This is a genomic window from Wenjunlia vitaminophila DSM 41686 (genome assembly GCF_000380165.1).
Lineage (GTDB): Bacteria > Actinomycetota > Actinomycetes > Streptomycetales > Streptomycetaceae > Wenjunlia > Wenjunlia vitaminophila.
This window is the reverse complement of record NZ_KB904669.1, coordinates 57,672-113,842: the sequence shown is the minus strand read 5'-3', so window position 1 is coordinate 113,842 and position 56,171 is coordinate 57,672. Positions and strand designations below refer to the sequence as shown.

Genomic DNA, 56,171 nt, shown 5'->3' with positions numbered 1-56,171 from the left:
TCGAAGGTGGTCGGCGCGATGCGGGCGTCGTCGCCGGGCAGCAGCACGTCCCCGGCCATCGCGGGACCGAAGACGGTGGACCAGGTCGGCACCAGCTTCACCGCCCGGCCGCGCGCCTCGTTGGTGCGGCGGGCCATGTCCACCAGGTCCTGCGGTTCTGGCCCGGCGACATCGACGTGGCGCCCCCGCGGCTCTCCGGCAGCGATCTCGGCGAGGACGTCCGCCACGTCCGCGGGCGCGACCGGCTGCACCAGCAGCGGTGCGATGGTGGCGACGCCGTCGCGCTCGGTCCAGCTCGTCACCGTCGCGGCGAAGTCGTGGAACTGCGTGGCCGGGACGATGGTCCACGGCACGGGTCCGGTCGCCACGAGGCGCTCCTGCTCGCGCTTGCCGGCGTAGTGCGCGTTGCCCTCGATGCGGTCGATCCCGGCGATCGACAGCAGCACGTGGTGACGGACGCCGGCCCGCTCCTCGGCGGCGAGCATGTTCCGCGTGGCCGCGCCGAAGTAGGCCACGGTCTCGGCCCGGTCGGCCGCCGGTCCGTTGGTCACGTCGATGACCGCGTCGACGTCGGCCAGGGCCTCGTCGAGACCGTCACCGGTCGTCAGGTCCACGCCGAGGGAGCGGCTGATCCGCACCACGTCCTGCCCGTCCCTCCCGAGTGCGGCGACGGTGAGGGCCCCGATGTTCCCGGTGGCGCCGGCGACGGCGATGCGCATGGTGGTCTCTCCTTCTTGTGGTGTCGCCGACGCTATCACGGACTAAATGGGTCCACAATGTCTGGGATAGAATGAGGGGCGTGAAGCTGCCTGTGAGTACGGAGTGGGTCCTGCACTGCGCCACGACGCTGGCGCAGCTCGACCCGGGGTCCAGCGCGTCCACCACGCAGCTCGCGCAGTACTACGACCTGCCGGCGGCCTACCTCGCCAAGCAGCTCAAGGCGCTCGTCAGGGCGGGGCTGCTCGCCGCGACCACGGGCCCGCGGGGAGGGTTCCGGCTCGCGCGGCCCGCCTCGGAGATCACGCTCCTGCAGATCGTCGAGGCCGTGGACGGCGCCGCCTCGCCGTACGAGTGCCGTGAGATCCGTCAACAGGGACGGGGGGCGCTGCCCCCCGAGGACTGCCGTCGTACCTGCGTCCTCGCCGAGAAGATGGCCGACGCGCACGAGGCGTGGCGGAGCAGTCTCGCCGGGAGCACGCTCGCCGACGTCCTGGCCGCCCTCCCCCCGTCGGCACCGTCCCGCACCCGGCAGCGCCTCGCGGGGACGGCGTAGTCCGCGTGCCGACAGCGCTGGGTTCCCACCCGTGCCGCTGCCGGGGCTGGTTCTGACCAGCCCCGGCAGCGGGGACGTGGGTTCGGGGTGCGGCCCGGTCAGTGCCCGGCCGCGACGAGCTCGTCGGCGGTCCTGGGCGTGGCCGCGGACGTGCTCCTGGACCACTGGTCACCGATGTTGCGTTCGAAGGCCCGGAAGGCGCCCTCCTGCTTCCACTCCACCGCGGCCTTGGGGCTGGACGCGAGGAACCGGGCGCAGCGGGTGCTCGGGGTGGGATCACCGCGGTGGTCCCCGGCGCACTGCGGGACGACCCGGAAGGCGTCGCGGCTGCGCCACAGGCTGCGGCCCTTCAGGAAGCCGTACTCCAGGGAGGTGCGGGCCAGGTCCTTCAGCGTCCGGTAGTCCAGGTCGTAGGTGAGCGCGGCCCGCTGGTACTCGCGGCTGATGTCGGTCCGCTCCACGCCGGGGTCGTCGGTGGCCAGGGCGACCGGCACGCCGTACCGCCGGTAGAGCGGGAAGGGGTGCCGCCAGCCCGTGACGCCCAGGACCTGCGCGTTGCTGGTGAGCGGCACCTCCACCAGCACGTGCCGTCGGGCCATCAGGCGCAGCAGGTCCCGGTGGTCGTCCTCGTGGCGGATGTCCACGCCGTGGCCGATCCGGTCGGCTCGGGCGGTGAGCACGGCCTCGCGGATGTGGAAGCGCAGGTCCTCGGGCTTGACCAGCCCGGGAACGAGCTCTCCCGCGTGCAGGGTGAGGGGGACGTCGGGGTACACGCCGCGCAGGTACTTCAGCATCCGCATGTGGAGGCGGTAGTCGGCGAGCGCCACCGGATTGTCCTCCGGCTGCACGAGGTTCAGCGAGACGAAACGGGGGTCGCGCTCGGCCAGTTCCATGCCGAGGACCATCTGTGTGAAGACCCGCTCGGGCGGACCTCCCCGCGCCACCTGGGAGATGAACCGCACCGGCAGGGCGCACCCGGCGGCGGGGTGGTCGGTGTCGCAGTGCGCGGCGGCGCGGAACTCCTTCATCATCGCGTCCGTCTCGGCCATCGCCTGCCGGACGACGCCGTCCATGCCGCCGTCGGCGAGCAGTTTGTCGCGGAACCGGGACAGGTCGCTGTCGTACCCGACCTTGGCGGCGAGGGCGGCAGCCGCGGACGAGGCCGGGGTCAGCATGGTCTCGAGGTAGAACTGGTGCTGCTTGGCGGCGGAGGTGGCGACCTGGGCCAACAGCCGTCCCGGGTGGCGCCCGCTGACCGCGCCGAACTTGCCGAAGGTGGCGAAGAAGTGGTCGTGGCTGGTCTCGCCCTGGCTGGGGGTGAAGTCCTTCATCGACCAGGCGCGGATGACCTGTTCCCGGAACGCGCGGTCGGTGACCGTGTCGGCCGCCGGGTGGGTGTTCCCCGTGCAGGGCGGTGGGCTCGCGGTGAGGGTCGTCCGGTCGATGCAGTAGCCGTCCTCCACGGCGAGCCTCAGCAGCAGTTCGGTGGTGGCCGCGCCCGACAGGTGGTTGTGCAGGTCCGCACCCTTGGGCAGGGCCCTGAAGAACGCGGCGAGCTCCGCGGGTCGGTCGCGTGCGTCCCGCAGGTAGGCCGAGACGCGGGCCTCGGTGGCGGTGGGCCCGTTCGCGCCGCTCCCCGCGGCCTGCACGGGCTGGGCGGGGGCCAGGGCAAGGGTCAGGGCGATGCTCAGGAGCGGTGTGAACCGGGCCACGCGGCGCCGCCGCTCGGCGGCCGGGGATGAGAGGGGCATGTCGGTCATCCTGGAGTAGCCGGACCGTGACCTCATTGTCTGACGTGCACTTTTCACCCGGTTAGCGGAATTCTGACTGATGTGCCCCTGGTGCCCTGCCGGTTGGCGCTGACGTCCGCGGGTCAGCGGGGCAGCGCCCGTTGCGGGTCCTCCCCGACCACTGCGCGTGCGGCCTTCCCGGCCAGGTGGCCGAAGAGCTCGACGGCCGGTGAGCCGTTGCCGGTCCGCCACACCAGGCCGTACCGGACGGGGACGCCGCCCACCAGCGGAACGTAGGCGACCCCCGGCCAGCGGTGGTAGGCGGCGGTGTGCGCGGCGGTCAGCATGGCCCCCTTGCCGGCGGAGACGAGCACCAGCGCCTCCTGCATGTTGGTCACGGCCGGTCGGTGGTCGATCGGCCGGCCGTTGGGGGTGCGGCTGGGGAACCGGTGCTCCAGCCAGTAGTCCGGGACGTCGCCGTCCACCGTCAGCAGCGGAACGTCGCCGAGGTCCTCGAGCGACACCGCGTGCCGGGCGCTCAACGGGTGCCCGGCGGCGACCGCGAGCACCCGCTCCTCGGTCAGCAGCGCGGGCCCCGCCGTCAGGTCGCTCTCCCGCACCGGGAAGTCCACGAGCTGGACGTCGAACTGGCCCCTGCGCAGCAGCCCGAACGGGTCGGACATGGGCACCTCGCAGATCTCCACCACCAGGTCGGGGTGCGCGGTGCGCAGGGCCTCGGCCGCCCGCATCGTCATCTCGCCCGCCAGGGGGGTGGAGAAGCCGACGTGCAGCGCGCCGGCCATGCCCCGGGCCGTGGCGGTGGCCCGCTCCAGGGCCTCCCGGATGGCGCGGTGGTGCGGACCGAGGTCGTCGCGCAGCCGTTCCCCGAGGCGGGTGAGCGTGACCTGCCGGCTGGTCCGCGCGAACAGGGGCGCGCCGACGCGGCGTTCCAGCTTCTGCACGAGCTGGCTCACCCGGGCCCTGGACAGGTGCAACCGGGTCGCGGTCCGTCCGAAGTGCAGTTCTTCGGCGAGAACGAGGAAGCACTCGAGTTCGTACCGGTCCACGTGTGCCTCCAACCACGTCGAGGATTATCGGTAAGACAGATTGAACGAACGTTGTGATCATCGATGTTGTTCCACCCCGGGTGGCGGCCGAGGCTGGAGGTACCGACTGCATCTCCCTAGAAGGGGACCTGATGAGTGCCGTGAAGAGCCCGGACGCGGTGCGCGTGCGCAACCGGGGCATCCTGCTCGTGCTGTGTGGCGCGATATTCCTGGAAGGCATCGACGTGGCCATGCTCAACCTGGCCCTGCCGTCGATCCGTGCCGACCTGGGGTTGCCCACCGGCGAACTCCAGTGGGTGATGAGCGCCTACGTCCTTGGCTACGGGGGCTTCATGCTCCTGGGTGGGCGAGTGGCCGACCTGTTCGGACGTCGTCAGATGTTCGTCCTGTGGCTCACGGTCTTCCTGCTGTTCTCCGGACTCGGTGGCCTCGCCACCGAGGGGTGGATGCTGATCGCCGCCAGGTTCGTCACGGGGGTCGCCGCGGCGTTCATGACCCCGGCCGGCCTTTCCATCATCACCACCAGCTTCGCCGAGGGCCCGGAGCGCGACCGGGCGCTGCTCATCTACACGGGGACCGGCGCCGGGGGGTTCTCCGTCGGGCTGGTCGCCGGGGGGTTGCTCACCGCCGTCAACTGGCGGTGGGTCTTCTTCGCCCCCGTGGCGCTCTCCCTGGTCATCCTGGTCGCGGCCCTGGTGTTCGTCCCGGCGTCCCCCCGACCGCAGCGGCGGGGGCAGGGCATCGACCTGGCCGGGGCGTTCACCGTCACCGCGGCCCTGGTGCTGATCGTCCTGGCGGTCGAGCGCGCCGGCCACGCCGGGGTCGCCGTCAGCGTCGGCACGCTGCTGGCCGGCGCGGCCCTCCTCGCGGCCTTCCTAGCCATCGAACGCCGCTCGTCCGCGCCGCTGGTCCGACTGGACTTCTTCCGCAACGGCCGCCTGGTGCGGGCCAACCTCGCGGCGATGCTCTTCGCCGCGGGGTTCTTCGGCTTCCAGTTCCTCCTCGTGCTGTACCTCCAGGAGCTGCGCGGCTGGTCCACCCTGCAGACCAGCTTCGCGATGCTCGTCCTCGGGGCCGACGCCGTCCTGTCCCCGACGCTGACCCCGCGGCTGGTCAACCGGTTCGGCAAGCCCCCGGTCATCCTGGGCGGACTGCTGATCGCGGCGCTCGCCTACGGCCTGTTCCTGCCGCTCGGCGCCGACTGGTCGTACGCCGTGATGTTCCCCGGTCTGCTCGGCGTCGGACTCGCCTTCTCCCTGGCGTACGGGCCGCTCACCATCGCGGGGACGGAGGGCGTCGCGGAGGAGGAGCAGGGGTTGGCCGGCGGCCTGCTCTACACGTCGTTCCAGATCGGTGCGGCCCTCGGGCTCTCCGCGGCCAGCGCTGTCAACGTCGCCGCCACCGACGGTTCGACGGCCGCGGACCTCCTGCACGGTTACCGGGCCGCGCTGCTGGTGCCGTTCGTCGCCGCCGTCGCCGCCACCCTCGTCGGCCTCCTCGGCCTGCGCCCCGGTCGTGGCGGCACCTCGGTGGTCGCCCGCGGGCCCGCCGCCGCGGAACCCACCGCGGCCGTCAACTGCTGACCGTTGGACGGGGAACGGTGACGCGGGGAACGGGGGCGCGGGGAACGGGGACGCGGGGGCGTTCAGCCCACGCGGGCGGCCACGGCTCGGGCACACTCCATCGACTCCGTGCGCGTGGTATCCACCTCGAGGTCGTAGACGACGCCCTCGTGGACCACCTGCGCCTGTGACGCCGCCATCCCGGTGACCCGGTCGCCACGCGCCACCTCGCGGCCCGCGGCGACGGCGCCGTCACACCTGACGGCCACCCACAGCACGTCGAGCCCGTCCAGTGCCTTCCGCCACCGCTGCTGGGACGCGGCCCCGCCGAGGAAGACGTCGTCGATGATGATGTGGGCCCCCGCCCGGGCCATCGCGGCGATCCCGTCCATCCAGGCCGCCTCCAGGGCCGTGAACTCCGACCCGACCGACACCCCGCCGTCCTCGGCGAACGTGATGCCCTCGGTGGACGCCTGGATGGAGGCCGGCATCGCCTCGATGAGGCTGTCGATGCCGAACGTCAGCCACGGGTCGGGCAGGACCGCCTGGAGGCACCGGGCGATGCCCGACTTCCCCGAGCTCGACCCCCCGTTGAGCACGATGACTTGCGACATCGCGCCACTGTAGGGCCACCGAGCACGCACACAAAACGGATTTGTGGCGAACGTTCGCGGCCCGGGGGCGGTCGGACGTCGTGTCCCCAAGGGGGCGCCCCGCTGTTCCCCGACCTCGGTGGCGGTCGGGGAACAGCGGGGCGGGAGGACAGGTGCCGCGGTCGCGGTCCGGTCGCGCGGGTCAGGCGATGCTGCGTCCCTCGACCGCGTCCACGGCGATCGCGGCGGGTCCGGCGTCGCCGCGCACACCGAAGCCGTAACGGTACTGGGCCCGCACGGTGGCGTCGGACAGGTCCGGCAGGTGGTCCAGGGTGGTGGCGGTGACCAGCTTCCACCCGTCACCAGAGTCCACGTAGATCGCGGCGCGCTCGCCCACCACGCTCAGCGCGAACCTGCCGCCGTCGGGGACGGTGACGTCCTGCTTGGCGCCGAACACCGCGATGCCGCCCGGCACCTGGGGGCCGCGCACCTCGAATCCCACGGCCTTGCGGGTGTTGACGTAGTAGGCCAGCACGTCGGTCGTCCCGTCCCGCACCAGTCCGGTGTAGACGGTGTCCATGTCGGACGAGGTGCCCTGGAACCGGCGCACCGTGACGCTGGTTGCGAAGGCGGGGCTGCGCGGCGAGGTGTCACCGGCGTAGGTCCCGAACCAGCTCTGCGTCGGGTGGGAGGCGTTGAGGGTGCCGCCCTGGACGGTCAGCGTCGGTAGGGCCCTGTCCTCGGGGAGCACCCGGTTCGCCCGGTAGCTCCCGGTGCTGTCGGTGTCGAAGGCGTCGTTGAACTCCCGGTTGGCGAAGGCGTCCGGGGCCGGGGGCACCTGCTGGGAGGCGGGCGGGAGGCGGAAGGTCACCCTGCGCTCACCGCCCGGGTAGGCGGCGCAGACCACGGGGTACTCGGGGTTCTGCGGGGTGAAGGCCGTCACCCGGGTGGTGATCGTCTGGCTCTGCCCGGTGGCGAGCCGCCCCAGGGTGACGTCCTGCGTATCGACCGCCACCCCGGCGCAGGCGCGCAGCTCGAGCCGGCCCGCCAGGGGCGCCACGTCGTGGTTGGTGACGGTGAGGGTCACGGGCGAACCGATCTCTCCGCGTCCCTCGGTCCGCGCGGTGACGTCCACGTTGTGGTCGGTCGGCGAGGGGACCGCCGCCGCGGCCAGGCTCACCTGGTCCAGGTCGAAGTAGCCGTTCCAGTCGTCACCGACCGAGCCGCGCACCCAGACCTTGATCCGGGAGACGGCCGAGCGGGACTCCCACGCGGACAGGTCCACGGTCAGCCGCTCGAAGTCGCCCTGGGCGGACAGGGGTGCGGTGCCCGCGGCGACCCGCCCGTCCTTCCCGTAGACACGCACCTTGGCGTGGAAGGTGTTGCCCGGCCGGAAACGGTCGTCGGCGTCGGCCGGGACGCGCACGGACACCGAGAGCTGCGGGTGGGTGCTGGCGTCCAACGGCTGGTCGAGAACCAGGTCGGCGCCCTTCCAGGTCTTCGCGTACCGGGACCAGCCGGGGACGGAGCCGTTGAAGCCGACCCGCAGCGCGCCGTCCACCTGGCTGACGCCCGAGGAGTTGTCGGACGCCCGCCAGCCGTCGGTGCCGTCGGTGAAGTCGGAGACCACGCGCTCGACGACCGGGGTGGCCTGGTGCCGCACCCCCACGGGGTCGGGCGCGGAGCGCACCGCCAGCTCCGCCGGGTCGAAACCGGGGATGACGTCCGCCCAGTCGGAGATCCCGATGATCTCCTTGGCGAACTCGGTGGCCTCCAGCGACCGCACGGTGTCGATGTCCCGGTAGACGTCGTAGATCGGCTTGTGCTCGCCGGGCATGGCGGCGGCGCCGTGCTCGTCGTCCCAGGTCCACAGGCCGAGGTGGAGCCCGCCCTCGTGCTGGTGGTCCACGTGGCGGTGGAGGATGAAGCTGTCGATGCCGTCCAGGAACGCGATCTTGTAGTAGGCGTAGGCGTACGCCGCGGCCTGTAGGTCCAGCGCCTCCTCGGAGTAGTCCTGGGCGTTGAGGCCCTGTTCGGACAGGATGATCCGGCGGGGCTGTCCCTGGTAGAGCTGCTCGCTTCGCGCCATGTAGCGGGGCAGCACCTGGATGTTCTTGAAGGTGATGCGCTGGCTGTCGAAGCTGTCGGTGGCGGTCCTGTCGTTCCAGAACGCCGGGTTGAACAGGTTCTCCGGGTACGGGTGGTGGGCGAGGTTCCACGGGAAGTCGCCCTGGGCCTTGGTGAGCCGGTTGAGCCCGTCGATGACGTCCCGGCCCCGGTACTCGCGCAGGTGGTCGTCGCCGACCGCCGCCGTCCAGTAGTGGGTCAGCGAGGTGTAGACGCGGCCGTTGGTGTCGGCCTTGCGGACGGACTGCCAGGTGATCCGCAGGGCGCGGGCGTAGTACTCGAGGAAGTCGTCGAGGGACTGGGCACCCATGTTGTACCAGTACCGCTGGGCGTCGATCTCGTTGCCGACGATCCAGCCGCTGGCCCGGCCGTGGGCGCCGTCGGCGCGGGTGTACCGGTCGGCGAGGAACTCCATGGCGGCGGTGAGGTAGCCGGTGCCCTCCGCGGTCTTGGTGTCGAAGGCGTAGACCGTGCCCTTTCCGATCTCGGCGTCGGGGTGCACCAGCTCGGGCCAGGCGGAGGTCGGGCGGTTGTTCTGGTACAGGATGAGGATGAGGTTGACCAGGATGCCGTTGTCCGACAGCGGCTTGATCTGGGAGTCCAGGGAGCCGACCGCGGCCTTGTCGAAGTAGTAGGTCCGGCCGCGGGAGGTGAAGGGGACGGCGTTCTGGGCGGCGTTCGGCCCGGCCCGCATCACCTGGTCGAGGGCGACGTTGACCGCGGCGTGGCCGGTGCCGGTCTCCTCCGCGTCGTCGGTCATCTCGACCTGCAACCCCTTCTTGCCCGCGACGTGCGGGTACGGGGTGTCGGTGATGCCGGGGAAGCGCACGTCGTCCACGTAGTGCGGCGTGCCCAGGACCGTGTCGTCGGCGACCGCGAGGAACTTGTCGTCGAAGTGGTCGTCCTGGCCCTCCCGGCGGGCGATCCGGGCGGTGAAACCGCCGTCGTCGCCCGGGGAGACGGTGGCGACCGGCTCCCCGGTGGCGCGGTCGGCGGCGTCCTGCCAGGACTCGAGGGCGTAGAGCGCGACTTCGTCAGCGGATGACCGGCCGGTGATGGTGACGGTGTCCTGGTCCGCGGCCACCGAGGTGATGCCCGGCGCGGTGTCCGCCCGGGCGGGGGCGGCCGTCCACGCGACCGGGAGGGCCAGTGCGAGGGCGAGGAGCCCGGCGGCCGGCCGAAGTCTTCGTCGTGCTTGGACCATCGTTTCTCCTGGTGTGTCCGAGCGAGTGTTCCCTGCGATCCGCCGCTGCCCCGCCGGTCCGTCCTCGGGCGCCGGGACAGCCGGTGCCGAGGGCTGCCCCCCTAGGAATTGAAACCTTTCATACGGCTGGAAGTGTGACGCTGGCTCAATCGCGCTGTCAACGCCCGTGCAGCGATTGGGTGTGCGGCACCGAGAACCCTTGGTGGAGAAGGGGATTGAGGCTCGGCGAGCCTTGGTTCGCCGGTGGCGCGGCGTCTGGACGGGTGGCGCTGGCCGCTTTGACATAGGGCAGTTCTGAAACATTTCACTGCCCATGGGGCCCGACCCGGTGCGCGGCTGCGGCCGGAGGTGCTGTCGGTGCCCTGGGGCATGCTGCTGGGCATGACGCCTTGGACCCTGACCGGCATCGAGGATGCCCTGCGTGCGAGCTGGGCCGCCGACACCTGTTCACCGGACGACGCGGCGAGGGCCGGCTGGACCGGGGAGAACCCGGGCTGGGGGCACGGCGACATCACCGCGCTCCTGCTCAACGACGTGTTCGGCGGGGACCTGATGGTCGCCGACGTCCACCACCGTGGCGAACGGCTGGGCTACCACTGGTGGAACCGACTGCCCACGGGGATCGAGATCGACCTCGCGAGGGACCAGTTCCGCGACGGCCAGACGATCGGCGCGGGTCGGGTGGCCCGCCGGCAGACCACCCGCCCGGTGCACCGTTGGAGGGAGTACCAGGTGCTCTCCGGCCGGGTGCTGTCCAGGCTCTGACGGGCGGGCCGGCACACCGGTACGGGGCAACGGCCGAGGGGCGGCGCGTCGTTGACCGGTGGAGGCCCCGCGCCCGCGTCGGGCCCGAGGGGGCCTCCAGGACGCCACCTACCCTGTCCGCATGAGCCGACTGCATCTGTTCGACATGGACGGGACCCTGATCCGCGGATCGTCCGCCTGCCTGGAGATCGCCCGGGAGTTGGGGCTCGTCGCCCACTTCCAGGCGCTGGAGCGGGACCTCTCGGCCGGGCTGATCGACGCGCCGGGGTACGCGGTGGCCGCCTACCAGAAGTTCGAGTCGCTCAGCGAGGCCCAGGTCGCGGCGGCGTTCGCCGGGGCGCCCTGGCTGCGCGGCATCCGCGAGGTGTGGGCGGACATCCGGGAACGGGGCGAGTTCTGCGCGGTGATCTCCCTGTCGCCCAACTTCTTCGTGGAGCGGCTGCGGGAGTGGGGTGCGCACGAGGCCCGGGCGTCGGTCTTTCCACGGATGCCGTTCGCCGGGGCGGAACTCGACCCGTCCGGAATCCTTCGGCCGGAGACCAAGGTGCGGGTCGCCGAGGAGCTGTGCGCCCGGTTCGGGGTGCCGCCGCAGCGCTGCGTGGCCTACGGGGACTCGCTTTCGGACGCTCCGCTGTTCGCCACGGTGCCCACCGCGGTGGCGATCAATGCGGACCACCACGTCAACGACCTGGCGAGCCATTCCTACAGCGGGAACGATCTGCGCGAGGCGTATGCCCTGGTGCGGTGAACGGGGTGTAGATGGCTGGATTTCTTCGGTGACTATCGACTTTGCCGGTGTTTCGACGTGTGTCTGGCGCATGCCCGTGTAACAGCGGCGCGGGGCCGGGGGTTGTTTATTTGACTCGGCCCGGTATGGTCGGTTGCAATCAGCGACGGAAAACGACCACGGAGGCGCGCGACCCACCAGTTAACGATCCTCTGGGCGTGGCGCCCACCTCCCAACGCTTCCTGACCTGCGGTCCGCACCCGTCCCCTGTGTAGGGATTTCGGCCACCGAGGCGGAGATCATGGGTCAAACCGTGCCCTTCACTGAATCTCCACAAAGGATGTCCGGTATGGGCAGGGATTTCGGCACGTGAACTGAGACGTGGCGAATACGGTGACGCGGTGGGGCAATGCGGAAGAGGCTCTTGTCCATTCGGGATCGAGTACGCGGAAGAGAGCAGTTCGAGGCTTGGGTAGGCGATGGATGCGGTGAGAGCCATGTCGGCGCGGACGGGTAATTCTGCGGCGAACCGGGAGCGCCCGGGCGGACCCGCACAGCCCCCTCCGCAGGACCCGGTGGAACAGGACGGGAGCTGGAGCTGGTTCGCTCCGTCCAGGCCCGGGCTCCCCGGGCAGCCGGTCCACACGACGCGGCCGACCGCGCCGGCCCCCGCCGCAACGCCCGGTTCCGCCGCCCCCCCGTCGCCGGCCCACCGGACACCGACCGGTGCCCCCGCGCGCCCGCGTTCCAACCCGCTCGCCGGGCTGCGGTCGGCGTCAGCCCTGCGCGCCGCCGCCCGCAGGGCGGGGCCACCGCCCGAGGTGTCGGCGCACGGCGCCCCGTTAGCACCCGCACCGGCCCGTCACGACGCCCCGCCGACGGCCGCGGACTCCGCCCCGCCGCCGGCGCCCCCCGTGCCCTGGGTGCCCCCGGTGTCGCAGGGCTCCTCGGTGGACCCGCTGTTCCGGGGGGAACCACGGGCCGACGCCGCCCCGGCCGCGCCGCCGGCACCGGCACCCGCCCCGCCACCCGCGCGTTCCGCGGACCTGACCTCGGTGGCGCAGGCCCCGGTCCCCCCGCCGGTCCCGGCCCCCTCGCGCCCCCTCAACGCCCGGCCCACCTCCGAGGACGCGGCCCTTATCGTGCGGTCCATGGAGGCCGTCGCCCCGTTCGCCGACAAGGTGGTCTCGTACTTCTACGCCACGTTGTTCCTGCACAACCCCCACCTGCGTGAGCTGTTCCCGGCCGCCATGGACCACCAGCGCGACCGGCTGTTCCGTGCGCTGCTGATCGCGGCCAAGCACGTGGACGACCAGGAGTTCCTCACCCAGTACCTGTCCAACCTCGGTCGCGGCCACCGCAAGTACGGCACCAGGTCGGAGCACTACCCGGCGGTGGGCGAGGCGCTGATCGCCGCGCTGTCCCGCTACGGGGACGGTGTGTGGGACGACGAGACCGAGGCGGCCTGGGTCCGCGCCTACACCACCATCTCGCAGACCATGATCGACGCAGCCGCGGCCGACGAGCGGGTGGCTCCTGCCTGGTGGGAGGCGGAGGTCGTCTCCCTGGAGCGGCGCACCCGGGACATCGTCGTGCTCACGGTGCGGCCCGACCAGCCGTACCCGTTCCAGGCGGGCCAGTACACCACCCTGGAGACCCCGTGGTGGCCGCGGGTCTGGCGGAACTACTCGTTCGCCACCGCGCCCCGCCCCGACGGACTGCTGACCTTCCACGTCAAGGCGATCCCCGCCGGCTGGGTCAGCACCGCCCTGGTGCACCGCTCCCAGCCCGGGGACGTCCTGCGCCTCGGCCCTCCGGCCGGCTCCATGGTGGTGGACCACTCCTCGGCCCACGGACTGCTGTGTCTGGCCGGCGGCACGGGGATAGCCCCCATCGAGGCGATCGTCGAGGACGTCGCGGCGTACGGCATCAGGCGCAGGGTGGAGGTGTACTACGGGGCTCGCTGCCGCGAGGACCTGTACGACCTGGAGACCATGGTCCGCCTGGAACGGCAGCATCCCTGGCTCTCGCTGCACTCGGTGGTGGACACCCCCGGTGAAGGCCAGGGGACGGAGCCGCTCACCGACCTGGTGCGCCAACACGGCCCCTGGCAGGCGTTCGACGCCTACCTCAGCGGGCCGCCCGGACTGATCCGCAGCGGGGTGGACGCGCTGACCGGAATCGGCATCCCGTCGCACCGGATACGCCACGACTTCGTGGGCGACCCGGTGGAGGCGGACGAGTGACGCCAGCGACCAGCGATGGGACGCGGAACAGGGGAGACGTTGTACGCAGATGAGCGCACCGGGCGCCCCGGCCGGCCGGCCAACGGCACGGACCTGCCCGCCGGCCGGGCGCACCCGACCGGGGACCGCCCCGGGTCGCCGGGGGAACACCGGTTGCAGGAGAAGATGGGCACCACGGCCCGCGCAGACCGGTTCTACAACGACCAGGTGCTGGACCACCTGAACCCGCGGATGCAGGAGTTCGTCGCCCGGCAGGAGATGTTCTTCCTGTCCACCGCGGACGCCAGGGGGGAGTGCGACAGCACGTTCCGCGCCGGCCCGCCCGGTTTCCTCCAGGTGCTCGGCGCCCGCAGCCTGGCCTACCCGGAGTACCGGGGGAACGGGGTGATGGCCAGCCTCGCCAACATCAGCGAGAACCCGTACGTCGGCATCCTGCTGATCGACTTCACCCGGGACCGGATCGGGCTGCACGTCAACGGCCGCGCCAGGTTCCGCACCGACCAGGAGATGCGCATGGCGTACCCGCTGCTGCCGGTGGACCCCGTCCCCGGTCGGCGCCCGCAGGTGTGGGTGGAGGTCGAGGTCATCGAGGCGTACGTCCACTGCTCCAAGCACATCCCCCGGATGGTGAAGCTGCCCACCTCGGCGGGCCGGGCCTGGGGCACCGACGACACCCAGCGCAAGGGCGGCGACTACTTCGGGGCGGCCCGGAGCAGGCAGGAACGCGGACTGCGCACCGAGCCACAGCCCGAACCCGAGCCGTTCGACGGTTGGCGGCTGCCCGAGCAGCACCCCCACGCCGACGTCTCGGGGAGCACCGCTCCCTGACGGCGCAGCGCCGCGGGCGGAACCGGAGCCCCGGGGGAGGGGGGCGCCCTCAGGCCAGGTCGGCGGCGAGCAGGGCCCTCACCCCCTCCACGTTCGCGCTCAGGTAGTCGCGCAGCGACGGCGGCACCACCTCCACCGAGGCGATTCCCTCCGGGCTGAACGGGACGCGGACGATGTCGTACTCGCCGTTGGGCTCCTCCACCTCGGGGCCGTGCCGGCGGGCGGGGTCCATCGCCCGCAGCCGGCAGACGAAGAAGTGCTGGACCTTCACGCCGTGCCGTCCGTCCTCGGTGGTGTGCGGGACGGTGTCCACGAACGCCGGCACCACGTGGGTCACGGTGGCGCCCAACTCCTCGTCCACCTCCCGGCGCAGGGCGTCCACCACGGTGTCGTCGCCCGGTTCCACGCCGCCGCCCGGGGTGATCCAGTACGGCGCCCGGTGGGGCTTGGTGCGCTTGATCAGCACCAGGTCGTCGCCGTCCAGCAGGATGGCGCGGGCCGTGCGCTTGACCACGGGACGCCCCTGCCCCGTCCCAGTGCCGCCCGTGGGACCTGCGTCGTGCTCCCCGGGTCCGGTGCCCGTCATCGTCCCTCGTCCCCGGTCAGGTGCCGTGCCCGGTCGAGGGCCTGGCGCACGTCCGCGACGAGGTCGCGCGGGTCCTCCACCCCGACCGAGAGGCGGACGAACCCCGCGGCCACCGCGTCGCCGCCCCAGCGCGCCCGACGCTCCGCGGTACTGCGCACCCCGCCGAAGCTGGTCGCCTGGTGGACCAGTCGCAGGGAGTCCAGGAACGCCTCGGCGTGTGCCCGGTCCGGCAGGGTGAACGAGACCACGCAGCCGAAGCGGCGCATCTGCCATGCCGCCACCGGGTGGCCGGGGTCGTCCGGGTGACCGGGGTGCCGCACCCCGGTCACCTCGGGGTGCCGGGTCAGTTCGGTGGCCACCGCGAGGGCGTTCTCCGCCTGCCGCCCGACGCGCAGCTCCAGGGTCGCCAGGGAGCGGTGGGCCAGCCAGCTCTCCATGGGGCCGGGGACGGCGCCGACCGTCCTGCGCCAGTGCCGCAGCTCCTGGGCCAACGCGGGGTCGCGCACGGCGGCGTAGCCGAGGAGCAGGTCACCGTGGCCGGTCAGGGCCTTGGTGCCGCTGGCCACGGAGAAGTCGGCGCCGAGGTGGAGGGGGCGCTGCCCGAGCGGGGTGGCCAGGGTGTTGTCCACGGCGACGAGTGCGCCCTCGGCGTGCGCGGCGTCGGCGATCCGGCGGATGTCGCAGACGTCGAGCCCCGGGTTGGACGGGGTTTCCAGCCACACCAGCCGTGCGCCGCGCAGCTCCCGGAGTGCGCCTTCGCCCGCGGTGGGCGCCAGGCGCACCCGTGCGCCGTGGCCCTCGAGCCGTGGGACGAGCTGCCGTACCGTGTAGTAGCAGTCCGTGGGGAGCACCACGGTGTCCCCGGCCCGGACCTGGGACAGCAGCACGGCGGAGACGGCGGCCATCCCTGAGGCGAACGTCACACACTCCACGGTGCCCGCGGCGGGCGTCGCCCCGCCGGTGTCCGGCGCGGGGCGGTCCTCCGGGTGTCCCGCCTCGAGGGTGGCGAGTGCGGACTCCAGGCCGGTCCAGGTGGGGTTGGCGTCCCTGCCGTAACGGTAGTCGCCGGCCGGTTCGCCGGGCAGGTGGTAGTGCGCGGCGAACACCGGCCCGGGCAGGGGGGGTTCGTTGGGGCGGGCGGGCGGAAGACCGGCGTGCGCCGCGAGGGTGCCGTCCGCCGGGGGGCGTGGTGCGGTCATCGGTGAATTGTCCCTCGTTGCCCGGTGGAGCGGTGTCGTACTGCCCGGAGAGACTCCTCCTGGGGCCCCGCCCTACTTCTCAGGGAGGAGACCGCACCCGCCTTACGGTGTACGAGACGCGGTGGCCGCTCGTGCCCTGGGCCGATCTGCCCCCGGGGCGCCCATAAATGTCACCGTGGGGGGCGAACATATGCCTAGAGTCTTACCCTGCATCCCCCCTGCCGTATTGAGGAGTAAGCATGTTCGGACGACTCGGCCGGGTCGTCGTCTACAACCCCTGGAAGGTGATAGCTGTCTGGTTGTTGGCGGCTGTGGCGCTTGTGGCCTTCGGCCCCAAGCTCGCCGATGTCACCAACAGCGACCAGACGAGCTTCCTGCCCAGCAAGTACGAATCGGTCCAGGCCTCGGACCTGTCCGACGAAGCTTTCCCCGACAACAGCGACGCCTCCGCGTTGCTGGTCTTCAAGCGCGCTGACGGCGGGGACATCACCAAGGCGGACGAGGACAAGGTCGCCGAGATCTCGGACAAGCTCGCTGGCGCGAAGATCGAGCGGGTGCTCGGCGTCACGCCCATGCAGGTCTCCGACAACGGCAAGATCATGCTGTCTTCGGCGGAGATCAAGGGCACCACCTCCGACCAGGACGTCCCGAAGGTGGTGGAGAAGCTCAGGGACGAGACAGAGCCGCTGATGAAGGGGACCGGCCTGGAGGTCGGTTACACCGGCGAGGCGGCGATGCTCCTGGACAACGAGGACGCGTTCAAGCGGGCCGAGCAGATCGTGGGCATCGTGACGATCGGCCTGATCATCGTTCTGCTGCTGATCATCTACCGCAGTCCGATCGCCGCCCTGATGCCGATCGTCTGCGTGGCCCTGGTCTCGATGGTCTCCCAGCCGGCGATCGCCCTGGTGGCCAAGGGGTTGGGCCTGGACGTCGACCAGTCGCTGCCCGTCATCCTGACCGTGGTGCTCTTCGGCATCGGCACCGACTACATCCTCTTCCTGCTGTTCCGGTACCGGGAACGGCTGCGCGCGGGCGACGACCGCAAGGAGGCCATGGTGGTCTCCGTGGAGCGGGTCGGTGAGGCGATCGCCTCGGCGGCGGGAGCGGTCATCATCGCGTTCGGTGCGATGCTGCTGGCCTCCCTGGGCAGCTTCCGCTCCCTCGGTCCCGGTCTCGCGGTCGCGGTGCTGGTGATGGCGATATCCGCGCTGACCCTGGTCCCGGCCGTCATCTCGCTGCTCGGCACCAAGGTGTTCTGGCCGTCCAAGGGCTGGCAGAAGCAGTCCAAGGGCACCCTCGCGCACAAGGTCGGCGGCGTTGTCGGGCGTCGTCCCGCGGTGACCGCGATCGTCTCCGGCCTGGTCATGCTCACCCTGGCCGTGGGCGTGGTGGGCTTCAAGGCCGACTACGACCAGCTCAGCCAGCTCCCCAGCGACACCGAGTCGGCGCAGGCGATGGACGACATGAAGTCCGCGTTCCCGGCCGGTATGGACACCCCGACCGAGGTGTACCTCACCAGCAAGAGCGGCAAGGCGCTGGACAAGGCGACGGTGGAGAAGTTCGCCGCCAGCCTCGAGGGGAAGCACAAGATCGGCAGCATCCTCGAGGTGGACCCGCCCGAGGGGTCCCCCGCGGGCACCGAGCCGACCCTGGCCAGGTACAGCGAGGACGGCAAGACCGCGCTGATCCAGGCGGTGCTCGACATCAACCCGTTCAGCATCGAGGCGCTGGACACCATCGATCCGCTCCGGGGCACCGTGCACGCCACGACCCCCGAGGGCACCGACGCGGTGGTGGGCGGTGGCACCGCGGCCTACACCGACGTCCGCGACGCCACCAACCGCGACATGAAGGTGATCTTCCCGGTCGCCGGGTTGCTGATCGCCCTGATCCTCGGGTTGCTGCTGCGCAGCGTGGTCGCACCCTGGTACCTGATGCTCGCCGTGGTGGTGACCTTCACCGGCACCCTCGGGTCCACGGTGATGGTGTTCCAGGGTCCGGTGGGCCACCCCGGCGTGATGTTCATGTTGCCGATCCTGATCTACATGTTCGTGGTGGCGATCGGCACCGACTACAACATCCTGATGGTGGCCAGGCTCCGGGAGGAGGCCCGGGCCGGGCACGAACCGCGGAAGGCGGCGGCGCTGGCCGTCGAGCACGCCGGTCCGTCCATCGCGTCCGCCGGCATCATCCTTGCCGGCACGTTCGCCTCGCTGATGCTCGCCGGGGTGAGCATGATGACGGAGATGGGCTTCTCGGTCTCGGTGGGCATCTGCATCTCGGCGTTCGTGATGTCGATGTTCCTGGTGCCCAGCATCACCGCGCTGATCGGTCACCGGGCCTGGTGGCCCGGCCACGCCGACGCCCCCCGCAAGGGTGGGCAGCTCCCCCCGGCCGGTGAGCCGGAACGGCAGCCGGAGCCCGCGGGCCGGCACTGACGACCGGGTCCCCGGGGCGGCCCGGGGACCCCTCGCCGAGGACCGCGAACAGAACCAGGCCGGGCCGGCCGCCTCCCACGGCGGCCGGCCCGGCTTCGTCGTTGGTGCGGGCCGGCACACGGCCCCGGGGCTGTTCAGTCCTGGGGCTTGGCGTGCTTGCCGCGTCTGCCGGGCGGCACGACCTGCTCGGCCACTGCCTCGAGCAGCCCCACGGACGCCGCCTCGATCAGTTCCAGGCACCGTCGGAAGTGTTCGATGCCGCCGTAGTACGGGTCGGGGACGTCCAACTCGCCCTTCCTGGCCGCCGGGTCGAACGACCGCAGCAGGCGCACCTTGTCGACGTCCCGCGCGGTGGGCGCCAGGTACCGCAGGAACCGGGCATGGCTCTCGTCGAGCGCCACCACCAGGTCGAGGCCGACGAACCAGGCCGGCTTGAACTGCCGCGCCGCGTGCTCGTCCGGGTAGCCGTTGGCGGCCAGCACCGCGACGGTCCGCAGGTCGGCGCCCTCGCCCTCGAACCAGCCCCCGGTCCCGGCGCTGCTCACCTTGACCAGGTCGGAGAGCCCGGCGTTGTCCACCATCGTCCGGAACACCGAGGCGGCCATGGGGGACCGGCAGATGTTGGCCGTGCACACGAAGCACACCCGGTACCAGACGCTCCCGGCCCGCATCACGGGCGCGGGCGCAGCCGGACGGACCGAGGGTGCTGTCATGCCTACCATCATCCGCGATGACCGCCCCCGGCGGCGGGTTGTTGCCCAGGAGATGGCCGGCAGTAAGCGAACAGTGACAAATGGGCCGCGGACATCTTCTATCGGCTTGCGTTTATATAATCAAATGGTAATACTCGTCTCATGGACGTGTTCGAAGCCGTGGCCGAGCCCAGCCGCAGGGCGCTGCTCGACGAGCTGGCCCAGGGCGAGCGGTCCGCCGGGGAACTCGTCGCGACCCTGCCGGGCCTGAGCCAGCCCGCCGTCTCCCGGCACCTGAGGGTGCTGCGGGAGGCGGGTCTCGTCGAGGTCCGCCCCGACGCGCAGCGCAGGATCTACGCGTTGCGCGCGGATGCGCTGGCCGAGATCGACGCGTGGCTCGGGCGCTACCGCCGCTACTGGTCCGGGCACCTCGACGCCCTGGAAGCCCACCTGGCGCGCACCCACCAGCCCCCACGTTCCACACCGGAGGGAGACTCGTGAGTGACGGACACGGCGAGCTGGAGATCGACGGGGACACCGCCGTCATCACCTTCGTCCGGTACCTGCCCTACTCCAGGGACGCGGTGTGGTCGGCCCTGACCGACCCCGAGCAGCGGGCCCACTGGTTCGGCGAGACCGTCATCGACGCCCGCCCCGGCGGCGCCATCGACATGCTGCCCACCGGACCGCCGGTCCCTGACCGGCAGAAGTGGATGACCGGTCGGATCCTGGTCTGGGACCCGCCGCACGTCCTGGAACACGAGTGGAAGCAGGCCATCACCGAGGACGGCGTCGTCCGGTACGTGCTGGAGGCCGCCGGCGAGGGCACGCTGCTCACCTTCAGCCACCGCGGACTGAGCGTCCGCCGGGGCCGGCAGTTCACGCCGGGCACGCACGCCTTCCTCGACCGACTCGAGTGCCACCTCGCCGGGACGGAGCTGCCCGGCTGGAGTGCCCGCTACCGGGAGGTCGCCGCCGACTACCCGGCGCGCCCCTGACCCGGGCCCCGCCGCAACGACCCACGGGAGTAACCCCCATGAACGACGGAACCACCACCATCCGTCCCAGTGTCGTCGTCGCCTACCACTCGGGACGGGGACACACCGCTGTCCTGGCCCTGGCCGTCGCCGAGGGCGTCCGCCAGGCCGGCGCCACCCCCACCGTGCTCGCGGTGGACGACTTCACCGACGACCAGTGGCCCGTCCTGGACGGGGCGGACGCCATCGTGTTCGGCAGCCCCACCTACATGGGCAACGTCTCCGCCGGGTTCCAGACGTTCGCCGAACGCACCTCCCGGCGCTGCGTCGAGGGCACCTGGCGGGACAAGGTCGCCGCGGGGTTCACCAACTCCGGCTCCAAGAGCGGGGACAAGCTCCAGACCCTGATGGCCATGGCGGTCCTCGCCGCCCAGCACCACATGCACTGGGTGAACCTGGGCCTCGCTGCCGGCTGGAACTCCACCACCGGCAGCGAGCACGACCTGAACCGCCTCGGCTTCTTCCTCGGCGCGGGCGCCCAGACCGACACCGACGTCGCCGCCGACCGGGTCCACCACTCCGACGCGCTCACCTGCCGGCACCTGGGTGCCCGGGTGGCCGAGGTCACCGCCCAACTCCTCGCCGGCCGCCGGGCCGCGGGCCGCTGCCGGCCGCAGCCGGTCGGCTGACCGTTCCCGCGACCCGGCACGGCCCCGCGGGCCGCGTGGCCGGGGAGGACCACCCGCCCCGTGGGCAGTGGGGCCGCTGCCGAGGGCCGCGGCAGCGAGGCACGGCCCGCCCGGGCAGGGGCGGGCCGTGCCGACGCGGGACTTGGTGGGATCAGGCCCCGCAGCCCAGGGTGCCGTTCTGGGCGTCGCTGATCAGCGCCCTGTGGGCGGCGTTGATCCGCTGCACGTCAGGCTTGACCACTGACCGGTCGTAGGTCATCAGACCGTTGAGTTCCCCTTCGACGTCGGATATCTGGGTGTAGACGGCCCCGTTGCCGCCGCGGCAGGCGAGTGCCCGCACGTCGTCGAGCCGCGCCAGGTAGTCGTTGGTGTAGGTGGCCGGGTCCACGTTGATGTACGACATCTGCACCGGCCAGGCGTGCCCGGGGACCGCGAGGCCGAGACCGCCGTACTCGCCGGCGACCAGGGCGCGCACGCCGTCGGGTGCGGGGAGCTGGGGCCTGGGGTAGTTGTGGGCGTCGGCGATGTCACCGTTGCCACCGTCCACGGCTCCGCAGCAGTTCAGGCCGCTCATGTTGTTGACCAGGCGGGTGGGGTCCCAGGACTTGGCCTGGTCGGCGACCCTGGCCTGGTCGTACTGGCCCCAGCCCTCGTTGAAGGTCACCCACATCACGATCGACGGGCTGCTGGCGTGCTCGTCGATCATCTCCTTCATCTCCAGCTCGTACTGGGCGCGGGCGGCGGTGTCCGGGGTGCGGCCCGCGGTCATGGCCGGCATGTCCTGCCAGACGAGCAGGCCCAGCTTGTCCGCCCAGTAGAACCAGCGGTCCGGTTCGACCTTGATGTGCTTGCGGACCGAGTTGTAGCCCATCTCCTTGTGCATCTTCAGGTCGTACGCCAGGGCCTCGTCGGTCGGCGCGGTGTGCAGCCCGTCCGGCCAGAAGCCCTGGTCCAGGGTGGCCATCATGAAGACGGGCGAACCGTTGAGCATGGTGCGCGGGGTGCCGTCCACCTTCTCCACGGCTATCGAACGCATCCCGAAGTAGCTGCCCACGGTGTCCCCGTGCTTGCCGCCGACGGTGACCTTCAGGTCGTACAGGAACGGGTCGTCCGGCGACCACAGCCGGGGGTCGGCGATCGGCAGGGTGAGCGGCTCACCGGTGCGGCCGGTCACCTCGGCGACCTTGGTGCCCTCGCGGTAGGCGGTGGCCCGCACCGGCAGCCCGTCGCGGACGCCCTTCGGTTCCACGGTCAGTTGCTCACGGGCGACGTCCGGGGTGAGCTTGAGCGAGTCGATGTGGTCGGCCGCGACCGGCTCCATCCACACCGTCTGCCAGATGCCGGAGGAGGCCGTGTACCAGATGCCGCTGGGGTCGAGGCGCTGCTTGCCGACCGGGGGGTTCTCCCCGGCACCCGAGTCCGTCGGGTCGTAGACGCCGACGATCAGCTCCTGGGTGCTGCCGGGCTTCAGCGCGTCGGTGATGTCGGCACTGAACTTGTCGTAGCCACCCTTGTGCTCGGCGACCCTGGTCCCGTTGACGTACACCTCGGACTGCCAGTCCACCGCGCCGAAGTTGAGCCGCAGGCGCTGCTCGTCGCCGATCTTCCAGCCAGGGGGAACGGTGAAGGTGCGGCGGTACCACATCCGGTCCTCGTGCCGCTGGATGCCGGAGAGCTGGGACTCGACGGGGTAGGGCACGAGGATCTTCTCGCCGAGGCGCTCGCCGAACGGGGGCGCCTCGCCGGACTCCGCGCCGGCGAACTCCCAGGTGCCGTTGAGGTTCTTCCACTTGTTCCGGGTGAGCTGCGGGCGGGGGTACTCGGGCAGGGCGTTGTCGGGGCCGACCTCGTCCGCCCACCGGGTGCGCAGCTCGTGGGTGGAGCGGTTGGCCCCGGTGGACCAGAACGCGTCCACGACCGCGCCGTTCTGGTCGGTCAGACCGCCCTCGCCGTCGTAGCGCAGGTCGGCCGTGCCCCTGGCGTTGCCGTCCTTGTTGCCCACGACGGGTTCCTTGAGGCCGACGAGGAGGGCCGTGGGGTCGGTGGGATCGAGCTGGGCGGAGTCCAGCGGCCAGGTGGCGCCGCCGATGACGGCGTCGAGGTGACCGGTGAGGTCGGACGGGGGCGCGGCCAGCTTCTGGGCGAAGTCGAGCTTCAGCGTGCGGCCGTCGCTCAGGACGGAGACGTCGGTCGCCCCGTTGTACTCGAAGCCGTCGGGGAGCAGGAAGGCCGTCCGGGGGACGGGCTCCTTGTCCCCTCCGGGCTTGGTCCACCGCAGGTGGAAGTTGGAGCCGCCGTAGTGTTCGAAGTACTCGACCTTGATGTCGTAGGCTCTGCCCGCCGTCAACTCGACGGGTTGCGAGACCTGTTCCCGGTCCCAGTCATCGACCCAGTGGTCGATGACGAGTTGCTGGTCGATCCAGAGCCGGAAGCCGTTGTCGGCGGTGACCGAGAACGTCGTCGGACCGGACTCCTCGGGCACGATCTTCCCCGTCCACCGGACGCTGACGTCGTCGGCCTGACCGGTGGCGAAGCTCAGTCGCGGTTCGAGGTTGTCGAAGTCGAGGTTCGGGTCGAATCCGGTGGCCTTGAGCTCGTGGAAGTCGAAAGCCCCGGGGGTGGAGTGGGTGTAGTACTCGCCCTTGAGTCCGTGGACCGGGGCGGGGTCCTCCGCGGCCGTCGCGGCTGGGGACCAGGTGAGGCCGGTGATGCCGAGGCCTGCTGCGAGCAGCATTGCGGCCGGGCGTGCCCCGTGTCGTCGGTGTCGGGTCGTGCGCACGGAATCCTCCATCACTGGGAAGGGTGGCGGCTCGTCGCGTGAGTCTGTACAACGAATATCTGTACAACGTTGGAAGGACGGCAGTTGGCATGACAACACGGCTCAGGCCCGCTGTCCAGTGTCCTGACAGACGTCCCCGAGGGTGGGACGCAGTGAACGCAGGGAGTTCCCAGTGCGGGTTAGTCTCAAAGACGTCGCGGAGCGTGCCGGCGTCTCCATCAAGACCGTCTCGAACGTGGTCAACAAGTATCCGCACGTCACCCCTGCGATGCGGGAGCGCGTGCAGCGGGCCATCGACGAGCTCGGCTACCAACCGAACGTGACTGCGCGTCACCTGCGCAAGGGCCGTACGGGGATCATCGCCCTGGCCGTCCCCGAGCTCGGCAACCCGTACTTCGCCGAGCTCGCCGGCGCGGTCATCGACGCGGCGGCGGACCACGACCTCACCGTGCTGCTGGACCACACGCGGGGGGAACGCGAGCGGGAAGTGCTGGTCAGCCAGGGTTTCCGGGCCCGGGTGATCGACGGTCTGATCCTCAGCCCACTGGAGCTCGAGGTCGAGGACCTGCGCGGCAGGGACGGCGACGACGTCCCCCTGGTCCTGCTCGGTGAGCGCCAGTACGACCTGCCGTACGACCACATCGCCATCGACAACGTTGCGGCGGCGCGGGTCGCGGTGCGTCACCTGATCGGCCGCGGCAGGTCCACCATCGCCTATCTCGGAGGCCGTACGGACTCCGCCAACCGCCCCGCTCACCTGCGGATGAAGGGCTGGCGCGAGGAACTCACCGAGGCCGGCATCCCGGCCCCGGACAGCCTGGTGGGCCGGGTCGGCGGCTGGGACCGGCAGGACGGCGCCGAGGCCATGGCCAGGATGCTGGACTCCGGGGTGCGACCGGACGCGGTGTTCGCCTACAACGACCTGGTCGCCATCGGCGCCATGCGGGTCCTGCACGAGTGCGGGCTGCGGGTGCCGTGGGACGTGGCCGTGATCGGCTTCGACGACATCGCCGAGGGGCGGTTCGGCGCGGTCACCCTCACCACGATCTCACCGGACAAACAGTCCATCGCGCGGCTCGCGGTGGAGTCGCTGCTGCGCAGTCTCGAGGGCACGGAGTCGCCGGGCGGGCATGAGATCGCGGCGGAGTTTCGCCTGGTGGAACGGGAAAGCACGCTCGGCAGGCGGTGATCCGCCGCGTGGGGCGCGCGGTGCCGGCGGTGGCTTCGGACGCGTCGGTACCGCCCCCTTCGGCGGGTCGTGCACCACGGTTCGCTGACGGGCCGTCCGGGGCCCGAAGTTCCCCCTGGCCCCCACCGGTTGGCTCGACGGTCCATACCCGGACATCGTCCGCGAGGGTTTACACGTACGGTCTTCCAACGTTATAAAACCCGGTAGCGCAGAGCTGACTGCGTGTCCACATCCTCTCCGCCGGCGCCCCCAGCGCGCCGTGCCGTGCCGTTTTGGGGACGTCATGAAGCCGATCGCACCAATCCGCCGTACCTCGACCCGGGCCGTGATCGTCGCCGGCCTGGTGGCGAGCCTGACGCTGGCCACCGGATGCGCCAAGTCGGAGGACGACGACACCGACACCCCCACGACACCCCAGGCCGAGGCGAGCCAGGTCGTCTCCACCCCCAGCGTGGGCAGCGGCGAGACCTGCACCATCGACGCGTACGGCGGCAAGAAGATCGACCTCGCCAACGCCACCGTGGGTTTCTCCCAGTCCGAGAAGGAAGCCAACCCCTTCCGGATCGCCGAGACCGCGTCGATCAAGGCCGAGGCGAAGAGCCGCGGCGTCAAGCTCCTCACCGCCAACGCCCAGTCGCAGTTCTCCAAGCAGATCAGCGACGTGCAGGACCTCATCTCCAAGGGCGCCGACGTGCTGGTCATCGCCCCGCTCAACTCCGACGGCTGGGACCCGGTGCTCCGCCAGGCGAGCGCCAAGAAGATCCCCATCGTCACCATCGACCGCCAGATCAACGCGACGGCGTGCAAGGACTACGTCAGCTTCATCGGTTCCGACTTCACCGAGCAGGGCAGGCGCGCTGCCGACCAGATGATCGAGGCCACCGGCGGCAAGGGCAAGGTGGCCATCCTGCTGGGCAGCCCCGGGAACAACGTCACCACCCAGCGCACCAAGGGCTTCAAGGACCAGCTCAAGGCCAAGGCCCCCGACCTGGAGGTGGTCTTCGAGCAGACCGGCGAGTTCACCCGGGAGAAGGGCCAGTCGGTCACCGAACAGCTCATCCAGTCCAAGCCCGACATCACCGGGATCTACGCGGAGAACGACGAGATGGGCCTCGGCGCCGTCAACGCCCTCAAGGGCGCGGGCAAGAAGGCCGGTGACGTCAAGATCGTGACCATCGACGGCACCCGGAACGCCGTCCAGGGGATCGTGGACGGCTGGATCGAAGGCGTGGTGGAGTCCAACCCGCGGTTCGGGCCGCTGGCCTTCCAGACCCTGGACTCGTTCACCAAGGGCGAGGAAGTCCACCAGAACATCATCATCCAGGACAGCGAGTACACCGCGGACAACGCCGAGGCCGACCTCGGCAAGGCGTACTGACCGACCACCTCCCCGTCGGCACCACCCCGTGTACCCGTCCCGCGGCGGGGGGCGGCCCCGCACCGGCCGCCCCCCGCGTCCCACCACCCAATCCCAGGAGGGCAGCGGTGAGCGCACCCGCTGAAGTCCTCGCCGTGCGGGGGCTGACCAAGCGCTTCCCCGGCGTTCTGGCTCTCGACGACGTGACGTTCACCGTCCGCCCAGGCGAGGTGCACGCGCTCGTCGGCGAGAACGGAGCCGGCAAGTCCACACTGATCAAGGTCCTGACCGGTGTCTACCAGCCGGACCAGGGCGAACTGCGCTACCGGGGGGAGCCGGCCGTGTTCGGCACGCCCCTCCGGGCGCAGCAGGCAGGCATCTCCACCATCTACCAGGAGGTCAACCTCGTCCCGCTGATGAGCGTGGCCCGCAACCTCTACCTCGGCCGGGAACCACGCACCCGCCTCGGCCTGATCGACTTCGGCCGGATGCACCGGGAGGCCGAACGGGTCCTGGGCGACTACGGCGTCCGGGTCGACGTCCGCCAGCCGCTGCGCCACCTCGGTGTCGGAGCCCAGCAGATGGTGGCGCTGGCCAGGGCCGTGTCGGTCAACGCCCGCGTCGTCATCATGGACGAGCCCACCTCGTCGCTCGAGCCGCGCGAGGTGGAGACTCTGTTCGGCGTCATCCGGCGGCTGCGTGAGCAGGACATCGCCGTGGTCTACGTCAGCCACCGGATGGAGGAGCTGTACGCGGTGTGCGACACGGTCACCGTGTTGCGCGACGGCCGCCACGTGCACACCGGGCCGCTCGCCGAGACCGACCGGCTGACCCTGGTCTCGCTGATGCTGGGCCGTCCCCTCGGCGAGGTCGGACGGCAGACGACGGCGACACCCGCCGGCGACCACGACGGGGAACCCGTGCTGCACGCCGAGGGCCTCACCCGCCCGCACCAACTGCGTGACGTCTCGCTGCGCATCCACCCCGGCGAGGTGCTGGGGCTCGGCGGGCTGCTCGGCTCCGGCCGCAGCGAGACGGCCAAGGCCATCGCCGGTGCGCTGCCGGTGACCGGGGGCAGCGTCACCGTCGCCGGGATCTCGGTGCGCACCGGCTCCACCCCGGCCGCCATCCGGGCCGGGATCAGCCTCCTGCCGGAGGACCGCAAGGCGGAGGGCATCGTGCCCGGCCTGTCCGTCCGGGAGAACATCGCGCTGGCCGCGCTGCCCCGACTGTCCCGCTTCGGCCTGGTCCACGAGGCCCGGGTGGACGCGGTGGTCGAGACCTTCATGAAACGTCTGCGGATCAAGGCGTCGAGCCCCCACCAGAAGGTCGGCGAGCTCTCCGGCGGCAACCAGCAGAAGGTGCTCCTCGCCCGTTGGCTGGCCATGCACCCCAAGGTGCTGCTGCTGGACGATCCGACCCGGGGCATCGACGTCGGAGCCAAGGCCGAGGTGCAGAAACTCATCGACGAACTCGCAGAACAGGGACTCGGCGTGCTGCTCATCTCCTCCGACGTGGAGGAACTGATCAGTGGTTCCGACCGGGTGGTGGTGCTCAAGGACGGCGCCGTCGTCGCCGAGCTGTCCGGGGACGACGTCACCGAGGACCGGCTGATGCGGGCCATCGCCGCCCCGACGACCGCGCCGGACGACACCTCCCCCACCATCCCCACCTCCCCCACGTCCGCCGAGGAGGCCGCCGTCCATGGCCACTGACGTCGTGCCACGCAGGGGGGTACCCGCCGACCGCGCCCAGCTCGTGCAGTGGATGCAGGAGTACGGCGTCTACCTCGGCGTCACCGTCCTGCTCCTGTTCAACGTCGCGTTCACCGACCACTTCCTGTCCACGGAGAACTTCCGCACCCAGGCCGTGCAGGTCGCCCCCGTGCTCATCGTCGCCCTGGGGATGGCCCTGGTCATCGGCACCGAGGGGGTCGACCTGTCGGTCGGCTCGGTGATGGCCCTGTCCACCTCGTTGCTCTCCCTCTACCTCGGCTACGGACCGCTGGCCGCCCTGCTGGTGGCCCTGGTCGGCGGTGCCGCGGTCGGACTGGCCAACGGCGCGCTGGTCGCGTTCGTCGGGGTGCAGCCCATCGTCGCCACGCTGGCGCTCATGGTGGGGGTCCGCGGGTTGGCGCTGGTGCTGCTCCCGCAACTCGAGGACGTGCACGACCCGACCATGGCCACGCTCGGCTCCGGCGACCTGGTGGGCATCCCCTACGTGGTGCTGATCGCCGTCGCCCTGGCGCTGCTGGTCGCCTTCGCCGTCCGCCGCACCACCTTCGGCCGGCAACTCCTGGCCGTCGGGGACAGCCGACCCGCCGCCCAACTCGCCGGGCTGCCGGTGCGTCGGGTGCTGATCGTCGTCTACGTCTGCTCCGGGGTGCTCGCCGCCGTCGCGGGCTTCCTGGCCACCGCCAGGCTCTCGGCCAGCGACCCGACCTCGCTGGGCAACCTGATGGAGCTCTCCGCGATCACCGCCGTGGTGGTCGGCGGCACCTCACTGAGCGGCGGGCGGGTGCGGATCGGCGGCACCGTCGCCGGCGCCGCGCTGATCCAGCTCCTCAACGCCACCCTGATCAAACACAACCTGTCGCCGTCGTGGACCCAGATCGCCCAGGCCGCGGTGATCGTGGTCGCGGTCTACGCCGCTCGGGAAAGGGGCAGAAGGTGACCGTCCTGAAGGTCCGGCCCCCGGCCGTGACACCGGCCGCGCGAACGGAGGCCGGCACCAACCGCGGCGAGCGGCTCAGTGCGCTGGCCCAGCAGCACGGCGCCCTGGTCGCGCTGGTCCTGCTCGCCGCCGTGGCGTCGTTGAGCTTCGACTCGTTCGCCACCGGCGACAACATCGAGAACATGGCGCTGTCCTCGGCGTTCCTCGCCATCGTCGCCCTCGGGATGACCTTCGTCATCATCACCGGCGGCATCGACCTGTCCGTGGGCTCGGTGTTCGTCCTCGGCGGGGTGCTCGCCGCGTGGGGCTCCCGGCACGGCACGCTGGTGGCACTGCTGCTCCCCCTCGCCGGGTGCGGGCTGATCGGCCTGGTCAACGGGGTGCTCATCGCCAGGACCCGGATGGCGCCGTTCATCGTCACGCTGGCGTCCATGCTCGCCGCCCGGGGCGTCATGCTGAACATCACCGACGAGGGGGCCACCACCTACCTGGTGGACAAGAACTCCCTGTTCATCAGGCTCGGACAGGACGAGCTCCTCGGCATCGGCATCCCCGTGTGGATCACCGTCGTGCTCTTCGTCGCCGGGGCGGTGGTGCTGCGCCGCACCAGGTTCGGCCAGCACGTCTACGCCGTCGGGGGCAACGAGGACGCCGCCGCGCTGATGGGTGCCCCGGTCGCCCGCACCAAGATCATCGTTTACACCCTGTCGGGGCTGCTCGCCGGCCTGGCCGGTGCGCTCAACGCGGCGTGGCTCGCCTCCGGGGTGACCATCCTCGGTTTCGGGATGGAGCTCGACGCCATCGCCGCGGTCGTCATCGGCGGCACCCTGCTCACCGGCGGCCTCGGCTTCATCAGCGGCTCCCTGGTGGGGGTTCTGCTGCTCAAGGTGATCCAGAACATCATCAACCAGGTCGGTTCCCTGGACTCGGCCTACCAACAGGTGGTCAGCGGCGGCTTCCTGGTCCTGGTCGTCATCGCCCAGACGTGGCTGGGGCGGCGACAACAGGTGATCTGAGCCGGCCGGCGCCGGTGGCGGTACCCCGCCGCCGGCGCCGGCCGTCATCCCCCCCGTGCCGGCCCGGGTCAGAAGATCCGGCGGCCTCTCAGGACCTCCTTCGTGGCCTCGCGGCCGAAGCCGAGCATGATCCGCCGGACATCCGGTGGGGCCTCCCGCAGAGCCCACCACATGGTCTTGGCCATGACCTTCGACGTGGGGTTGATGAACCGCAGCGTCGGGTCGTCCCAGCCGTAGTAGCGGGGGACGTACGAGGCCGACGCCAGTTGCTCGTGCAGCGCGTCGGCGGCCTCGCGGGCGGTGACCCGCCCGGCCTCGTACGCCCCGCACCGCTCCACCATGGTGCTGAACATCTGCCGGTAGCCCTCGTGGTCGGACCAGTGCAGCTCGGGGTTCTCCGCGTCCTCCAGCTCGAGCAGGTGCCGTTCGTCACCGTCCGCCCGCCACCGCCGGAACGCCTCGTGGGCCCGGAACGACCCCGCGTTCGAACCCCAGGCCCAGATCCGGAACACCGCCGACCACAGGCGGTAGTCCTCGAAGGAGATGAACGCCGCGTTGACCAGTTCGTCGTTGCCGGTGAGCAGGGCCTGCTGGAATCGGTCCACCGCGCGGAAGCGTTCCGCCGAGAAGTCCCCGTCGCGGGTCGCGCGCAACAGCCGCCACGCCAGCACGTTGACGACCTCGCACGTGTTGGACATGCCGCGGGAGAACAGCGGGTCGATGAAGCCCGCGGCGTGCGACAGCAGGGCCCACCGGTCGCCGACCGTGCGGCTGGAGGAGTACTGGAGCCTGTCGGTGCGCACCCACTCCCGCACCGGCCGGGCCCCGGCGAACTGCCGGGCGATGTCGGGGAAGCGCCGTGCGTGCGCCCAGAACTCCTGTTCCGGGGTGAGCGAGTGGTCCACGGGGTACCGCCGCGGGTCCAGGGTGAGTCCCACGCTGCACAGCGGGTTGCGGGAACTCGGGTCGTTGTTGAACGGGATGACCCAGAACCAGCCGCGCTCGAACAGGTGGTGAATCGTTCCTTCGTACCAGGGCACCGGGGGTGCGTCCGCCGTCGGGCGGGCGAAGACCTGGTCGGTGTCGGGCACGTCGATCATGTGGTTCCAGATCGACCGTGAGTGGTGCTTGTAGCGGCACGGGTCCTCGCGCAGGCCGAACTTCTCAGCGATCACCGACCGGTAGCCACTGGCGTCCACGACGTACCGGGACCGGAACTCCTCGCCGGAGTCCCCGGTGATGGTGACGCCGGAGTCGTCGAACTCGACCGACGCCGTGCGGAACCGCTGCCGCAGCGCGCAGCCGTACCCGACGGCCACCCGGAGCAGGTAGGCGTCGGTGTCCTGCCGGTAGAAGTGCGCCGTCGGGTAGATCAGTTTGGTGAAGTTGTACATCGTGACCTGCGCGGGGTCCTGTTGCCTGCCCTCCTGGTGAACGAGGAAGCCGAAGTGGTTCTTCACCCCGTTCGAGGGGCCGATGATCCGTTGGCATCCCGCGAAGGAGGACAGGGTCACCAACTCGGGCACGTCGTACCGTGCCGCCATGGTGCGCAGGCTCACCAGCATGTTGGGGATCGTGGACTCGCCGATGGCGAACTTGGGGTGTTCGGTCTGGTCCAGGAGCAGGACCCGGGCCCCGTTGCGGGCCAGGATGGCCCCGAGCATGGAGCCGCCAAGGCCGGTGCCGATGATGGCGACGTCGTACAACTGCGCGGACCCGTTCTGTGTTGCGCGCACGGAACTCCTCCGTTGGTACGGCGGGGGACACGGGCCCCCGGGGCTTGGGGAAAGGGGAGCGTTGCGGCCGGCTACTTCGGCGTGGGAACCCGCAGCCGCCTGCCGAGCCTGGGCCGGCCGGCCACGAGCTGCCTGAGCTCCTCCCCCACATGGGACTCACCCCTGGCCAGACGCACCCGCATGAAGAGGAACAGGCCGTCCAGGGTGAGTTCCGCGATGTCCCGCGGGGCCGTTCTCCTCGTCCAGTTCAGGGTCTCCGCCATCTTGCGGGTGGGCAGGGACGTCCACTGGAGCCGGGGATCGCCGAGACCGAAGACGGGCGGGGTGAAGGTGCCCTCGCTCAACTGCCGCATCAGGTCGGTGGCGGCGGTCTCGGCCCCCGCCTCACCGCGTCCTATCGCCTGGAACCGCTCGTTGGCCTCCTGCAGGAAGCGCACCGCCGGTGCGTACGGCACGTCCTGCGGCGGTTTCCGCCCCCGCCACCAGGGACGTTCCAGGACCGCGAGCTCGGCGGTGTCCCGGTTCCGCAGGAAGTTGGCATACCGGCGGTTGATCTCGTACGTCCTCAGGATCTGGCGGGTGTACCAGACCCGGTACCAGACGTCCCACAGGGAGAAGTCACGGAACGAGACGAAGGCGTTGGCGCACACGTCGTCGTTGTTGTCGAGCAGGTCCTCCACCAGGTCCCGCACGTCCTCGAAGCGCTCCGTGGCGAAGTCGTCCTCCCGGACGGCGTCGAGCAGCCGGTGCGTCAGCGCGTGCACCGTCTCCAGACCGACGGTCAGGTCGCCGGAGAAGAGCGGATCGACGAACCCGGCGCTGTTGGCGGCCAGGAACCACCGGTGGCCCATCACCTGCTTGGAGGAGTACTGGCGGCGTTCGGTGCGCACCCACTCCTGCACCGGCACGGCACCGTCGAACTGTGCGGCGATGTCCGGGAACCGGGCGACGAAGCGGCGGAACTCCTCCTCCGGGGAGCAGTCCGGCGCCGGGTGGACCCGGGGGTCGAGTTGCAGGCCCACACCGCACAGCGGGTTGGTCGAGCGCGGGTGGTTGCCGTACGGGTACACCCACATCCAGCCGCCGTGGAAGACGTGGTGCAGGCTGCCCTCGTGCCAGGGGCCGGGGTTGCCGTAGCGGCGCGTCGGTGCGATCTCGTCGTACGGTCGCACCCCGAGCATGTGGTTGGCGAGCGTCCGGGCGTGGTGGCGGAACCGGCTCGGTCCCTCGCGCAGCGCGAACCGCTCGGCGAGCACGGAGCGCTCGCCGCCGGCGTCCACCACGTACCTGGCGCGGATCGGCGGCTTGCCGTCCAGTCCGATGGTGACCGCGTCCTCCGTCACGTCGACGTCGGTGACGCGCTGCTGCTGCCGAACGTCCGCGCCGTACTTCGCCGCGACGGTCAGCAACCAGGCGTCGGTGTCCTGCCGGAACAGGTGGTGCGGGGTGAAGCCCATCGTGGGGGGCTGGAGCATGTGGGCCTCACGCGGGTCCTGCCGCCGGCCCTCACGGTGGTAGACGTAGCCGAAGTTCCGGGCCACGCCCCCGTTGCGCGAGATCTTCGACTGCGCCGCCTCGAAGGACGCCAGGTACTTGATCTCCGGGACTCCGTAGCGCTCCGCGATCAGGCGCAGGAGCATGCCGGTGTACAGCGGGGTGGACTCCCCCTCGCCAAGGGTGAGTCGTGGATGGGTGCCCGAGTCGATGATCACGACCTTGGCGCTGTTGCGGGCGAGGCAGGCCCCGATCAGCGCGCCGGTCATCCCGGAGCCGAGGACCGCCACGTCGTAGGTGTCCGCGTCAGTATGCATGGACGTTTCTTCTCCTAGGAGGTCTTCGTGTCCTTGACGTGCTTCTTCGCCGTGGGCACGGGGGCCCGGAGGAGCAGCGGGCGCACGCCCCTCGGAGCCCTGTGGGCGGCCCACGCCCGCACCCGGACGAGCACGGTCGGGGTCAGCAGGACCATCAGGTCCACCCAGGCGCGGACCGTGCCCAACACGGAACCGGCACGGCCGGGAGCGGCACCGCCGGGAGCGGCCAGGGCCACGTCGTGGGCCTCGGGGGGTGTCCACCACCACTCCGCTGCCTCCGTGGGCGAGCCGCCCGGCTGGCGCGGTCCCTCGGTGTAGCGCATCCTCGTCCTCCCTCGTTGGTGTGGGGACCGGGCTCGGTCGCCGGCCCGACCGCGTCGTCCCCGGTGCCCGCCGGAGCGCGTCGGCGCACCGGCGGGCGACGCGAACACCAGGGACGGGGACGGTGGGCGAGGCCGTGCGGCCCCCGGGCGCGGCTCGCCCCACTCGGAGTCGGTCGGTGGTGGTGCCGGGAACCGCCGGGCGACAGCCGCGTCGAGCGCCCGCGTTCGCCGCCTTCGGGTCCGTGCCCTAACAGGGTGGTCGGCGGCGCTCAGGAAGTCGTTGCCACCGAGCGCCCAACACTTGCCGGGTGACGCACCGCTGCGCCGTGGAGGGAACGCTCCCGGTACTCCCGGGGTGGCAGGCCGTAGGCGGCCCTGAACGCCCGGCTGAAGTGCGCGGCGTTGGGAAAACCCCAGCATGTGGCGATGGTGCGGATCGGGCGGTGGCACAGCGCGGGGTTGGCCAGGTCGCGCTGGCAGCGCTCCAGCCGGCGCTGGCGTATCCACTCGGCGACGGTGCAGCCCTCGTCCTGGAACAGTTTGTGCAGGTAACGCACGGAGATGTTGTGCGCCGCTGCGATCGTGCGCGGATCGAGCCACGGGTCGTGGAGGTGGTGCAGGATGAAGCTGCGTATCCGCACCCGTAGGGCGCGTCGTCCGGACTCGGGGGCCGGCGCGTCACAGGCGTCGAGCCGGGTGACGCACATCGCTGCCAGCAGGTCCAGCACCACCCGGCCCAGGCTGTCCGTGTCACAGCGCTCGAACTGACCGTTGTCCGAGGTCAGGGTGGTCAGCAGGCCGGAGAGCAGCGCTCCCACGCCGTCACGGCCCGGGAGGGGGGTGCCGAGCGAGTGCTTCAGGAGGTGCGGACTCAGCGGCAGCAGGGTGCGCGGGAACATCATGACCGTCCCCCACGTGTCGCCGTCCGCCGCCACGGTGGAGACGTGGAACTCCTGGGAACTGTCGGAGAGCAGCAGCTCGCCGGGGCGCAGCTCGGTCTCCTGCCGGTCCAGACGGAAGACCTTCCTGCCGTGGTGCAACAGGTCGAGTCTGAGCATCCCGGGATCGGAGCACCCGATCATCTTCCGGGTCCTGCGCAGCTCGCTCGGTGACGCGTGCACGGACAGGAGCGACACGGCGCCGAGATCGATGAAGGAGGTGTCGCCCCGGAAGGGCAGCGAGGGGTCGGGCTCGACCCGCACGGCCACCGGCAGGCCGAGGCAGAGCTCCCGTAATCGGGTGATCCGCTCGGAAGTGGGCAGCGTCGAGTCGTGGGTACCCACCATCGTGTTCATTCAGTTTTCCCCCGTTACGTACTGACGTGCTGTGTGCGTGGAGCAGACAGTCGGCGTTCCCCCCGTGGCGCGGGGGGCGTCGCGGCGCGTCATGGTGGAACCGCGACCATGAGCGGGAATAGAGCCTCGCTCCGGCCGGGTGTCGGTGGCGGCGGGGGTGGCGGAGAACATGCAAACGGCGGCAGCCCACCCGGCCCGGATCTGTTCCGGGCCGGGTTCTGGCTGCCGCCGTCAGCGGTCAGTCGTCAGTGCCCAGCGCTCAGCGCGCAGTGCTCAGCGCGCAGTGCTCAGCGCGCAGTGCTCAGCGCGCAGTGCTCAGCGCGCAGTGCGCAGTGCTCAGTGCTGGTGTGACTTGCGACGCCAGATCAGCGCGGCGCCACCGGCCAGCAGCGCCAGGGCCGCCAGGGAGATGCCGACCACCGAGGCACCGGTCTCGGCGAGGCTGCCGTCCTTGTCGCCCTTGTCGTCCTTGGGGCCGGGCGCGGGGGTCGTCGGCGTCGCCGAACCGTTGGGGGTCGTGCCCGAGGACTCGGTCGGAGTGGCCGAGGAGTTGCTGGGCGTCGGCGAGGCCGGGGTCGAAGCGGACTCCGACGGCGTCGGCGAGGCGGAGGTGGACGTGGAGGGGGAGGGAGACGACGGCGTGTCGTCCTCGCAGTCGGTCCAGAAGACCTTGTGCTTGGCGCGGCCGTTCTCGCCCTCGAAGTTCCAGATCAGCTTGTAGTGGCCGTCCGGCAGGGTCATGTCCTCGGTCCGACCGTGCCCCTCGTCGTCCAGGACGATGGAGCCGGACTTGGCGAGCTTGCCCTTGACCTCGGCCGTGGGCGGCCACTGAACTATTTTCCAGTCGACGTCCTGTTGGTCGTCGAATCCGAACGCGTCGAGGTAGAACTCGCAGACGTGCGGGTCGTTCTCCTTGAGATCCTCGCCGGTCTCGGCATCGTGGATCTTGACGGTGCCGTTGTCACCGGGAGGGGAAGCGAACGCGGCCGTGGGCAGCAGCAGCGTGGCCGCCGCCGCGGCCGTGACCGCACAGGCTGCGGGTAGGGTGCGCATAGAACCAACCTTGATGGATGATGGGCTGGGAGATTGCACAGCGTCCTATCGTCTTATAGGACCAGTCAAGGCCCAATTGTTACCATCCGTCCCAAGGATTGTCATCTGTCGCAACTCGTTCCGCATAACGATGTTATGACGACACGTTTTCAGCCATCGGATGGCACCAATTGGCGGTTCTTCCAGGGATGTACGTCAGTGGGCACCAGAGCCCGGCGGGACGGCGCCATCCCCACGGCTCCTGGCGTGGAGTACGGCGATGGCGCGCAGTTGGCGACGCTCACGCGTGGTCGCGGGGCGCAGGGAGGCACGGCGTGCGCGCCACGTGAGCCCGGTGGGACGGGTCAGGCAGACAAAGGGACCGTCAAAGCCGACGATGGTGGCGGGCATCTCCCAGCGCCGGTCGTAGACCACCATACCGACGGTGAGCCCGGGGCCGGGGCTGGGGCCGTGATGGCGTGATGTGACGTCGGCGACCGCACGGGTCTCGCCCCAGGTCATGCGACGTCTCACCGCCAGTCCCCCCGGCTCCAGGAGTTCGCCTCGGCGACGCGGTCGCGCAGGGCGGTGGACACCGGGATGCGTGTCAGACGTGCGGGGTCGGCGTCCCACTCGCACCCACCGCCGATGGGACGGAGCTGGACATGGGGTCCGACATGGCCCATGACCACGCCGATCCGGTCGTGTTCGGTGTCGTGGACGGTCTCGCCGACGGCGGGGATCTCGGTCACGAGGTCACCGGCCTGGCGTGCAGGGGCCGCCGCCGGGCGGGTGCCCGGTGACGCCCGGTGGCCGGAATGAGCAGCCGCAGCAGCGGCACGACGAGTTTCCCGATAACGTCGATCACGTCATCAACCTTTCAGGGGGTCGGTGGCCATTCCCCCGGACGTCGGCGCGTCGCGGGGGTTCACGCACGCATGGCACTTGTTGGCATTCCGATGTGCGAATCCCTTTCCGCAGCACCAGTTTTGGGGCGACTGAGTACGCTCGCCAGTACCTGAACGGTGACGAATTCATAGTCACTTGGAGGTTGACAAGGAATGGGAAGCACCTATGGCGACTGGCTCAGGGAACAGCGCGAGGCCGCCGGAATGACACAGCAGGAGTTGGCCGACGAAGCGGTGATGACCCGCTCGCACATCGCGCACATCGAGGCGGGCCGCCGGGTCCCGTCCAAGGAGGACGCGCGGCGGCTGGACAAGGCCCTGAACACGGGCGACGTGCTCAGCCGCTTCCGGCCGGGGGAGAACAGCAGGCCGGTGGGGAGCCATTTTGAGGCGGCACTGCAGTTCGAACAACAGGCGACGATGATCCGCGAGTTCGCGCTGTCGTGCGTGCCGGGCATCCTCCAGACGGAGAGGTATGCGCGTGCCATGCTGGGCGCCAGCTTCCCCCCGCTGGGTGATGAGGAACGTGACAAGGCTGTCGTCACACGACTTGAGCGCGCAAAGATCCTTAGCGACCCGGTGAGCCCAGTAGTGTGGGCCGTGCTGGACGAAGGAGTGTTACGCCGCCCCATCGGCAGTCCACACGTCATGGCCGAGCAGATCGCGCATATCATCGGCTTGATGGTCAGCGAACGTATTCGTGTACACGTGATCCCGTTCGGCGTGGGCGCCCATCCGCTGCTTCAGGGCATGGTCTCTTTGATGTCGTTCGAGGACCAACCGCCGGTGACCTACGTTGAGGCTCTGCTCACGAGTCAGGTACATGACGCGCCGGCAATTGTCGAACGTTTTCATGGCGCATACCATCAAGCGCTGGGGGATGCTCTGCCGTCCAAGGAGTCACTGGCCCTGTTGAGAGCGACAGCGAAGGACTACGAGCAGCATGAATGAGCACACCATTACGGACGCCTCCATATTCAGCGGCTGGCGCAAGTCGTCCTATAGCGGCCCCGATGAGGGAAGCTGCCTCGAAGTCCTAGACGGCCACCCCTGGGGTGTCCCTGTCCGGGACAGCAAGGACCCGCACGGTCCCGCGTTGGTCTTCTCGGCCGCGGGTTGGTCGTCGTTCGTGTCAGCGGTCAAGAGCGGCGAGCTCCCCGGCTGAAACCGCCGAACGGCGCCGTACCGAGGGCAAGACCGACACCGGGACCAGCCACACCACCCTGTGGGCCGGCGCCACTACATGCCGGCCCACAGGGTGGCAGCATGCCGGTGTCCGAATATGTGTGCTGTGTCGCTTCTGCGAGGCATATTCGACTGTTGCCTGTCAGCATTCCCCGACGTGCCCGCCCCGCTCCACCCCGGCGGTGCGGCGCGTTCCACGACACAGCGGCAGGGAGTCACGCCATGGCGCGCCATGACGACCGGTGACGGGCAGAGTCCACCAGACCCGTGTCACCCCGACGGTCACGGACAGGACCACGCGGTGGTGACCACGGAGTCCCCTCCTCACGTGTCCCTGCGGTCCCTCCACGTGGGCACGCTGGTGCTCGCCGCGGGCCGCGGCGGCTGGTACGCCTGCCTCGCGGTCTTCGCCACCCGGTCCCTGGGCCTGAGCCCGACGGTTTTCGGCGTCAGTCTGACGGCCGGCGGCCTGACCGCGCTGGTCACCGGAGGGCTGATCGGCTACCTGGCGGACCGGGTCGGGCTGCGGCGGATGCTGGTCTTCCTCGTCCTGGCGCAGGGGTTCGTGTGTGTCGGTTACGGGTGGGCCTCCGAGCCCTGGGCGTTCGTGCTGGTCAGCAGCGTGGTGCTGACCGCGGAACGGAGTGTGCCGGCCCTTCGGATCGCCCTGGTGGCGGGCCTGTCCAGCGGCGAGGAGCGAGTGCGCCACCTGTCCTCGTTACGCGTCGCCCAGAGTGCGGGGATGGCGCTCGGGGTGGGCGTCGGCGGGTTGGCGCTGTACCTCGACAGCCGCCCCGCCTACCTGGGCCTGCTGTTCCTCTACGCGGCGGCGGCGCTGGTCTCCGCGTTCGTCCTGCGGACCGTGCCCCGGGTCCCCTCGCTGGCCGAGCGGGGCGTCGAACGTCGTGCGTTGGTGACCAGGGACCGGCCGTTCCTCGTGGTGACCGTGTTGTGCACCGTCCTGGCGTTGAACTGGGGGATGTTCTCCAGTGGGGTGCCGCTGTGGATCGCCGCCCACACCGGCGCTCCTCTGTGGATCATCGGTGTGCTGATGGTCCTGAACACCGTCACCATCGTGGTGTTCCAACACCGCGCGAGCCGGGGCAGCGACACGGTGAGGGGTGCCGCGAGGGCCTGCGCCTGGTCCGCGATCCCCTTCGCCGTCGCCTGCGCGCTGTACGCCGCCACCTACCACCGCTCCGGTGCGCTCGCCGTCGCGCTGCTGGTCGGGGGCACCCTCGCCCATGTCATCGGTGAGGTGCTCTTCGTCGCTGGGAGCTGGGGGCTGGCGGTGAGCCTGACCCGGCAGGAGGCCCACGGCGAGTACCAGGGGGTGTTCAACACGGGCGCGGCGTTGGCCATCGTCTTCGCGCCCGCGCTGATGACCGCCCTGTTGATCGAGGGCGGAGTCGGCGGGTGGTTCGTGCTGGCCGGGTTGTTCCTGGTCACGGGTCTTTCCGTGCCGGCCGCCGCCCGCTGGGCGTCGTCGTCCGACCTGGCCGGGGCACTGGCCGCCACGTCCGACGGGACGGGCACGGCGGCCAGGAGGGCGTGACCTCCGGCGAGCCGCGGTGGACGGGCCCGCGGTCCTCGCCGGATGGTCCGGCCGGGCGAGGGCCCCACAAAAACCCTTCGCACCCGCTCGCCTCGACCGGTACGGTTTCGGGCGTGTTTCCCCCTTGGGGGGAGGCGCAGGGCCACGCGTGGCCGCCCCGGTAGTTCGCACGCTGAGAGTAGGTCTCGTCCATGGCATGTCGTATCAGTGAGCTCGTGCTCGGTTGCCGCGACCCCGAGGTGCTGGCGCGGTTCTGGTGCGAGGTCCTGGACTTCGTCGTGCTCGACCGCGAGGAGGACGGCACCCTCGAGATCGGTCCGCGCGAAGGGTTCGGCGGCCCGCAACCGACGATCATCCTCAGCCGCAGGGACGAGCCGGAGCAGGGGAAGCCCCGGCTGCACATCGACGTCAACGCAACCGACCGCGATCAGGACGCCGAGCTCGAACGCCTCCTGGCGATCGGGGCGCGCCCGGCCGACATCGGCCAGACCGGCGACGAGCCCTGGCACGTTCTCGCCGACCCCGAGGGCAATGAGTTCTGCCTGCTCAAGGCCCGCCTCAACCCGCTCTGACCCGGCTGCGCCGGCCCCCCCGGCGCGAGAAGCGTCTCAGCGGTGGCTCAGAACGTTGACGACGCGGCCGTTGGGGTCACGGACGAAGAACCGCCGTACTCCCCATTCCTCGTCCTGCAGGGGATGAACGGTCTCCGCGCCGCTGTCCCGCACGGCCGCGTAAACCGCCTCCACGTCATCCACTTCGATGCTCACGTCGGGGGTGACGGGGGCGGTCTTGTCGCTGGTCACCACGCTGACCTGCGCTGCTGGATTGGACGGCGAGACGAGCGTCACGATCCAGCCGAGATCCATGGCTTCCTCGAAGCCCAGCAGGCCGTAGAACTCCCGGCTCTCCCGCGTGGCTTCTGACTGGATGATGGGCATGACACGGCGAACGGCCATCGACGGCTCCGGATGAGAACAGGCAAGATCCAGGATCCAGGAGTACCACGGCTCACCCGCGTTCGCACGCATTTTCGAGAACGCCCCGGTGTCCGACCAACCCCGCAGGCCGTACGGCGAGGCCCCGACCCAGGGCACCTATGCTCTGCGTGTCCAGCACCACCAGGGTCGGGTCCTCTTAAGAGGGCGATTCGTCCCATTCGGATGTCTCAAGACGGTTGAAGCCGGCGAGGCGGGGCGAGATGGTGAAAGAGAAGGATTCGCCGTCCGGGGTCTTGAGGGCCGCCACGATGTCGTGGTCCGGTTCACCGAATATCTCGAAGTGCTGCACGGTGCAGTGCTCCATCACCTCGCGGATGTACGGGTCCGACAGCCGCCAGTGGGTGCGGATGGCATCGGAGTCGCGGTAAAGCTGGAAGCTGTGTGCCAGCATCCGCTCCTCGTCGATGAAGACCTCCACCATGAGCTGTGGGCCGTGCTCTTGAGCGAATGCCACCGCCTGTGCGATGGCGTGCCGGAAGCCGTCGAGGTGGCCGTCGGTGATGCGCATGGTGTTGCGGAAGAGAATGGTGCTGCTGTTTGTGATCTTCATGCGCCAAGTGTTGTACCTCAACCAAGGTTGAGGTCAAGAGCGCAGCTCAGCCGGGGCGTTCGACCTGCTGTTGCCCGCGGAGGGCACGCGGTGGAGGGGCGGCGCCCTTCTCCGGAACACCCGCCGTCCCGCAAACGCACGTGCGGTGGCCTGTGCCGACCGCCATACTGGCGCGATGCACCAGGTCGAGGAGGTCGCGGGCCTGGTCGGCCGTGTCCTGGGGCCGGAGGCCATCGGGACGTACCTCCACGGGTCCGGCGTGCTCGGCGGCCTGAAACCCGCCAGTGACGTGGATGTCCTCGTCGTCTCGCGGCGGAGCATGAACGACCGGGAACGGCGGGCGCTCCTCGATGGGCTGTTGGAGGTCTCGGGGTCCGGTTCGCCGGACGGGCTCCGCCCGGTGGAGCTCACCGTGGTCGTCCAGTCCGAGGTCCGGCCGTGGCGGTTCCCACCGACCGCCGACTTCCTCTACGGCGAGTGGCTCCGTCACGAGTTCCTGGTGGGTGGCCCCCCTCAGCCGGAGCCCACGCCGGACCTCGCCCTGCTGGTCACGATGGTGCTGTCCGGTGACCACGCCCTCAGCGGCCCGCCACCGGCGCGGGTCCTGGACCGCGTTCCCCACGCCGACCTGGTCCGGGCCAGTGTGTCGGGCGTTCCGGGCCTGCTCGACGACCTGGAGTGCGACACCCGCAACGTCGTGCTGACCCTGGCGCGCGTCTGGACCACGCTCGCCACCGGCGAGATCAGGCCGAAGGACGCCGCCGCTGACTGGGCACTCGCCCGGCTCCCCCCGGAACAGCGCCCCGTCCTGGAACACGCCAGGGAGCTCTACCTCACCACGCCCTACTCCCAGGAGAACTGGAGCCGGGAGCTGAAGGCGCGGGTCCGTCCCCACGTGGACGCGGTGCTCACCGAGATCGGCCGGCTGCTGCCGGGGTGAGGCGCGCCGGTGTCCCCGCGGGAACGGTGGAGCCCCGCTCGGACTCCACCGTTCCCGCGGGGAGGCAGGTCAGTCCGCCACGGGCAGGTAGACCCGGTTCCCCGCCTCGGCGAACTCCCTGGACTTGGCGAGCATGCCCGCGGCGATCTCCTGGTCCGACGCGGACGGCCCGTCGCCGAACCTCTCATTGATGGATTTGCTGATCTTCATCGAGCAGAACTTCGGACCGCACATCGAGCAGAAGTGCGCCGTCTTGGCCGCCTCGGCCGGAAGGGTCTCGTCGTGGAAGGCGCGGGCCGTGTCGGGGTCGAGGGCCAGGTTGAACTGGTCCTCCCAGCGGAACTCGAAACGCGCGTCGGACAGCGCGTCGTCCCACTGCTGGGCGGTGGGGTGGCCCTTGGCGAGGTCGGCGGCATGGGCGGCGATCTTGTAGGTGATCACGCCGGTCTTCACGTCGTCGCGGTCCGGCAGGCCCAGGTGTTCCTTGGGGGTGACGTAGCAGAGCATCGCCGTTCCCCACCAGGCGATCATGGCGGCGCCGATGCCCGAGGTGATGTGGTCGTACGCCGGCGCGATGTCGGTGGTCAGCGGGCCGAGGGTGTAGAACGGGGCCTCGTCGCAGATCTCCTGCTGGAGCTCGACGTTCTCCTTGATCTTGTGCATGGGAACGTGCCCCGGACCTTCGATCATGGTCTGGACGTCGTGGGCGCGGGCGACCCGGTTGAGTTCGCCCAGGGTGCGCAGCTCGGCGAACTGCGCCTCGTCGTTGGCGTCCGCGACGGAGCCCGGCCGCAGGCCGTCGCCGAGGGAGAACGTCACGTCGTAGACGCGCAGGATCTCGCAGAGTTCCGCGAAGTTGCTGTAGAGGAAGTTCTCCTGGTGGTGGGCGAGGCACCAGGCCGCCATGATGGAGCCGCCGCGCGAGACGATGCCGGTCTTGCGGCGGGCGGTCAGCGGGACGTACCGCAGCAGCACCCCGGCGTGCACGGTCATGTAGTCCACGCCTTGTTCGCACTGCTCGATGACGGTGTCCCGGTAGACGTCCCAGGTCAGCTCCTCGGCTCTGCCGCCGACCTTCTCCAGGGCCTGGTACAGCGGGACGGTGCCGATGGGCACCGGTGAGTTCCGCAGCACCCACTCGCGGGTGGTGTGGATGTCACGGCCGGTGGAGAGGTCCATCACGGTGTCGGCGCCCCAGCGGGTGGCCCAGGTCAGCTTCTCCACCTCCTCCTCGACGGAGGACGTGACGGCGGAGTTGCCGATGTTGGCGTTGACCTTCACCAGGAACCGCTTGCCGATGACCATCGGCTCGATCTCCGGGTGGTTGACGTTGGCCGGCAGCACCGCGCGGCCAGCGGCGATCTCCTCGCGGACCACCTGTGGCGCCACGCCCTCCCGCAGCGCGGCGAACTCCATCTCCGCGGTGATCAGGCCGCGTCTGGCGTAGGCGAGTTGGCTGACGGCTCCGTCACGGCCCCGCCGCGGGCGCCGGGGCGGGCCGGGGAAGGCCGTGTCCTGGTCGGGCCCGCCGGGGGAACCGGCGCGCGGGACGGTGTGCCGCGGACCGTCGTCCTCGGGGCGCACCGGGCGGCCGGGGTACTCCTCGGTGTCGCCGCGTTCGGCGATCCAGGGTGCGCGCAGCGGTGGAAGGCCGCGGCGGACGTCGGTGGTGACCGAGGGGTCGGTGTACGGGCCGGAGGTGTCGTAGAGCGTGACGTCCTGTCCGTTGGTCAGGTGGACCCTGCGGACCGGCACCCGCAGGTCCGGCCGTGATCCGGTGAGGTGGTCCTTGTGCCAGCCCGTCGTCCCGCGGTCGGGGGTGGTGGCACGCGTGTGTGCATCCTGCGAGGTCATCAGACCCATCTCCCTACGCCGGCATTACCCGGTAACAGGTTCGGCGGTCGGCGCAGCGTGGATACCGCGGATCTGTCCGCGGCGTCAGCGCCCTCTCAGCCCGGTGCTCCGAGCTCCCGCGTCGTGCGAAGACGCGTTCACGCTAACGGGTCGGTCGGTGTCCGCGCCAGCGCGCGGTAGCGGAGATGATCGGAGCCGGACGCGGAGAGGAGCCACCACGTGCGGCAGCCGGGTGACGAGGAACGGCGCGGCGGAACGATGCCGGGGGGAGGGTGGGAGCCGGGTGTCCCCGCGCAGGGCCACGGGGCCGGGCACCCGGGCCGACCACCGGGCCCCGGGCCTGCTGATCACGACGGTCACCGGCAACCGGATCACGGTCACGGGCGGCCCGGCCACGAGCCCGTGCCTGGCCACGGGCAGCACGCGCAGCACGGTCACGCCCACGCCCACGGGCCGGCGGAGCCCGTGTCCGGGCGTCTGCGGAAGGTGATCGCGGCCGTGCTGATCCCGTTCGGGGTGGCGGTGCTGGCCGGCCTGGTGGTGCTGTGGCCCGGTGGGGTGCCGCCGCACGAGCACACGGGGCTGGGATTCGACCAGCACACCGAGCGGGCGAAGGTGGTCTCGATCGAGGGCCGGTCCTGCGCGGCCGTGGACGCCGCGCCGGGCCAGGGGGAACCGAGGGAGCAGCCGGCTCCCGGAACTGGTGGCGCGGGCAGTGGGGAGCAGGCCGCGGACCGGTGCCGGCTGGTGACGTTCGAGGTCACCAGCGGCAAGGACGGCGGGACCACCTTCACCGAGGTGGTCAGGCCCGACCAGTCGCGCCAGTACCACGACGGGCAGGGGGTGGTGGTGGCCTACGCCCCGCAGGCGCCACCGGAGTTGCGGTACTCCGTCATCGACGTGCAGCGGGGGGTTCCGGTCCTGGTGCTCGCCGTGGTGTTCGCGCTGGTGGTGGTCGCGGTGGGGCGGCTGAGGGGGCTGACCGCGCTGATCGCCCTGGTGATCAGTTTCGGGGTGCTCTCCCAGTTCATCCTGCCGGCCATCCTCCAGGGTTCCAATCCGCTGCTGGTGGCCGTGGTCGGTGGTGGCGCCATCATGCTGGCCGCGTTGTACCTGTGCCACGGCCTGTCCGCGCGGACGTCCGTCGCGGTGCTGGGAACGCTGGTCTCGCTGCTCCTGATCGGGCTGCTGGGGTCGCTGTTCGTCGAATGGGCGGCGCTGACCGGCAACACCTCCGACGAGACCGGTCTGGTACACGCCCTCTACCCGGGCATCGAGATCCAGGGGCTCCTGCTGGCCAGCGTCATCATCGGTTCGCTCGGGGTGCTGGACGACGTCACCGTCACCCAGACCTCCGCGGTGTGGGAACTGAAGGCGGCCAACCCGGCGTTGACCGCCTCCGCGCTGTACCGGGCGGGGCTGCGGATCGGCCGGGACCACATCGCGTCCACCGTGAACACGCTGGTGCTCGCCTACGCGGGGGCGGCCCTGCCGATGCTGTTGCTCTTCTCGGTCGCGCGCAGCGACGTGGCCACGGTGGCGACCAGCGAACTGGTGGCGGAGGAGATCGTCCGCACCCTGGTGGGCAGCATCGGCCTGGTCGCCTCCGTGCCGGTGACCACGGCGTTGGCCGCGCTGATCGCGTCGGCTGACCCTCCGGCCGGGGGCGAGCGGGCCGAGCGGGCCGAGCTGGCCGGGGTGGCCGGGGTGGGCGCCGGTCGGGGCGCGCGGAGGCGGGGCGGGGGACGGCGACGGCGGCGGTGAACGCCTTGTGAGCGGGGCCGGTCCGGGGCTCGGTCGCCGGACGGGTGCCGGCTCAGCGGCCGTCGGGGGGCACCCACTCGCCGCTGGCGAGGAACCCCTCGATGGTGGCGAGGTACGGGTCCGGGTGCCAGCCCTGCCGGGTGACCCAGGCGTCGTTCCAGTAGGTGTGCCGGTGGTGCTCGGCGCCGTCCGCGAGGACGGTGGCGACGCTGCCGGTGAGGCCGTCCCGACGCATGACGGAGACCAGCTCCCACACGCCCCACAGGTGGGTGCCCGTGGACGGGCCGGACTCCAGTCCCGTGCAGGCCCGCAGGTGCCGCATGGCGGCGATGCTCGCCGCGTCCGGAACGGGTATCAGCAGGTCAACGAGACGGAAGTGGAAACCAGGCTCCACCCGGGGGCGGCCCACTCCGTCGATGCGCGTGGCCGTTCCGGTGGTGTAGTCGGCGGCGCCGCTGATCCAGCCGGGGAAGTAGGCGGAGTTCTCCGAATCGACCACGGCGAGCTTGGTGGGGTAGCCCTGGTGCCGCAGGTGGCGGCCGAGCACCGAGGAGGTCGCCCCGGTGCTGGCCCCGACCACGATCCAGTCGGGGACGGGGTGGTCGGTCTCGGCGAGGTTGGCGAACAGGTCGGAGGCGAGGGTGTCCGCCTCGTGGGCGAGCGCCAGGTCGGTACCGACGAAGTGGTCGAGGAAGTGGCCGTCGTTCTCGGCGGCGATCCTGCGGCCCTCGTCCTGGAGCGTGACCGCCGGGCCCCACCGGACGCACTTGCCGCCGTGCGTCTCGATTTCGGCTATCCGTTCGGCGGAGGTCCTCTCCGGCACCACGGCGATGAACGGCAGGTCCAGCAGCCGGGCGAAGTAGGCGGCGGCCACGGCGGCCGTGCTGCCCGTGGCGGTGACGACGGTGGTGTCCTCGTTGATCCGGCCGCTCTCCACGGCCTCCCGGAAATGGCCGCGGATCAGCCGGTGGTTGACGCTGCCGGTGGGTTGGGCCGACTCGTCGTGGACGTGCAGGGCGATGTCCCACTGCGGCGGCAGCGGCACCCGGTGCAGGGGCACCCGCGGGACCGCCCGCGCTTCGAGGTCCAGGTAGTCCAGTGCCTCCGCGCTCCATCTCCGCACTGTGTCGGGACCGCCTATGTCCTGGAGGTGAACTTCTTCACGGCGAACAGCACCGCGGCGACCAGCGCCACCAGCAGCAACAGCTTGAACAGCAGGCCGACGATCAAGCTGATCACACTCATCAGCACCGACCCGAACAGCAGGAGGGCCAGCGCCGGGATCAGCGCCCAGCGTACCCACGCGGGGAGTCGCGCGAACAGTTTCTTCATCTCGTCGGCCTTCCTCGTCTCCTGCTGACGAGCTTACGACCGTCGCCGCTGGCAGCGAAGGGCTGGCGGACCCCATGCACCCCGGATTCGCCCCCTACGGGAAGACGGACTCCGCGGGGGCCGGTGGGGGCCGGGCGCCGCGGGTGCTCGGCGCGGGGGCGTCCGGGGTGACCGGAGGAACGTTCCAGCTCAGACGGGCCAGCGTTCCTGGCGCCAGGCGGCGTCCCAGAACATCCACTCGTAACGAGCGGTGGTGGTGAAGCACCGCACCGCCCGGTCCCGCTCAGCGGTGGAGAGACCCGTGCCGAGACGGTCGGTCAGCGTCAGCACCCTGCGCACCACCGACTGGAACGCCTCGTCGCCGTAGGCCGCGATCCACCGGGTGTACAGCGGGTCGGGGGAGGACCTGGTCAGCAGTTCGGCGCCGACCCTGGCGTAGATCCAGTAGCAGGGCAGCACCGCGGCGACCGCCTCGGCGTAGGAGCCCGAGTAGGCGGTGGCCAGCAGGTAGCTGGTGTACGCCTGCGTGGTCGGCAGCACCTCGGCGTCGTCCGGGCGGACCGGACCCAGGTCGTCCATGAACCCCCGGTGCATCTCCTGCTCGGCGGCGATGGCCCCCACCGCGTCCTCGGCGAACGTCCTCACCTCGTCGTCGGTCGGCGCCTTGGCCGCGCACAGGGCCAGGGCCCTGGAGTAGTCCCGCAGGTAGTGGGAGTCCTGGACGACGAAGTGCCGGAAGGACTCCCGGGGGAGGGTGCCGTCGGTCAGCTTCCCGAGGAACGGGTGGGCCAGGATCGAGTCGTAGACGGGTGCGGCGCTCCGCCACAACTGCTCGGTCAGCGGCTGCTCACTCGTTGGTGCCACGGGTGCTCCCCTGGGAGGTGGTGTCGGTGGTGCATGGGCGTCGAAGGGTGACGGGTGGTGCGCGGGGCGCCGGGTCAGCGGAGTCCGCCTAGGCCTCGGGCGGGGAGAAGACGACCATGACCCGCAGCTCCTCGGTGATGTGGTGGAAGCGGTGCGGCACACCGGCCGGCACGTAGACCACGGTGCCGCGGGCGACATGCGTGGTCTCGGTGCCCACGGTGATCGAGGCGCGTCCGCTCATCACCAGGTACACCTCGTCCTGGGCGTGGGGCTGCTGGGTGTCCTGATCGCCGGGGGACAGGGCGTAGAGCCCGGCGGACATGTTCCGCTCGGTGAGGAAACGCAGGTACGCCCCCTGGTTGGCGGACCGCTCCGCCTCCAGGTCGTCCAACCGGAACACCTTCATCGCCTGCCGCCTCCCCGTTGTCCTCGCCGGCCGTTCCCTCGCCCCGGCCGGGCCCGCCCGGCGGTCCGGACGGGACCACCGTGGGTGCCAGGCGCCATTCAACCCTGCCCGGCCGATCGACGGGCCACCGCCTGCCCTGTCAGCATTTCGGGCATGAGGAACATCATCGTCAAGACGTTGGTCAATGCCGTCGCGATCGGAGTGGCGACCTGGGTCGTCACCGGCATCACCCTGACCGAGGAACACTGGTGGGAGGACGCGGGCACGCTGCTGGTGGTGGCGCTGGTCTTCGGCGTCATCAACGTGCTGGTCAAACCGGTGGTCAAGCTGATGGCGCTGCCGCTGTTCGTGCTCACCCTGGGACTGATCACCTTCGTGGTGAACGCGTTGATGCTCTGGCTCACCTCGTGGGTCTCCAGCGCGCTCGACCTGGGGTTCGAGGTGGACGGCTTCTGGGCCGCGCTCCTGGGGGCGCTGATCATCAGCGTGGTGTCCTGGGGGCTGAACGTGGCCGTCCCGGACCGCGCGGACCGCCGGGTGCGCTGAGGTGCGGCCGCCCAGCGCCACGGGAGCGTTCCGCCCGGCGGCGGGGGCCCGCTGTGTGGCCCGGGCCGGGCCGGGAGCCGTCCGCTCCCGGCCGCGAGAGGCCGTTGGCGCGGCGGGGGCGGACGGCGCACACGTCCCCCGGGCACACCCTAGCCCCGCCCGGTACGGTTCGCTCGGTGGCGCGGCCAGGACGCGGAGGCTCAGCCGTGGCCCGGGTCGGGGCCGTCGCCCGCACCCGTGTCGAAGTCGGGGCCGGAGTACGAGGGCCCCGAGTACCTGGGACTGGTGTACCTCGGGCTGGCGTAGTCCGGTGGGCTCCGGTGGGCGCCTGGTTCGTCCGGGTTCGGGCTGGTGAATCCCGGTGCCGAGTAGCCCAGGGACGGCGTGCGGCGGACCTCCCCGCCGGAGGCCTGGCGCGCCGGTGTGGGCTCGGCCGCTGCCGGGTGCCCTATATCCCCGGTGGTCAGCGCCTGGAGCAGGAACGGTCGTACCCCCCGCTCGAGCAGGGCGCGGCGCCAGGACTCGCGGGCCGCGACCACCTCGGGGGAACGGTCCGCGTGGAGGGTGGCGGTGTCCGCCGCGGGGTTGCGCAGCGCGGTGAACATCACCCCGATCATGCCGATCAGCGTCCCGGTGGCGGCGATCGCCGCGAACAGCCACCCGGCGAAGCGCAGCGGCGCGGCCACCGCCGGGTCGGGATCGGCCAGCTTCAGCAGGTAGCCGCTGGCCAGGAGGATCAGGGCGGAGGTGCCCGCGAGGATCGGGGTCAGAACAGCCACCGCGGCGACCACGCCGGCCCCGGCGGTCCCGTCCACGGCGCCGCTCAGCCGTCGGACGGACGATCCGTCCGTGGCCCGTTGGTCCTCCGCGCCCCCGGTGGACGTCGCGGGGCGGCCCCGTCGCCGGCCGGAGGCGAGCTCCCGGGCCTGGGTGCGGATCTTCAGGTAGTGCTCGTACTCGGTCACCGCGCACGCGGTGATGGTGGCGGTGGCGTTGACGGCCAGGCCGCGCAGGTGGTCGGAGCCCAGCCCCGGGGCGGCCTCGGCCAGCGCGACCCTGATGTCCTCGTCGCGCAGGGCCTCGTCAAGAACCCGTTCGAACTCCGGTCGGTCTTCACTCAGCAGGTGCGGAGCGCTGTTCATATGCCTCCCCCGATGCTCCGTTCTCCGGGCCTTCGCTCCGGTGCGGGGCGGCTCTGCGAGCCCGGTTGGGACGGCTCGGCGGGCGGATTGGACATGGGTAGCCGTAACAGTGCCTCGATGGTAAAGCCGAGAGGTGACGCGCTGACAGAGTGTTGGGGAAATTAGGGTGTGCGGTGCCCCTCAGTGATGGGACGAACGGTGTCGAACTCCCTGCGTCAGCGCCGCCCGGCGGAGAAGGACACCACGGTGATGCCGTGGTGACCGCGTTCGTACGCCTCCCACAGCAGGGAGCGCAGCCCCGGATCGGGGAGGCGGTGGACCAGTGACTCCTCGTCCTCGGCGGAGAGCAACCGCTCGGCCGTGGGGTAGGTGACCGTCCCCGTCACGGTCGCCGCGACCTCCCGTTGGCACGGGTCCCCGGAGCCGCACACCAGGTCGTAGCGGTCGCCGACCTGGAGGTGGCTCCGCCAGGCGTCGGCGGGCACGGGGACCCGCACCGTGCCGCCGCCCCGGAGTCGCCGCAGGTCGTCGTGCTCGACGCAGAACACGCGGACGTCTTCGGGCCGTGACCCCTCGGCCGGCATCAGCTCCTCGATCGGGGGCCGCCCGGCGAGTGCGACCAGGGCGGCGCGAGCGGTGCCGTCCCACCACCGGTCGTGCAGCTCCTCGTCGGTGGCGCCGGTCGTGCGCCCGTGGTGCAGGAGGGTGGTCAGGTGGGACTCCTTCAGGACCTCCGCGGCGGAGCGGGGAGCTGGCCACGCCGTGTGCAGGTGGCGTTCCACGACCGGTTCGCGGGAGTGCGGGAAGAAGACGCACCACATGCCGTGGGCGGCGTCGCGACCCGCGGCGTGCACGCGCAGCCGCCACCACGTCGGCGCGGTGGCCGCCGGCAGCTCGGGACTGATCACGCTGTCGGAGTCCATCTGCCCGATGGGCAGCAGTTCCAGGGCGCCGGCGGGCGGGGGTATCAGGAGGCTGACCTCCTCCACTTCTTCCCAGGGGCCGAGGTCCGGGGCCGGCTCCCGCTCGTGGACGCTGACGGTGACCTCGATCTCGCCCCACTCGGTGCCGGGAGCCACGGTGAGGGAGGTGCCGTCGGGGGCGGCCGCCACCAGGCGGTTCCCGTCGGGGTAGGTGTCGATCAGCGCTTCGATGTCCAGCTCGGGGCCGTGGGGCAGCACGTGGTAGCTGTGCTCCACGAAGAGGCGGCGGACGACCGTCCCCAGCGGGACGTCGGTCGGGGGAGTGCTGTCGGTCGGGGCCATGGCGGTTGACACCCATCTGGCTCAGGGGCCCGGTTCGGGATCCCACTGACCGTAGCGGGCCGCACCGACACCCCCCCGCGCCCGGGGCGGCAGGCAGCCCACCCGGGGTGGTCAGCGCAGGGGCAACCTGGCGACCAGGAGGCTCCCGTCCATGGTCACGCCACCGTCCATGGCCACCGCCAGGTCCTCGGCGTACACGTGGGGGCCGTCCACACGGGTGGAGCCCTCGCCGTCACCGTTCTCCGAGCCGACCTCGCCGAGCAGGTAGGGGATGGGGCTGTGGCCGTGGACGATCCGGCTCCCCCCGTAGGCGTCGAGGAGTTCGCGCACCGCCGTCGGACCGGCGTCCCCGCGGAACGCGAAGCGCTTGGTGAACTTCCGGAACAGGTCCCAGCACTCGTCGGCGTCGCTGCGCTGCAGCACCTCGTGGACGGTGTCGTTGACCGCCTCGATGGAGTCCCCGTACTCCAGGTAGGCGGTGGTGTCCGAGTGCAGCAGGAGGTGGTCGTCCTCCAGGTGGGCGGCGTCGAGGCGGGCCATCCAGGAGACGTGGTGGTCCTGGAGCCGTTCCATGTCGCTCGGCTGACCGCCGTTGAGCCGCCAGGCAGCGAGGAACGAGGCGGTGCCGGCACCCGAGTTGACCGGCTGGTCCCCGAACCGCTTGGCGCCGAGCAGCAGCAGCTCGTGGTTGCCCATCAGGGCCTTGGCGTAGCCGCCGACCGACGCCGCCTCAGCGGAGAGCTGCATCACCAGGTCGATGACCCCGACGCCGTCCGGCCCGCGGTCGGTGAAGTCACCGAGGAACCACAGCCGGGCGTTACCGCCGGTCCAGTGCCCGTCGTGGTCGGTCAGGCCGTTGCCGTACAGGGCCTCGCGCAGCTCGTCGAGGTACCCGTGCACGTCGCCGACGACGAACAGCGGCCCGGGGCCGGCCTCGGTGGCGTGGGCGCCGGCCGGCACCGTGGTGAGTTGGACGGTGGGCTGCTCCGGTTGGGTGGCGGCGAGCAGGGCCGGGTCCAGGGGGAGGTTCGGCTGGGTGGGGGTGTAACCCGGCGGAACGGTGGGGCTCGGCGGCACCGCGGGGCTCGGCGGAACGGCAGGGCCCGGAGGCGCGGCAGGGCCCGGAGGCGCGGGGGGGCTCGGAGGCACGGACGGCGGCGCCGGGGTGGGGGAGTCGGCCATCCCGGGACGCCAGCTCACTGATGCCTGGACAACGGGTCCTGGACCGGCCCCCTGCGTCATCGACCCCTCCACCCTTGCGCCGCGGTGCCCACCGGGAGATCCAGGTCCGCCTGCGACGAGCCAGAGGGGTTCTTCCGGTGTCATCCGCCCATCATAGGAACGACGCTGTTCGGTTGTGACGCACCTGGGGGCTGTGATTCGGAGCGATGCCACAAAAAGTGCGGAGAATCGTCTGGACTGGTGGGTGCCGGGGAGGTGCGCCGTCGGGTCAACCGGCGCCGGGTGAGCGGGGCGGACTGACCTTGACCCGGGGCGGGCGGCGCTGGGAGGAGGTCCGGACGATCAGGTCGGTCGGCATCACCTGCTGGATCGGCTGGGTTCCGCCGACCCCCTCGATCACGTCGATCAGCAACTGGACGACGGTGGTGCCGATGCGTCCCGGCTTCAGGGACAGGGTGGTGATCGGGGGTTCGGTGGTGGCGTAGACGTCGCTCTCGCTACAGCACACCAGCAGCAGGTCCTCGGGGACGCGCAGGCCGTAACGGCGGGCGGCGGCGAGGAGGTCGGTGCCGTTGGGGTCGAAGAGCCCGTAGACGGCGTCCGGCCGGTCGGGGCGGGCGAGTAAGCGGTCGGCGGCGATGGCGCCGGCGCACGCGTCGTGGGCGGGGTAGCACTCGTAGACCGGCTCCTGGCCGACGCGTTCGCACCAGGACAGGTAGGCGGTGGTGGACAGCCGGGTGTAGGTGTCGGTGCTGGTCCCGGTGAGCAGGCCGATCCGTCGGGCACCGGCCGCGGCGAGGTGCTCCAGGATGCCGAGGACCGCGGCCTCGTGGTCGTTGTCCACCCAGGCGTGCACCGGGCAGTTCCCGGGACGGCCGTCACTGACCACGGGGACCCCCTGCCGGGCGAGCTCGGCTACCACCGGGTCGTGCTCGGCCGGATCGATCACCACGGTGCCGTCGAGCGCCACGTTGCTCCACACGTCGTGGCGGGAGGTCGCGGGGAGGATGACCAGGGCGTAGCCCCGGGCCAGGGCGGCTGAGGTGGCGGCCCTGGCCATCTCCGCGAAGTAGGCGAACTCGGTGAAGGTGAACGGTTCTTCTCCGTAGGTGGTGACCGTGAGACCGATCAGTCCCGACCTGCCGGTGCGTAGCGTCCGGGCGGCGGCGGAGGGACGGTAGCCGAGCCTGTCGGCGACCTCGCGGACATGACGGCGGGTGGCTTCGGGGAGGCGGCCCTTGCCATTGAGCGCGTCGGAGACAGTCGTGATCGAAACACCGGCCGCCGCGGCCACGTCCCGGATTCCCGCCCGCTCCAGCCGCCGACCGCTGGGCCGGCTCGCCTGGTGATGTCCTGCTGCTGTCATGGCGAGCCGATAGTAGGGCTCGGAGGCTCTTTGTGCGGGAAAGCACCTGAGCAGGTCAGGCGATACGTTTCTGCATGGTGAAAAATGATCACCGCCTTGGATCTTGTGGGTAGATCGCGGGTTCTGCCGATGCTTTACGCTCGAAGAGTCGGATTGCCGGGTGAGAACACTAGGTCTCGGATAGGTATCAACTCACCTGCACGAGTGACCCGAACCACAGCTCACGCCGGCCGTGCGCGCCTGGGGAGTGCGGCGTCTCCCCCTGATCGCGCGCCCCTCATATGGTGAGCTCACCGACCCATATGGTCGCCCGTCGACTCCAACAGGAGAGGCGGGCACGTGCGAGTGGAGGCGCTGGAACGTGAGCGAGCAACAGCCCAGACTGCGGAAGGCGCTGGACGGCATCCCCACCTACCGGCCGGGGCGGCCAGCCGCCGCGACGGCGGACGGCACGCCCGCCTACAAGCTGTCCTCGAACGAGAACCCCTACCCACCCCTGCCGGGAGTGCTCGAGCAGGCGCTCACCGCGACGGGGGCCCTCAACCGCTACCCGGACATGGGGTGCACGGCCATGCTGGAGGAGCTGGCCGCACGGTTCGACGTCCCCATGGAGCACCTGGCGACCGGGACGGGCTCGGTCGGCATCGCCCAGCAACTGGTGCAGTCCACCGCCGGGCCCGGGGACGAGGTGGTCTACGCCTGGCGTTCCTTCGAGGCCTACCCGATCATCACCCAGATCTCGGGGGCGGACTCCGTCCAGGTGCCGCTGACCAAGGACGAGGGGCACGACCTCGAGGCCATGGCGGAGGCGGTCACCGGGCGGACCCGGCTGGTCTTCGTCTGCAACCCCAACAACCCGACCGGCGCCGCCCTGCGCCGCGCCGAGCTCGAACGGTTCCTGGACCGGGTGCCGGGCGAGGTGCTGGTGGTGCTGGACGAGGCGTACCGCGAGTTCGTCCGCGACCCCGAGGTGCCCGACGGGCTCGAGCTGTACCGGGACCGGCCGAACGTCTGCGTGCTGCGCACCTTCTCCAAGGCGTACGGCCTGGCCGGGCTGCGGGTGGGCTTCGCGGTGGCGCACCCGCCGGTGGCCGCCGCGCTGCGCAAGACCGCGGTGCCGTTCGGGGTGAGCCAGGTGGCGCAGGACGCCGCGGTGGCCTCGCTGCGGGCCGAGGCGGCGCTGTTGGAGCGGGTCGGGGCCCTGGTGGAGGAGCGGGCCCGGGTGCGGGAGGCGCTGCTCGCCCAGGGGTGGACGGTGGTGCCCTCCCAGGCGAACTTCTTCTGGTTGCGGCTGGGTGACCGGACGGCCGACTTCGCCGCGGCCTGTGAGGAGGCGGGCGTGGTGGTCCGCCCGTTCGCCGGGGAAGGCGTGCGGGTCACCATCGGGGAACCGGAGGCCAACGACCTCGTGCTGCGGGTGGCCGAGAAGTTCCGCGAGCAGTTGTAGCGCCCGGGAACCGTGGTCACGGGCGGTCGCCGCCGCGCCGCCGACGGCGTGCCGCCCCAGTCCGGCGTGCCGCTGACCTGCCGGAACCACGGGATGAGAGATCGGTCACTGTGCCCCGCCGGGAACGCCACCGCGTTCCCGGCGGGGCACGTCGTTCGGTGCGGCCCAGTGCACCGGTTTTCGGCATGACAGCCCAGGTCAGCGGGGGTATGGCCGGTTTCGGCCGGGGGCTGGCGGGGTGCTGGGAGCCCTGGGGCGCAGGACAACCCCCCCATGCAGGGATGGAAAGGACTGTCTCATAATGGAGCTTGTGAAAGCGTTCACATTCACAAGCGCTGCCGCTTTCGGGTCACTCGGGATGTTCAGCGCGGATGTGGCGATCACCGCATTCGGTGCGTAGGTGAAGGAGGCGCGGCGTGCACCTGGCCCTGGAGAACGTTGACATCGCGCGGTGGCAGTTCGGCATCACCACCGTCTACCACTACCTGTTCGTCCCGCTGACCATCGGTCTCGCGGCCCTGACGGCCGTCCTGGAGACGGCCTGGGTGCGCACCGGCAAGGAGCACTACCTCAAGGCCACCAAGTTCTGGGGCAAGCTCTTCCTGATCAACATCGCCATGGGGGTGGTCACCGGCATCGTCCAGGAGTTCCAGTTCGGGATGAACTGGTCGGAGTACTCCCGCTTCGTCGGTGACGTCTTCGGTGCCCCCCTGGCCTTCGAGGCCCTGCTCGCCTTCTTCTTCGAGTCCACGTTCATCGGACTGTGGATCTTCGGCTGGGACCGGCTGCCCAAGAAGGTCCACCTCGCCTGCATCTGGATGGTGTCCCTCGGCACCGTCCTGTCCGCGTCGTTCATCCTGGCCGCCAACTCCTGGATGCAGCACCCGGTGGGCTACCGGATCGACGCCGAGACCGGCCGCGCCGAGATGACGGACATCGTCGCCGTCCTC

General features: G+C 70.9%; 52 protein-coding genes (2 of these 52 cut by a window edge). 24 read left to right on the top strand and 28 right to left on the bottom strand.

Annotation, left to right across the window (positions count from 1 at the left end; genetic code table 11):
• Positions 1-719 carry the 5' portion of an SDR family oxidoreductase gene (locus A3IG_RS0113775; protein ID WP_018384155.1) on the bottom strand. It extends 25 nt beyond the left edge of the window, so 719 of the gene's 744 nt are visible here — the first part of the coding sequence; it begins with the start codon at positions 717-719; the stop codon falls past the left edge of the window.
• 80 nt (positions 720-799) lie between these two features.
• On the opposite strand from A3IG_RS0113775, the gene A3IG_RS0113770 reads away from it, so the two are divergent.
• The gene (locus A3IG_RS0113770; protein WP_018384154.1) at positions 800-1,273 is read left to right on the top strand and encodes an RrF2 family transcriptional regulator; all 474 of its coding nucleotides are present in this window, start codon (positions 800-802) and stop codon (positions 1,271-1,273) included.
• 98 nt (positions 1,274-1,371) lie between these two features.
• Here the strand turns inward: A3IG_RS0113770 and A3IG_RS0113765 are convergent, their stop codons facing one another.
• Together A3IG_RS0113765 and A3IG_RS29700 are read right to left on the bottom strand one after the other, a co-directional pair.
• Positions 1,372-3,024, bottom strand: a complete 1,653-nt coding sequence (locus A3IG_RS0113765) for an adenosine deaminase family protein (protein ID WP_104530758.1) — start codon at positions 3,022-3,024, stop codon at positions 1,372-1,374.
• A 122-nt stretch (positions 3,025-3,146) separates the two neighbouring features.
• Positions 3,147-4,070 (bottom strand): LysR family transcriptional regulator, encoded by a 924-nt coding sequence (locus A3IG_RS29700; protein ID WP_018384152.1) that lies wholly within the window; start codon positions 4,068-4,070, stop codon positions 3,147-3,149.
• Positions 4,071-4,201: 131 nt separating this feature from the next.
• On the opposite strand from A3IG_RS29700, the gene A3IG_RS0113755 reads away from it, so the two are divergent.
• Positions 4,202-5,653 carry an MFS transporter gene (locus tag A3IG_RS0113755; protein WP_040911428.1) on the top strand — a complete coding sequence of 484 codons (1,452 nt, stop codon included), beginning with the start codon at positions 4,202-4,204 and terminating at the stop codon, positions 5,651-5,653.
• Positions 5,654-5,715: 62 nt separating this feature from the next.
• On the opposite strand, the gene cpt is transcribed toward A3IG_RS0113755, so the two are convergent.
• Both cpt and A3IG_RS0113745 read right to left on the bottom strand, forming a co-directional pair.
• Complete coding sequence (cpt, locus tag A3IG_RS0113750) at positions 5,716-6,246, bottom strand: chloramphenicol phosphotransferase CPT (protein WP_040911426.1); 531 nt, start codon at positions 6,244-6,246, stop codon at positions 5,716-5,718.
• A gap of 181 nt (positions 6,247-6,427) precedes the next feature.
• On the bottom strand, positions 6,428-9,556 hold the full coding sequence (locus tag A3IG_RS0113745) for a DUF5722 domain-containing protein (RefSeq protein WP_018384149.1): 3,129 nt from the start codon (positions 9,554-9,556) through the stop codon (positions 6,428-6,430).
• A gap of 381 nt (positions 9,557-9,937) precedes the next feature.
• Here A3IG_RS0113745 and A3IG_RS0113740 point away from each other — a divergent pair, with 381 nt between their 5' ends.
• Positions 9,938-10,321 (top strand): YunG family protein, encoded by a 384-nt coding sequence (locus A3IG_RS0113740; protein WP_026220245.1) that lies wholly within the window; start codon positions 9,938-9,940, stop codon positions 10,319-10,321.
• 121 nt (positions 10,322-10,442) lie between these two features.
• The gene (locus tag A3IG_RS0113735; RefSeq protein ID WP_018384147.1) at positions 10,443-11,069 is read left to right on the top strand and encodes an HAD family hydrolase; all 627 of its coding nucleotides are present in this window, start codon (positions 10,443-10,445) and stop codon (positions 11,067-11,069) included.
• A gap of 841 nt (positions 11,070-11,910) precedes the next feature.
• Here A3IG_RS0113735 and A3IG_RS35865 read toward each other — a convergent pair.
• A complete protein-coding gene (locus tag A3IG_RS35865) occupies positions 11,911-12,201 on the bottom strand; it encodes a hypothetical protein (RefSeq protein WP_322887995.1) in 291 nt (96 codons plus the stop codon).
• Here A3IG_RS35865 and A3IG_RS35860 point away from each other — a divergent pair.
• Positions 12,200-13,294 (top strand): globin domain-containing protein, encoded by a 1,095-nt coding sequence (locus tag A3IG_RS35860; RefSeq protein WP_040911464.1) that lies wholly within the window; start codon positions 12,200-12,202, stop codon positions 13,292-13,294. The two genes, A3IG_RS35865 and A3IG_RS35860, sit on opposite strands and share 2 nt — an antisense overlap.
• 39 nt (positions 13,295-13,333) lie before the next feature.
• Positions 13,334-14,122 (top strand): pyridoxamine 5'-phosphate oxidase family protein, encoded by a 789-nt coding sequence (locus tag A3IG_RS0113725; protein WP_018384144.1) that lies wholly within the window; start codon positions 13,334-13,336, stop codon positions 14,120-14,122.
• Positions 14,123-14,171: 49 nt separating this feature from the next.
• On the opposite strand, the gene A3IG_RS0113720 is transcribed toward A3IG_RS0113725, so the two are convergent.
• Positions 14,172-14,636 (bottom strand): NUDIX domain-containing protein, encoded by a 465-nt coding sequence (locus A3IG_RS0113720; protein ID WP_026220244.1) that lies wholly within the window; start codon positions 14,634-14,636, stop codon positions 14,172-14,174.
• Positions 14,637-14,704: 68 nt separating this feature from the next.
• Complete coding sequence (locus A3IG_RS0113715) at positions 14,705-15,907, bottom strand: cystathionine gamma-lyase (protein WP_018384142.1); 1,203 nt, start codon at positions 15,905-15,907, stop codon at positions 14,705-14,707.
• Between the two features lie 239 nt (positions 15,908-16,146).
• Here A3IG_RS0113715 and A3IG_RS0113710 point away from each other — a divergent pair, with 239 nt between their 5' ends.
• A complete protein-coding gene (locus tag A3IG_RS0113710; protein ID WP_018384141.1) occupies positions 16,147-18,348 on the top strand; it encodes an MMPL family transporter in 2,202 nt (733 codons plus the stop codon).
• A gap of 134 nt (positions 18,349-18,482) precedes the next feature.
• On the opposite strand, the gene A3IG_RS0113705 is transcribed toward A3IG_RS0113710, so the two are convergent.
• Entirely contained in the window at positions 18,483-19,019 is a 537-nt protein-coding gene (locus A3IG_RS0113705; RefSeq protein WP_040911462.1) for a low molecular weight protein-tyrosine-phosphatase, read from the bottom strand.
• Between the two features lie 183 nt (positions 19,020-19,202).
• Between A3IG_RS0113705 and A3IG_RS0113700 the strand changes: the two genes are divergently transcribed.
• Genes A3IG_RS0113700 through A3IG_RS0113690 form a run of 3 tightly spaced genes read left to right on the top strand, consistent with a single transcriptional unit; the run spans position 19,203 to position 20,706 of the window.
• Complete coding sequence (locus tag A3IG_RS0113700; protein ID WP_018384139.1) at positions 19,203-19,541, top strand: ArsR/SmtB family transcription factor; 339 nt, start codon at positions 19,203-19,205, stop codon at positions 19,539-19,541.
• Positions 19,538-20,038, top strand: a complete 501-nt coding sequence (locus tag A3IG_RS0113695) for an SRPBCC family protein (protein WP_018384138.1) — start codon at positions 19,538-19,540, stop codon at positions 20,036-20,038. Before A3IG_RS0113700 ends, A3IG_RS0113695 begins: the two co-directional genes overlap by 4 nt.
• Before the next feature lie 38 nt (positions 20,039-20,076).
• Positions 20,077-20,706 carry a flavodoxin family protein gene (locus A3IG_RS0113690; RefSeq protein ID WP_018384137.1) on the top strand — a complete coding sequence of 210 codons (630 nt, stop codon included), beginning with the start codon at positions 20,077-20,079 and terminating at the stop codon, positions 20,704-20,706.
• Between the two features lie 151 nt (positions 20,707-20,857).
• Here A3IG_RS0113690 and A3IG_RS0113685 read toward each other — a convergent pair whose 3' ends face one another.
• A complete protein-coding gene (locus tag A3IG_RS0113685) occupies positions 20,858-23,440 on the bottom strand; it encodes a glycoside hydrolase family 2 (RefSeq protein WP_018384136.1) in 2,583 nt (860 codons plus the stop codon).
• 217 nt (positions 23,441-23,657) lie between these two features.
• On the opposite strand from A3IG_RS0113685, the gene A3IG_RS0113680 reads away from it, so the two are divergent.
• The 5 genes from A3IG_RS0113680 (at position 23,658) to A3IG_RS0113660 (ending at position 29,720) form a co-directional block, all read left to right on the top strand.
• On the top strand, positions 23,658-24,674 hold the full coding sequence (locus A3IG_RS0113680) for a LacI family DNA-binding transcriptional regulator (protein ID WP_018384135.1): 1,017 nt from the start codon (positions 23,658-23,660) through the stop codon (positions 24,672-24,674).
• A 283-nt stretch (positions 24,675-24,957) separates the two neighbouring features.
• Positions 24,958-26,052 carry an ABC transporter substrate-binding protein gene (locus A3IG_RS0113675; RefSeq protein ID WP_018384134.1) on the top strand — a complete coding sequence of 365 codons (1,095 nt, stop codon included), beginning with the start codon at positions 24,958-24,960 and terminating at the stop codon, positions 26,050-26,052.
• Positions 26,053-26,159: 107 nt separating this feature from the next.
• On the top strand, positions 26,160-27,746 hold the full coding sequence (locus A3IG_RS0113670) for a sugar ABC transporter ATP-binding protein (protein ID WP_040911419.1): 1,587 nt from the start codon (positions 26,160-26,162) through the stop codon (positions 27,744-27,746).
• Positions 27,736-28,704: an ABC transporter permease gene (locus tag A3IG_RS0113665; protein WP_018384132.1), complete on the top strand. Its 969-nt coding sequence runs from the start codon at positions 27,736-27,738 to the stop codon at positions 28,702-28,704. The genes A3IG_RS0113670 and A3IG_RS0113665 overlap by 11 nt, the downstream gene beginning before the upstream one ends.
• Complete coding sequence (locus A3IG_RS0113660; RefSeq protein ID WP_018384131.1) at positions 28,701-29,720, top strand: ABC transporter permease; 1,020 nt, start codon at positions 28,701-28,703, stop codon at positions 29,718-29,720. Before A3IG_RS0113665 ends, A3IG_RS0113660 begins: the two co-directional genes overlap by 4 nt.
• 68 nt (positions 29,721-29,788) lie before the next feature.
• Here A3IG_RS0113660 and A3IG_RS0113655 read toward each other — a convergent pair whose 3' ends face one another.
• The 7 genes from A3IG_RS0113655 to A3IG_RS0113625 form a co-directional block, all read right to left on the bottom strand.
• Entirely contained in the window at positions 29,789-31,456 is a 1,668-nt protein-coding gene (locus A3IG_RS0113655; RefSeq protein WP_026220242.1) for an NAD(P)/FAD-dependent oxidoreductase, read from the bottom strand.
• Positions 31,457-31,527: 71 nt separating this feature from the next.
• Positions 31,528-33,267: an NAD(P)/FAD-dependent oxidoreductase gene (locus A3IG_RS0113650; RefSeq protein WP_018384129.1), complete on the bottom strand. Its 1,740-nt coding sequence runs from the start codon at positions 33,265-33,267 to the stop codon at positions 31,528-31,530.
• A 14-nt stretch (positions 33,268-33,281) separates the two neighbouring features.
• Complete coding sequence (locus A3IG_RS0113645; RefSeq protein ID WP_018384128.1) at positions 33,282-33,590, bottom strand: hypothetical protein; 309 nt, start codon at positions 33,588-33,590, stop codon at positions 33,282-33,284.
• 269 nt (positions 33,591-33,859) lie between these two features.
• On the bottom strand, positions 33,860-34,885 hold the full coding sequence (locus A3IG_RS29685; protein ID WP_018384127.1) for a helix-turn-helix domain-containing protein: 1,026 nt from the start codon (positions 34,883-34,885) through the stop codon (positions 33,860-33,862).
• A 336-nt stretch (positions 34,886-35,221) separates the two neighbouring features.
• Positions 35,222-35,938 (bottom strand): LPXTG cell wall anchor domain-containing protein, encoded by a 717-nt coding sequence (locus tag A3IG_RS0113635; RefSeq protein WP_018384126.1) that lies wholly within the window; start codon positions 35,936-35,938, stop codon positions 35,222-35,224.
• 195 nt (positions 35,939-36,133) lie between these two features.
• Positions 36,134-36,439, bottom strand: coding sequence for a hypothetical protein (locus tag A3IG_RS0113630; protein WP_018384125.1), 306 nt, complete (start codon positions 36,437-36,439; stop codon positions 36,134-36,136).
• A gap of 8 nt (positions 36,440-36,447) precedes the next feature.
• Complete coding sequence (locus tag A3IG_RS0113625) at positions 36,448-36,669, bottom strand: hypothetical protein (RefSeq protein ID WP_018384124.1); 222 nt, start codon at positions 36,667-36,669, stop codon at positions 36,448-36,450.
• 309 nt (positions 36,670-36,978) lie between these two features.
• On the opposite strand from A3IG_RS0113625, the gene A3IG_RS0113615 reads away from it, so the two are divergent.
• The 4 genes from A3IG_RS0113615 (at position 36,979) to A3IG_RS0113600 (ending at position 40,137) form a co-directional block, all read left to right on the top strand.
• Entirely contained in the window at positions 36,979-37,776 is a 798-nt protein-coding gene (locus A3IG_RS0113615) for a helix-turn-helix domain-containing protein (RefSeq protein ID WP_018384122.1), read from the top strand.
• Positions 37,769-37,990, top strand: a complete 222-nt coding sequence (locus A3IG_RS0113610) for a DUF397 domain-containing protein (RefSeq protein WP_018384121.1) — start codon at positions 37,769-37,771, stop codon at positions 37,988-37,990. The genes A3IG_RS0113615 and A3IG_RS0113610 overlap by 8 nt, the downstream gene beginning before the upstream one ends.
• Positions 37,991-38,338: 348 nt before the next feature.
• Entirely contained in the window at positions 38,339-39,565 is a 1,227-nt protein-coding gene (locus A3IG_RS29680; protein WP_051087492.1) for an MFS transporter, read from the top strand.
• 191 nt (positions 39,566-39,756) lie between these two features.
• Complete coding sequence (locus A3IG_RS0113600; RefSeq protein WP_026220241.1) at positions 39,757-40,137, top strand: VOC family protein; 381 nt, start codon at positions 39,757-39,759, stop codon at positions 40,135-40,137.
• 36 nt (positions 40,138-40,173) lie between these two features.
• Here the strand turns inward: A3IG_RS0113600 and A3IG_RS0113595 are convergent, their stop codons facing one another.
• Positions 40,174-40,521 (bottom strand): VOC family protein, encoded by a 348-nt coding sequence (locus tag A3IG_RS0113595; RefSeq protein ID WP_026220240.1) that lies wholly within the window; start codon positions 40,519-40,521, stop codon positions 40,174-40,176.
• Between the two features lie 178 nt (positions 40,522-40,699).
• Positions 40,700-41,113 (bottom strand): hypothetical protein, encoded by a 414-nt coding sequence (locus A3IG_RS0113590; RefSeq protein WP_018384117.1) that lies wholly within the window; start codon positions 41,111-41,113, stop codon positions 40,700-40,702.
• Between the two features lie 175 nt (positions 41,114-41,288).
• Between A3IG_RS0113590 and A3IG_RS0113585 the strand changes: the two genes are divergently transcribed.
• Positions 41,289-42,053, top strand: a complete 765-nt coding sequence (locus A3IG_RS0113585; protein WP_018384116.1) for an aminoglycoside adenylyltransferase family protein — start codon at positions 41,289-41,291, stop codon at positions 42,051-42,053.
• A 69-nt stretch (positions 42,054-42,122) separates the two neighbouring features.
• Here A3IG_RS0113585 and thiC read toward each other — a convergent pair whose 3' ends face one another.
• Positions 42,123-43,907, bottom strand: coding sequence for a phosphomethylpyrimidine synthase ThiC (gene thiC, locus A3IG_RS0113580; RefSeq protein ID WP_018384115.1), 1,785 nt, complete (start codon positions 43,905-43,907; stop codon positions 42,123-42,125).
• A 258-nt stretch (positions 43,908-44,165) separates the two neighbouring features.
• On the opposite strand from thiC, the gene A3IG_RS29670 reads away from it, so the two are divergent.
• A complete protein-coding gene (locus A3IG_RS29670; protein WP_078500484.1) occupies positions 44,166-45,671 on the top strand; it encodes a YibE/F family protein in 1,506 nt (501 codons plus the stop codon).
• A gap of 52 nt (positions 45,672-45,723) precedes the next feature.
• Here the strand turns inward: A3IG_RS29670 and A3IG_RS0113570 are convergent, their stop codons facing one another.
• From A3IG_RS0113570 to A3IG_RS0113555, 4 genes are all read right to left on the bottom strand, one after another.
• Entirely contained in the window at positions 45,724-46,794 is a 1,071-nt protein-coding gene (locus tag A3IG_RS0113570) for a pyridoxal-phosphate dependent enzyme (protein WP_018384111.1), read from the bottom strand.
• Positions 46,795-46,808: 14 nt separating this feature from the next.
• Positions 46,809-47,003 (bottom strand): DUF5326 family protein, encoded by a 195-nt coding sequence (locus tag A3IG_RS34255; RefSeq protein WP_018384110.1) that lies wholly within the window; start codon positions 47,001-47,003, stop codon positions 46,809-46,811.
• 189 nt (positions 47,004-47,192) lie between these two features.
• Positions 47,193-47,867: a thiaminase II gene (tenA, locus tag A3IG_RS0113560; protein ID WP_018384109.1), complete on the bottom strand. Its 675-nt coding sequence runs from the start codon at positions 47,865-47,867 to the stop codon at positions 47,193-47,195.
• An 88-nt stretch (positions 47,868-47,955) separates the two neighbouring features.
• Positions 47,956-48,273 carry a cupin domain-containing protein gene (locus A3IG_RS0113555; protein ID WP_018384108.1) on the bottom strand — a complete coding sequence of 106 codons (318 nt, stop codon included), beginning with the start codon at positions 48,271-48,273 and terminating at the stop codon, positions 47,956-47,958.
• A gap of 153 nt (positions 48,274-48,426) precedes the next feature.
• On the opposite strand from A3IG_RS0113555, the gene A3IG_RS0113550 reads away from it, so the two are divergent.
• Positions 48,427-48,819, top strand: coding sequence for a phage holin family protein (locus tag A3IG_RS0113550; RefSeq protein ID WP_018384107.1), 393 nt, complete (start codon positions 48,427-48,429; stop codon positions 48,817-48,819).
• A gap of 200 nt (positions 48,820-49,019) precedes the next feature.
• Here the strand turns inward: A3IG_RS0113550 and A3IG_RS0113545 are convergent, their stop codons facing one another.
• The 4 genes from A3IG_RS0113545 to A3IG_RS0113530 form a co-directional block, all read right to left on the bottom strand.
• Positions 49,020-49,961: a hypothetical protein gene (locus tag A3IG_RS0113545; protein WP_018384106.1), complete on the bottom strand. Its 942-nt coding sequence runs from the start codon at positions 49,959-49,961 to the stop codon at positions 49,020-49,022.
• Positions 49,962-50,176: 215 nt separating this feature from the next.
• A complete protein-coding gene (locus A3IG_RS0113540; protein WP_018384105.1) occupies positions 50,177-51,226 on the bottom strand; it encodes a hypothetical protein in 1,050 nt (349 codons plus the stop codon).
• 111 nt (positions 51,227-51,337) lie between these two features.
• Positions 51,338-52,468 (bottom strand): metallophosphoesterase, encoded by a 1,131-nt coding sequence (locus tag A3IG_RS0113535; protein ID WP_026220238.1) that lies wholly within the window; start codon positions 52,466-52,468, stop codon positions 51,338-51,340.
• A gap of 208 nt (positions 52,469-52,676) precedes the next feature.
• The gene (locus A3IG_RS0113530; RefSeq protein ID WP_078500446.1) at positions 52,677-53,774 is read right to left on the bottom strand and encodes a LacI family DNA-binding transcriptional regulator; all 1,098 of its coding nucleotides are present in this window, start codon (positions 53,772-53,774) and stop codon (positions 52,677-52,679) included.
• 361 nt (positions 53,775-54,135) lie between these two features.
• Here A3IG_RS0113530 and hisC point away from each other — a divergent pair, with 361 nt between their 5' ends.
• Together hisC and A3IG_RS0113515 are read left to right on the top strand one after the other, a co-directional pair.
• Entirely contained in the window at positions 54,136-55,221 is a 1,086-nt protein-coding gene (hisC, locus tag A3IG_RS0113525) for a histidinol-phosphate transaminase (RefSeq protein ID WP_018384102.1), read from the top strand.
• Positions 55,222-55,637: 416 nt separating this feature from the next.
• Positions 55,638-56,171: the start of a cytochrome ubiquinol oxidase subunit I gene (locus A3IG_RS0113515; protein ID WP_018384100.1), read on the top strand. Its footprint extends 978 nt past the window's final position; only the first 534 of its 1,512 coding nucleotides appear in the window; the start codon lies at positions 55,638-55,640; its stop codon lies beyond the right edge, outside the window.

Bases quoted from the DNA above. Each gene is read 5' to 3' on its own strand.
- A3IG_RS0113765 (WP_104530758.1), bottom strand. From the start codon at position 3,024: ATGCCCCTCTCATCCCCGGCCGCCGAGCGGCGGCGCCGCGTGGCCCGG.
- A3IG_RS0113755 (WP_040911428.1), top strand. From the start codon at position 4,202: ATGAGTGCCGTGAAGAGCCCGGACGCGGTGCGCGTGCGCAACCGGGGC.
- cpt (WP_040911426.1), bottom strand. From the start codon at position 6,246: ATGTCGCAAGTCATCGTGCTCAACGGGGGGTCGAGCTCGGGGAAGTCG.
- A3IG_RS0113745 (WP_018384149.1), bottom strand. From the start codon at position 9,556: ATGGTCCAAGCACGACGAAGACTTCGGCCGGCCGCCGGGCTCCTCGCC.
- A3IG_RS0113740 (WP_026220245.1), top strand. From the start codon at position 9,938: ATGACGCCTTGGACCCTGACCGGCATCGAGGATGCCCTGCGTGCGAGC.
- A3IG_RS0113735 (WP_018384147.1), top strand. From the start codon at position 10,443: ATGAGCCGACTGCATCTGTTCGACATGGACGGGACCCTGATCCGCGGA.
- A3IG_RS35860 (WP_040911464.1), top strand. From the start codon at position 12,200: ATGGAGGCCGTCGCCCCGTTCGCCGACAAGGTGGTCTCGTACTTCTAC.
- A3IG_RS35865 (WP_322887995.1), bottom strand. From the start codon at position 12,201: ATGGACCGCACGATAAGGGCCGCGTCCTCGGAGGTGGGCCGGGCGTTG.
- A3IG_RS0113715 (WP_018384142.1), bottom strand. From the start codon at position 15,907: ATGACCGCACCACGCCCCCCGGCGGACGGCACCCTCGCGGCGCACGCC.
- A3IG_RS0113710 (WP_018384141.1), top strand. From the start codon at position 16,147: ATGTTCGGACGACTCGGCCGGGTCGTCGTCTACAACCCCTGGAAGGTG.
- A3IG_RS0113705 (WP_040911462.1), bottom strand. From the start codon at position 19,019: ATGCGGGCCGGGAGCGTCTGGTACCGGGTGTGCTTCGTGTGCACGGCC.
- A3IG_RS0113700 (WP_018384139.1), top strand. From the start codon at position 19,203: ATGGACGTGTTCGAAGCCGTGGCCGAGCCCAGCCGCAGGGCGCTGCTC.
- A3IG_RS0113690 (WP_018384137.1), top strand. From the start codon at position 20,077: ATGAACGACGGAACCACCACCATCCGTCCCAGTGTCGTCGTCGCCTAC.
- A3IG_RS0113685 (WP_018384136.1), bottom strand. From the start codon at position 23,440: ATGCTGCTCGCAGCAGGCCTCGGCATCACCGGCCTCACCTGGTCCCCA.
- A3IG_RS0113675 (WP_018384134.1), top strand. From the start codon at position 24,958: ATGAAGCCGATCGCACCAATCCGCCGTACCTCGACCCGGGCCGTGATC.
- A3IG_RS0113665 (WP_018384132.1), top strand. From the start codon at position 27,736: ATGGCCACTGACGTCGTGCCACGCAGGGGGGTACCCGCCGACCGCGCC.
- A3IG_RS0113650 (WP_018384129.1), bottom strand. From the start codon at position 33,267: ATGCATACTGACGCGGACACCTACGACGTGGCGGTCCTCGGCTCCGGG.
- A3IG_RS0113645 (WP_018384128.1), bottom strand. From the start codon at position 33,590: ATGCGCTACACCGAGGGACCGCGCCAGCCGGGCGGCTCGCCCACGGAG.
- A3IG_RS29685 (WP_018384127.1), bottom strand. From the start codon at position 34,885: ATGAACACGATGGTGGGTACCCACGACTCGACGCTGCCCACTTCCGAG.
- A3IG_RS0113635 (WP_018384126.1), bottom strand. From the start codon at position 35,938: ATGCGCACCCTACCCGCAGCCTGTGCGGTCACGGCCGCGGCGGCGGCC.
- A3IG_RS0113630 (WP_018384125.1), bottom strand. From the start codon at position 36,439: ATGACCTGGGGCGAGACCCGTGCGGTCGCCGACGTCACATCACGCCAT.
- A3IG_RS0113615 (WP_018384122.1), top strand. From the start codon at position 36,979: ATGGGAAGCACCTATGGCGACTGGCTCAGGGAACAGCGCGAGGCCGCC.
- A3IG_RS0113610 (WP_018384121.1), top strand. From the start codon at position 37,769: ATGAATGAGCACACCATTACGGACGCCTCCATATTCAGCGGCTGGCGC.
- A3IG_RS0113600 (WP_026220241.1), top strand. From the start codon at position 39,757: ATGGCATGTCGTATCAGTGAGCTCGTGCTCGGTTGCCGCGACCCCGAG.
- A3IG_RS0113595 (WP_026220240.1), bottom strand. From the start codon at position 40,521: ATGGCCGTTCGCCGTGTCATGCCCATCATCCAGTCAGAAGCCACGCGG.
- A3IG_RS0113590 (WP_018384117.1), bottom strand. From the start codon at position 41,113: ATGAAGATCACAAACAGCAGCACCATTCTCTTCCGCAACACCATGCGC.
- A3IG_RS0113585 (WP_018384116.1), top strand. From the start codon at position 41,289: ATGCACCAGGTCGAGGAGGTCGCGGGCCTGGTCGGCCGTGTCCTGGGG.
- thiC (WP_018384115.1), bottom strand. From the start codon at position 43,907: ATGACCTCGCAGGATGCACACACGCGTGCCACCACCCCCGACCGCGGG.
- A3IG_RS29670 (WP_078500484.1), top strand. From the start codon at position 44,166: ATGCCGGGGGGAGGGTGGGAGCCGGGTGTCCCCGCGCAGGGCCACGGG.
- A3IG_RS34255 (WP_018384110.1), bottom strand. From the start codon at position 47,003: ATGAAGAAACTGTTCGCGCGACTCCCCGCGTGGGTACGCTGGGCGCTG.
- A3IG_RS0113555 (WP_018384108.1), bottom strand. From the start codon at position 48,273: ATGAAGGTGTTCCGGTTGGACGACCTGGAGGCGGAGCGGTCCGCCAAC.
- A3IG_RS0113550 (WP_018384107.1), top strand. From the start codon at position 48,427: ATGAGGAACATCATCGTCAAGACGTTGGTCAATGCCGTCGCGATCGGA.
- A3IG_RS0113545 (WP_018384106.1), bottom strand. From the start codon at position 49,961: ATGAACAGCGCTCCGCACCTGCTGAGTGAAGACCGACCGGAGTTCGAA.
- A3IG_RS0113540 (WP_018384105.1), bottom strand. From the start codon at position 51,226: ATGGCCCCGACCGACAGCACTCCCCCGACCGACGTCCCGCTGGGGACG.
- A3IG_RS0113535 (WP_026220238.1), bottom strand. From the start codon at position 52,468: ATGACGCAGGGGGCCGGTCCAGGACCCGTTGTCCAGGCATCAGTGAGC.
- A3IG_RS0113530 (WP_078500446.1), bottom strand. From the start codon at position 53,774: ATGACAGCAGCAGGACATCACCAGGCGAGCCGGCCCAGCGGTCGGCGG.